At 35.6% G+C, this 57,671-nt stretch carries 59 protein-coding genes, 6 tRNA genes, 1 pseudogene and 1 riboswitch (1 of these 67 running past the window's edge); of the genes and pseudogenes, 47 read left to right on the top strand and 19 right to left on the bottom strand.

Going from position 1 to position 57,671, the window contains the following annotated elements:
• On the top strand, positions 1 to 779 hold the end of the coding sequence (locus tag F8162_RS21540) for a peptide ABC transporter substrate-binding protein (RefSeq protein WP_151635468.1). The gene continues 832 nt to the left of window position 1, outside the view; only the last 779 of its 1,611 coding nucleotides appear in the window; its start codon lies off the left edge, out of view; its stop codon occupies positions 777 to 779.
• 16 nt (positions 780 to 795) lie between these two features.
• On the opposite strand, the gene F8162_RS21535 is transcribed toward F8162_RS21540, so the two are convergent.
• Positions 796 to 1,263, bottom strand: coding sequence for a YusW family protein (locus F8162_RS21535; RefSeq protein WP_151635470.1), 468 nt, complete (start codon positions 1,261 to 1,263; stop codon positions 796 to 798).
• A 172-nt stretch (positions 1,264 to 1,435) separates the two neighbouring features.
• Between F8162_RS21535 and F8162_RS21530 the strand changes: the two genes are divergently transcribed.
• Together F8162_RS21530 and F8162_RS21525 are read left to right on the top strand one after the other, a co-directional pair.
• Positions 1,436 to 2,335, top strand: coding sequence for a helix-turn-helix transcriptional regulator (locus F8162_RS21530; RefSeq protein ID WP_151635472.1), 900 nt, complete (start codon positions 1,436 to 1,438; stop codon positions 2,333 to 2,335).
• 11 nt (positions 2,336 to 2,346) lie between these two features.
• On the top strand, positions 2,347 to 2,538 hold the full coding sequence (locus tag F8162_RS21525; RefSeq protein ID WP_151635474.1) for a hypothetical protein: 192 nt from the start codon (positions 2,347 to 2,349) through the stop codon (positions 2,536 to 2,538).
• A gap of 269 nt (positions 2,539 to 2,807) precedes the next feature.
• On the opposite strand, the gene F8162_RS21515 is transcribed toward F8162_RS21525, so the two are convergent.
• From F8162_RS21515 to proC, 4 genes are all read right to left on the bottom strand, one after another.
• Entirely contained in the window at positions 2,808 to 4,448 is a 1,641-nt protein-coding gene (locus F8162_RS21515) for a peptide ABC transporter substrate-binding protein (protein WP_151635476.1), read from the bottom strand.
• A 480-nt stretch (positions 4,449 to 4,928) separates the two neighbouring features.
• A complete protein-coding gene (locus tag F8162_RS21510) occupies positions 4,929 to 6,569 on the bottom strand; it encodes a peptide ABC transporter substrate-binding protein (protein ID WP_151635478.1) in 1,641 nt (546 codons plus the stop codon).
• Positions 6,570 to 6,701: 132 nt separating this feature from the next.
• Positions 6,702 to 6,806, bottom strand: a riboswitch (SAM riboswitch).
• Between the two features lie 152 nt (positions 6,807 to 6,958).
• The gene (locus tag F8162_RS21505; protein ID WP_151635480.1) at positions 6,959 to 7,792 is read right to left on the bottom strand and encodes an aldo/keto reductase; all 834 of its coding nucleotides are present in this window, start codon (positions 7,790 to 7,792) and stop codon (positions 6,959 to 6,961) included.
• Between the two features lies 1 nt (position 7,793).
• Complete coding sequence (gene proC / locus F8162_RS21500; RefSeq protein WP_151635482.1) at positions 7,794 to 8,597, bottom strand: pyrroline-5-carboxylate reductase; 804 nt, start codon at positions 8,595 to 8,597, stop codon at positions 7,794 to 7,796.
• A 187-nt stretch (positions 8,598 to 8,784) separates the two neighbouring features.
• Here proC and pnuC point away from each other — a divergent pair, with 187 nt between their 5' ends.
• Positions 8,785 to 9,435, top strand: coding sequence for a nicotinamide riboside transporter PnuC (pnuC, locus tag F8162_RS21495; RefSeq protein WP_151635484.1), 651 nt, complete (start codon positions 8,785 to 8,787; stop codon positions 9,433 to 9,435).
• Between the two features lie 67 nt (positions 9,436 to 9,502).
• On the opposite strand, the gene F8162_RS21490 is transcribed toward pnuC, so the two are convergent.
• The 3 genes from F8162_RS21490 to modA all read right to left on the bottom strand — a co-directional run bounded on the left by F8162_RS21490 (position 9,503) and on the right by modA (position 12,141).
• Positions 9,503 to 10,354, bottom strand: coding sequence for a GRP family sugar transporter (locus F8162_RS21490; RefSeq protein WP_000353549.1), 852 nt, complete (start codon positions 10,352 to 10,354; stop codon positions 9,503 to 9,505).
• A gap of 300 nt (positions 10,355 to 10,654) precedes the next feature.
• A complete protein-coding gene (modB, locus tag F8162_RS21485) occupies positions 10,655 to 11,329 on the bottom strand; it encodes a molybdate ABC transporter permease subunit (protein WP_151635486.1) in 675 nt (224 codons plus the stop codon).
• Between the two features lie 5 nt (positions 11,330 to 11,334).
• Entirely contained in the window at positions 11,335 to 12,141 is an 807-nt protein-coding gene (modA, locus tag F8162_RS21480) for a molybdate ABC transporter substrate-binding protein (protein ID WP_151635488.1), read from the bottom strand.
• Positions 12,142 to 12,274: 133 nt separating this feature from the next.
• On the opposite strand from modA, the gene F8162_RS21475 reads away from it, so the two are divergent.
• A complete protein-coding gene (locus F8162_RS21475) occupies positions 12,275 to 13,222 on the top strand; it encodes a helix-turn-helix transcriptional regulator (protein ID WP_192797649.1) in 948 nt (315 codons plus the stop codon).
• Positions 13,223 to 13,287: 65 nt separating this feature from the next.
• Here the strand turns inward: F8162_RS21475 and F8162_RS21470 are convergent, their stop codons facing one another.
• Positions 13,288 to 13,389: a DUF3948 family protein gene (locus F8162_RS21470; protein ID WP_001060018.1), complete on the bottom strand. Its 102-nt coding sequence runs from the start codon at positions 13,387 to 13,389 to the stop codon at positions 13,288 to 13,290.
• Positions 13,390 to 13,644: 255 nt separating this feature from the next.
• On the bottom strand, positions 13,645 to 14,511 hold the full coding sequence (locus tag F8162_RS21465) for a LysR family transcriptional regulator (RefSeq protein ID WP_151635492.1): 867 nt from the start codon (positions 14,509 to 14,511) through the stop codon (positions 13,645 to 13,647).
• A gap of 127 nt (positions 14,512 to 14,638) precedes the next feature.
• Between F8162_RS21465 and F8162_RS21460 the strand changes: the two genes are divergently transcribed.
• Positions 14,639 to 15,607 carry a DMT family transporter gene (locus F8162_RS21460; RefSeq protein ID WP_151635494.1) on the top strand — a complete coding sequence of 323 codons (969 nt, stop codon included), beginning with the start codon at positions 14,639 to 14,641 and terminating at the stop codon, positions 15,605 to 15,607.
• Between the two features lie 21 nt (positions 15,608 to 15,628).
• Positions 15,629 to 15,769: a YrzO family protein gene (locus F8162_RS21455; protein WP_061677922.1), complete on the top strand. Its 141-nt coding sequence runs from the start codon at positions 15,629 to 15,631 to the stop codon at positions 15,767 to 15,769.
• Positions 15,770 to 15,829: 60 nt separating this feature from the next.
• Here the strand turns inward: F8162_RS21455 and F8162_RS21450 are convergent, their stop codons facing one another.
• Complete coding sequence (locus F8162_RS21450; protein WP_001060007.1) at positions 15,830 to 15,925, bottom strand: DUF3948 family protein; 96 nt, start codon at positions 15,923 to 15,925, stop codon at positions 15,830 to 15,832.
• A gap of 336 nt (positions 15,926 to 16,261) precedes the next feature.
• Between F8162_RS21450 and F8162_RS21445 the strand changes: the two genes are divergently transcribed.
• Complete coding sequence (locus tag F8162_RS21445; RefSeq protein WP_000277785.1) at positions 16,262 to 16,867, top strand: lysophospholipid acyltransferase family protein; 606 nt, start codon at positions 16,262 to 16,264, stop codon at positions 16,865 to 16,867.
• A 73-nt stretch (positions 16,868 to 16,940) separates the two neighbouring features.
• Here F8162_RS21445 and F8162_RS21440 read toward each other — a convergent pair whose 3' ends face one another.
• Positions 16,941 to 17,036, bottom strand: a complete 96-nt coding sequence (locus tag F8162_RS21440; protein ID WP_001060010.1) for a DUF3948 family protein — start codon at positions 17,034 to 17,036, stop codon at positions 16,941 to 16,943.
• Positions 17,037 to 17,341: 305 nt separating this feature from the next.
• Between F8162_RS21440 and F8162_RS21435 the strand changes: the two genes are divergently transcribed.
• The 5 genes and pseudogenes from F8162_RS21435 to F8162_RS21415 all read left to right on the top strand — a co-directional run bounded on the left by F8162_RS21435 (position 17,342) and on the right by F8162_RS21415 (position 21,755).
• Positions 17,342 to 18,319: a LacI family DNA-binding transcriptional regulator gene (locus F8162_RS21435; RefSeq protein ID WP_151635496.1), complete on the top strand. Its 978-nt coding sequence runs from the start codon at positions 17,342 to 17,344 to the stop codon at positions 18,317 to 18,319.
• Positions 18,320 to 18,465: 146 nt separating this feature from the next.
• Positions 18,466 to 18,795, top strand: coding sequence for a PH domain-containing protein (locus F8162_RS21430; RefSeq protein ID WP_151635498.1), 330 nt, complete (start codon positions 18,466 to 18,468; stop codon positions 18,793 to 18,795).
• A gap of 117 nt (positions 18,796 to 18,912) precedes the next feature.
• On the top strand, positions 18,913 to 19,749 hold the full coding sequence (locus F8162_RS21425; protein ID WP_144616137.1) for a YitT family protein: 837 nt from the start codon (positions 18,913 to 18,915) through the stop codon (positions 19,747 to 19,749).
• 139 nt (positions 19,750 to 19,888) lie between these two features.
• Positions 19,889 to 20,245 carry a YxeA family protein gene (locus F8162_RS21420; RefSeq protein ID WP_151635500.1) on the top strand — a complete coding sequence of 119 codons (357 nt, stop codon included), beginning with the start codon at positions 19,889 to 19,891 and terminating at the stop codon, positions 20,243 to 20,245.
• 745 nt (positions 20,246 to 20,990) lie between these two features.
• A pseudogene (locus F8162_RS21415) lies at positions 20,991 to 21,755 on the top strand (TatD family hydrolase).
• Between the two features lie 145 nt (positions 21,756 to 21,900).
• On the opposite strand, the gene F8162_RS21410 reads toward F8162_RS21415, so the two are convergent.
• Positions 21,901 to 23,550: a DUF2334 domain-containing protein gene (locus tag F8162_RS21410; protein WP_151635502.1), complete on the bottom strand. Its 1,650-nt coding sequence runs from the start codon at positions 23,548 to 23,550 to the stop codon at positions 21,901 to 21,903.
• A gap of 251 nt (positions 23,551 to 23,801) precedes the next feature.
• Here F8162_RS21410 and F8162_RS21405 point away from each other — a divergent pair, with 251 nt between their 5' ends.
• The gene (locus tag F8162_RS21405) at positions 23,802 to 24,335 is read left to right on the top strand and encodes a transglycosylase SLT domain-containing protein (protein WP_046956665.1); all 534 of its coding nucleotides are present in this window, start codon (positions 23,802 to 23,804) and stop codon (positions 24,333 to 24,335) included.
• Positions 24,336 to 24,351: 16 nt separating this feature from the next.
• Here the strand turns inward: F8162_RS21405 and F8162_RS21400 are convergent, their stop codons facing one another.
• Positions 24,352 to 25,242 (bottom strand): DUF4931 domain-containing protein, encoded by an 891-nt coding sequence (locus F8162_RS21400; protein WP_151635504.1) that lies wholly within the window; start codon positions 25,240 to 25,242, stop codon positions 24,352 to 24,354.
• A gap of 32 nt (positions 25,243 to 25,274) precedes the next feature.
• Positions 25,275 to 25,403, bottom strand: coding sequence for a spore coat protein B (locus tag F8162_RS21395; RefSeq protein ID WP_151635506.1), 129 nt, complete (start codon positions 25,401 to 25,403; stop codon positions 25,275 to 25,277).
• A 420-nt stretch (positions 25,404 to 25,823) separates the two neighbouring features.
• On the opposite strand from F8162_RS21395, the gene F8162_RS21390 reads away from it, so the two are divergent.
• Both F8162_RS21390 and abc-f read left to right on the top strand, forming a co-directional pair.
• Positions 25,824 to 25,958: an RAxF-45 family protein gene (locus tag F8162_RS21390; protein WP_046956655.1), complete on the top strand. Its 135-nt coding sequence runs from the start codon at positions 25,824 to 25,826 to the stop codon at positions 25,956 to 25,958.
• A gap of 124 nt (positions 25,959 to 26,082) precedes the next feature.
• Positions 26,083 to 27,963, top strand: a complete 1,881-nt coding sequence (gene abc-f, locus F8162_RS21385) for a ribosomal protection-like ABC-F family protein (protein ID WP_151635508.1) — start codon at positions 26,083 to 26,085, stop codon at positions 27,961 to 27,963.
• Positions 27,964 to 28,207: 244 nt separating this feature from the next.
• Here the strand turns inward: abc-f and F8162_RS21380 are convergent, their stop codons facing one another.
• Complete coding sequence (locus F8162_RS21380; protein WP_000369259.1) at positions 28,208 to 28,405, bottom strand: hypothetical protein; 198 nt, start codon at positions 28,403 to 28,405, stop codon at positions 28,208 to 28,210.
• Between the two features lie 237 nt (positions 28,406 to 28,642).
• On the opposite strand from F8162_RS21380, the gene F8162_RS21375 reads away from it, so the two are divergent.
• From F8162_RS21375 to F8162_RS21350, 6 genes are all read left to right on the top strand, one after another.
• On the top strand, positions 28,643 to 30,346 hold the full coding sequence (locus tag F8162_RS21375; protein ID WP_151635510.1) for an ABC transporter substrate-binding protein: 1,704 nt from the start codon (positions 28,643 to 28,645) through the stop codon (positions 30,344 to 30,346).
• A 238-nt stretch (positions 30,347 to 30,584) separates the two neighbouring features.
• Positions 30,585 to 32,312, top strand: coding sequence for an ABC transporter substrate-binding protein (locus F8162_RS21370; protein WP_151635512.1), 1,728 nt, complete (start codon positions 30,585 to 30,587; stop codon positions 32,310 to 32,312).
• Positions 32,313 to 32,420: 108 nt separating this feature from the next.
• Positions 32,421 to 33,377: an ABC transporter permease gene (locus tag F8162_RS21365; RefSeq protein WP_151635514.1), complete on the top strand. Its 957-nt coding sequence runs from the start codon at positions 32,421 to 32,423 to the stop codon at positions 33,375 to 33,377.
• A 12-nt stretch (positions 33,378 to 33,389) separates the two neighbouring features.
• Positions 33,390 to 34,313, top strand: a complete 924-nt coding sequence (gene opp4C, locus F8162_RS21360; protein ID WP_000447957.1) for an oligopeptide ABC transporter permease — start codon at positions 33,390 to 33,392, stop codon at positions 34,311 to 34,313.
• 10 nt (positions 34,314 to 34,323) lie between these two features.
• Positions 34,324 to 35,304: an ABC transporter ATP-binding protein gene (locus F8162_RS21355; protein WP_151635516.1), complete on the top strand. Its 981-nt coding sequence runs from the start codon at positions 34,324 to 34,326 to the stop codon at positions 35,302 to 35,304.
• On the top strand, positions 35,301 to 36,266 hold the full coding sequence (locus F8162_RS21350; protein ID WP_151635518.1) for an ABC transporter ATP-binding protein: 966 nt from the start codon (positions 35,301 to 35,303) through the stop codon (positions 36,264 to 36,266). Before F8162_RS21355 ends, F8162_RS21350 begins: the two co-directional genes overlap by 4 nt.
• Positions 36,267 to 36,301: 35 nt before the next feature.
• Here F8162_RS21350 and F8162_RS21345 read toward each other — a convergent pair whose 3' ends face one another.
• Positions 36,302 to 37,174, bottom strand: a complete 873-nt coding sequence (locus F8162_RS21345) for a Cof-type HAD-IIB family hydrolase (RefSeq protein ID WP_151635520.1) — start codon at positions 37,172 to 37,174, stop codon at positions 36,302 to 36,304.
• A 612-nt stretch (positions 37,175 to 37,786) separates the two neighbouring features.
• Between F8162_RS21345 and F8162_RS21340 the strand changes: the two genes are divergently transcribed.
• The 12 genes from F8162_RS21340 (at position 37,787) to uvsE (ending at position 49,427) form a co-directional block, all read left to right on the top strand.
• Positions 37,787 to 37,894, top strand: a complete 108-nt coding sequence (locus tag F8162_RS21340) for a DUF3948 family protein (RefSeq protein ID WP_000664237.1) — start codon at positions 37,787 to 37,789, stop codon at positions 37,892 to 37,894.
• Positions 37,895 to 37,932: 38 nt separating this feature from the next.
• On the top strand, positions 37,933 to 38,040 hold the full coding sequence (locus F8162_RS21335) for a DUF3948 family protein (RefSeq protein ID WP_000664237.1): 108 nt from the start codon (positions 37,933 to 37,935) through the stop codon (positions 38,038 to 38,040).
• 38 nt (positions 38,041 to 38,078) lie between these two features.
• Positions 38,079 to 38,186 carry a DUF3948 family protein gene (locus F8162_RS21330; protein WP_000664237.1) on the top strand — a complete coding sequence of 36 codons (108 nt, stop codon included), beginning with the start codon at positions 38,079 to 38,081 and terminating at the stop codon, positions 38,184 to 38,186.
• Between the two features lie 42 nt (positions 38,187 to 38,228).
• Positions 38,229 to 38,339: a DUF3948 family protein gene (locus F8162_RS21325; RefSeq protein WP_001083699.1), complete on the top strand. Its 111-nt coding sequence runs from the start codon at positions 38,229 to 38,231 to the stop codon at positions 38,337 to 38,339.
• Between the two features lie 310 nt (positions 38,340 to 38,649).
• Positions 38,650 to 39,768: a 4-hydroxyphenylpyruvate dioxygenase gene (hppD, locus tag F8162_RS21320; protein WP_061680014.1), complete on the top strand. Its 1,119-nt coding sequence runs from the start codon at positions 38,650 to 38,652 to the stop codon at positions 39,766 to 39,768.
• Positions 39,769 to 39,834: 66 nt separating this feature from the next.
• The gene (locus F8162_RS21315) at positions 39,835 to 40,791 is read left to right on the top strand and encodes a fumarylacetoacetate hydrolase family protein (RefSeq protein ID WP_151635522.1); all 957 of its coding nucleotides are present in this window, start codon (positions 39,835 to 39,837) and stop codon (positions 40,789 to 40,791) included.
• Complete coding sequence (locus F8162_RS21310) at positions 40,757 to 41,929, top strand: homogentisate 1,2-dioxygenase (protein WP_151635524.1); 1,173 nt, start codon at positions 40,757 to 40,759, stop codon at positions 41,927 to 41,929. The genes F8162_RS21315 and F8162_RS21310 overlap by 35 nt, the downstream gene beginning before the upstream one ends.
• Positions 41,930 to 42,282: 353 nt before the next feature.
• Entirely contained in the window at positions 42,283 to 43,554 is a 1,272-nt protein-coding gene (locus F8162_RS21305) for an MDR family MFS transporter (RefSeq protein WP_151635526.1), read from the top strand.
• 378 nt (positions 43,555 to 43,932) lie between these two features.
• On the top strand, positions 43,933 to 45,018 hold the full coding sequence (locus F8162_RS21300) for a D-alanine--D-alanine ligase (RefSeq protein ID WP_151635528.1): 1,086 nt from the start codon (positions 43,933 to 43,935) through the stop codon (positions 45,016 to 45,018).
• A gap of 60 nt (positions 45,019 to 45,078) precedes the next feature.
• Entirely contained in the window at positions 45,079 to 46,455 is a 1,377-nt protein-coding gene (murF, locus tag F8162_RS21295) for a UDP-N-acetylmuramoyl-tripeptide--D-alanyl-D-alanine ligase (RefSeq protein WP_151635530.1), read from the top strand.
• 305 nt (positions 46,456 to 46,760) lie between these two features.
• Positions 46,761 to 48,371: a DEAD/DEAH box helicase gene (locus tag F8162_RS21290; protein ID WP_151635532.1), complete on the top strand. Its 1,611-nt coding sequence runs from the start codon at positions 46,761 to 46,763 to the stop codon at positions 48,369 to 48,371.
• A 93-nt stretch (positions 48,372 to 48,464) separates the two neighbouring features.
• Positions 48,465 to 49,427, top strand: coding sequence for a UV DNA damage repair endonuclease UvsE (gene uvsE, locus F8162_RS21285; RefSeq protein WP_151635534.1), 963 nt, complete (start codon positions 48,465 to 48,467; stop codon positions 49,425 to 49,427).
• Between the two features lie 119 nt (positions 49,428 to 49,546).
• Here uvsE and F8162_RS21280 read toward each other — a convergent pair whose 3' ends face one another.
• Entirely contained in the window at positions 49,547 to 50,095 is a 549-nt protein-coding gene (locus F8162_RS21280; RefSeq protein WP_151635536.1) for a rhomboid family intramembrane serine protease, read from the bottom strand.
• 92 nt (positions 50,096 to 50,187) lie between these two features.
• Here F8162_RS21280 and acpS point away from each other — a divergent pair, with 92 nt between their 5' ends.
• The 6 genes from acpS (at position 50,188) to F8162_RS21250 (ending at position 56,130) form a co-directional block, all read left to right on the top strand.
• Positions 50,188 to 50,547: a holo-ACP synthase gene (gene acpS, locus F8162_RS21275; RefSeq protein WP_000635044.1), complete on the top strand. Its 360-nt coding sequence runs from the start codon at positions 50,188 to 50,190 to the stop codon at positions 50,545 to 50,547.
• A gap of 156 nt (positions 50,548 to 50,703) precedes the next feature.
• Positions 50,704 to 51,654: a LolA family protein gene (locus tag F8162_RS21270; RefSeq protein ID WP_151635809.1), complete on the top strand. Its 951-nt coding sequence runs from the start codon at positions 50,704 to 50,706 to the stop codon at positions 51,652 to 51,654.
• Between the two features lie 118 nt (positions 51,655 to 51,772).
• Positions 51,773 to 52,942, top strand: coding sequence for an alanine racemase (gene alr, locus F8162_RS21265; RefSeq protein WP_151635538.1), 1,170 nt, complete (start codon positions 51,773 to 51,775; stop codon positions 52,940 to 52,942).
• Between the two features lie 309 nt (positions 52,943 to 53,251).
• Positions 53,252 to 53,539 carry an antitoxin EndoAI gene (locus F8162_RS21260; RefSeq protein ID WP_000004570.1) on the top strand — a complete coding sequence of 96 codons (288 nt, stop codon included), beginning with the start codon at positions 53,252 to 53,254 and terminating at the stop codon, positions 53,537 to 53,539.
• 4 nt (positions 53,540 to 53,543) lie between these two features.
• Entirely contained in the window at positions 53,544 to 53,894 is a 351-nt protein-coding gene (gene ndoA / locus F8162_RS21255; RefSeq protein WP_000635963.1) for a type II toxin-antitoxin system endoribonuclease NdoA, read from the top strand.
• Positions 53,895 to 53,961: 67 nt separating this feature from the next.
• The gene (locus tag F8162_RS21250; RefSeq protein WP_151635540.1) at positions 53,962 to 56,130 is read left to right on the top strand and encodes a Tex family protein; all 2,169 of its coding nucleotides are present in this window, start codon (positions 53,962 to 53,964) and stop codon (positions 56,128 to 56,130) included.
• 58 nt (positions 56,131 to 56,188) lie between these two features.
• On the opposite strand, the gene cmpA is transcribed toward F8162_RS21250, so the two are convergent.
• Positions 56,189 to 56,305, bottom strand: coding sequence for a cortex morphogenetic protein CmpA (gene cmpA / locus F8162_RS21245; RefSeq protein WP_001143642.1), 117 nt, complete (start codon positions 56,303 to 56,305; stop codon positions 56,189 to 56,191).
• 195 nt (positions 56,306 to 56,500) lie between these two features.
• Here cmpA and F8162_RS21240 point away from each other — a divergent pair, with 195 nt between their 5' ends.
• The 7 genes from F8162_RS21240 to F8162_RS21210 all read left to right on the top strand — a co-directional run bounded on the left by F8162_RS21240 (position 56,501) and on the right by F8162_RS21210 (position 57,585).
• Positions 56,501 to 56,959 (top strand): SprT family protein, encoded by a 459-nt coding sequence (locus F8162_RS21240; protein WP_192797648.1) that lies wholly within the window; start codon positions 56,501 to 56,503, stop codon positions 56,957 to 56,959.
• Between the two features lie 114 nt (positions 56,960 to 57,073).
• Positions 57,074 to 57,148 (top strand) — tRNA-Asn (locus tag F8162_RS21235).
• 3 nt (positions 57,149 to 57,151) lie between these two features.
• Positions 57,152 to 57,242: transfer RNA gene (locus F8162_RS21230), tRNA-Ser, on the top strand.
• Between the two features lie 8 nt (positions 57,243 to 57,250).
• Positions 57,251 to 57,325 (top strand) — tRNA-Glu (locus F8162_RS21225).
• 4 nt (positions 57,326 to 57,329) lie between these two features.
• A tRNA-Val gene (locus F8162_RS21220) sits at positions 57,330 to 57,405 on the top strand.
• A gap of 24 nt (positions 57,406 to 57,429) precedes the next feature.
• Positions 57,430 to 57,506 (top strand) — tRNA-Met (locus tag F8162_RS21215).
• A gap of 3 nt (positions 57,507 to 57,509) precedes the next feature.
• Positions 57,510 to 57,585 (top strand) — tRNA-Asp (locus F8162_RS21210).
• The last annotated feature ends 86 nt before the right edge of the window (positions 57,586 to 57,671 follow it).

Here is a 57,671-nt window from a genome sequence, read left to right as displayed (position 1 = left end):
GGAATAAAGAGTATAAACGTGTTGCGGGATTCTCATCTTATATTTACTCATTTAACGTAGAAAAAGAGCCATTTACAAATGCGAAAGTACGTAAAGCATTTTCATTAGCAGTTGATCGTAAGTTTATCGTTGAAAAACTGTATAAAAACAATGCGCAAGAAGCAAATGCATTCGTTCCAGAAGGAGCAAAAACACAAAGTGGTCGTGATTTCCGTAAAGAAAAAGGTGGTTACGTTAAATTTGATCCAGCAGAAGCGAAAAAATTATTAGAAGAGGGTATGAAAGAACAAGGTTGGTCTACATTACCTGAAGTAACATTAAAATTCACAACGGATACACAGCATAAAAAAGTAGCAGAAGCAATGCAGGAAATGTTTAAGAAAAACCTTGGTGTAGATATTAAATTAGAAAATAAAGAGTGGAAGAGTTACATTGATACATATAAGCAAAGTGATTTCCAATTAGCTTATATGGGATGGGGAGGTTCTTTATTAGACCCAATTACTAAACTAGATTTATATGCAGGTGATGGTCCAAACAACTATGCAAAATGGCATAATAAAGAGTTTGACGCTTTAGTAAAAGAAGCAGAAGTTGAACAAAATGAAGATAAGCGTTTTGACTTATTGCATAAAGCAGAAGATATTATGTTTACAGATTCACCATTAATTCCAATTATATTCCCTTCTGATTCTTACTTACAAAAAGGATCAGTATCAGGTCTTCAATATTATGTTGGATCGAAACCAGATTTAAGATATGCAAAAATAAAGAAGTAGGCAATCGCCTACTTCTTTATTTTATTTCTCTTTTATATTCTTTTTTCGTTCCATCAGAGAAGACAACTTCTAAATCAAATTTTTGGTAGTCTTTATCAAGTTTGAATACGTTTACTACTTGATCGATTACTTCTTGGTCAGGAGTATCTTTATCAAATTTTAATTCTTGTAGAAGTGGGCTTAATTTTGTAATAGCCTCGTCACCTGTAAACTTTGCATTTGATTTGTGGTCTTCAAGCTTTGCTTCCATTTTCTTATCAGCTGCTACATTTTTATAATCAGCCTCATAGTCTTTCTTCGTATCTTGATAGTCTGCATCTAAACTAAATTCATTGAAGTTAAGTTTTAAATCTGCAGGAGCCTCATTTTTTGCTTCTTCAGTCGTTTTCTTATCAGAAGTTGTATCTTCTTTTGCAGGAGCTTTACATCCTGTTAATACAGGCACTAGCATAAGCGCTAATAAAACTGATAGTAAAATTCTCATTATAAATTCCTCCTTATGTAAATTGGTTCTATACAAGTTTTTCCAAAAAATATGTAATTATGTATGTGTTGAAAATAAATTATTAACTTGTAGCCACAAAGCTTAATCCGCAATTTAAATCAAAAATGATTTGTATGTATATGGTAAATTAAGGTTGTGAGGAGGTACTAAAATGCATGAAGAATATAAAGAGATGATAAAAAAATCAATTAAGTATATAGAGGATCACTTACATGAGGAGCTTACAACAGACAGAGTGGCATTTCACAGTGCGGTATCGATGTACCATTTTCATCGTATTTTTCAAAGGTATATTGGGATGAGTGTAACGGATTATATTCGAAAGAGAAGGTTAACTCATGCTGCACAGGTTTTAGTGTCAACGGAGAGAGCTGTTATTGATATTGCAGTGCAATACGGTTTTTCCTCACAAGAGGCATTTACGAGAGCTTTTAAAAGAATGTTTCAATTGCCACCGAAGAAATATCGAAAGTATTTCCAGTCATTTTATATAGAAAGAGAGGGTGTTTCAATGCAAAAAGGTATACCGAAAGGGTGGGTCTTAAGTGGAAGTCATCCTGCTGAATATGAGATGGGGTTAGATTATGAAGTTGTCCATCAAGGAAAAGTATCTGCATACATAAAAGCAAAAGAGAATGTTACGCATGGAGGATTTTCAACATTAATGCAAATCTTCCGAGCCGATAAATATGTAGGTAAAAGATTACGTTTTACAGCATTTGTTAAGAGTGAGAACGTAAGAGATTGGGCAGGGTTGTGGATGCGAGTAGACGGAAACGATACAGAACCGCTCGCTATGGATAATATGCAAAATCGCCCAATTAAAAATACGAATAACTGGCAATCGTACTCGGTTGTATTAGATATAAAAGAAGGAGCGCTTGGTATTGCATTTGGTGTTTTATTATCAGGAGAAGGCTGTGTGTGGCTAGATAGTATTCGATTTGATGAAGTAGATGAAAAAATTCCTTCAACAGATTTGGCTGAAAACTTTTATGAAACACTACTAGAAGAACCGGTAAATCTGCAATTTGAAGAGATAGAAAAGTAAGGAGAAAAGATATGCTCAAATATGCGAAACTAATAAGTATTAGTTTAGTAATATCGTCTTGTATTATGGGAATTAATTATTTAATTAGCTATCTTTGGTCAGGACATATACCTTCTTTGACGTGGAGAACATATTTGATGTTTATGTTTATATTTATGATGAGTTTTGGTTCTGTGCAAAAAGAGGGCTATGAAGAAAATTGATAATCGTTTTGTTTGTCTTCTTATTATTGATACGCAAATATTTATCACTAGATTAGGGGTTATTTCCCGTAACAAAAGGTTATCATACAATAATATTTGGTGAAGTTAATGGAGAGAGGAATATTATCGTATTATTACTTATTGTACTAGTTATAAAATTGGTAGCAGGAATTACCATATGTATAAAAGGGATGGTAAAGAGAAGTAGTTCTATAATTAAAGAAGCATAAAATAAAAAGGTATCCTTCAATTGGATACCTTTTTATTTATTATTTTGCAACTTCTGTCCACTTGTAGTTAAATTCACCACCGAAGTCAGTTGTTACAAGTCCTTTAATGAAAGAGCGTTGTAAGTAAGAGCGACCTTGTTGGTATAAAGGAGCGACAGCACCGTCTTGTAATAGGATTTTTTCAGCTTGCTTCATTGCTTCAAAGCGCGCCTTTTCATCGCCAGCTAAATCTGTTTTCACTTTATGGATTAGCTCATCGTACTCTTTGTTAGAGTATTTATCGAAGTTATAAGCACTATCTGTTGTAAATAAATCTAAGAATGTAATTGGGTCAGCGAAGTCAGGGCCCCAGCCATCAATTCCGATTTCATAGTCACCACTTAATAGCAGTTTCAACTGTTGTTTACGTGGTTGTGGTTTTAGATTTACTGTTAATCCATCTAGATTCTTTTCTAGTTCACCCTTTAAATATTCCCCAGTCTTTTTAGCTAAAGCATTATCACTTGTTAATAGCTCGACTGTTACTTTGTCAGTACCGAGTTCTTGTTTCGCTTTTTTCCAGTTTTCTTTCGCTGTTTTCACATCATCTTTGACTAAGTTTCCATTTTCTTTACGGAAGTCATTGCCTTCTGGACTTTTTGCGAATTTCGCAGGAACCATTCCTTCAGCTGGAACAGCACCGTTATTTAAAATTGTTTCTACGTATGCTTTTTTATTCATTGCTCCGTTAATAGCAAGGCGTGCATGTTGATTTTTTAATGTTTCATTTTTTTGATTTAGTCGTAAGAATTGAATGCCAACTTCAGCGCGTTCTTTGAAGTTTGGATCGCCCTTATATTTATCAACAAACTCCGCAGTTAAAGCAACACGATCAATTTGTCCAGAATCATATAAGTTAACTTCTGTAGACTTATCTTTAACGACATTGAAGTTGATTTCTTCTAATTTTACAGTTTTAGCATCCCAATAGTTAGGATTCTTCTTCAATTGGAAGCTTTGCTCGTGTTTCCAGTTATCCAATGTGAAAGCACCGTTGTAAATTAAATGATTTGTTTCTAAACCATATTTATTGCCTTGAGATTTTAAGTAATCTTCATTAATTGGTAAGAATGTTGAGAATGTCGTTAAGCTTAAGAAGTAGGGAACAGGACGGTCTAGTTGTACTTCTAACGTTTTATCATCAAGAGCTTTGACCCCTAGTTGATTAATTGGCGATTGTTTTTGGTTTATTTGTTTCGCATTCTGTATATCGAAGAATAAGAATGCATATTCAGCTGCTGTATCAGGGTTTACGGCACGTTGCCAAGCGAAGACGAAGTCCTTTGCTGTAACAGGAGTACCGTTTGACCATTTTGAATCACGCAGGTGGAATGTATATTTTGTTTTATCGGGACTAATGTCAACCGACTCAGCAACACCAGGAATCGGTTTATTATCTTCTCCCATTGCATATAAACCTTCAAAAACATTTCGCATTACGTTCATGGATTCCCCATCCGTTGCTTTTGCAACATCCATTGTTGGAATTTCTGAAGCGAATGATAAATGAATTGCCTGTTTATCAGGTGCTTTATCATTTGCTTTCGCTCCGCTTGCAGTATCCTTATTTCCCCCGCAAGCAGTTAGTAATAGACTTGCCCCTAAAACAGATGCAACAACAGGTACAACTTTTTTCTTCATTGTTCGTTCCTCCCTAAATGTGTTGTTCGTAACGTCATAATGTCCGTGTCTTGAAGTGTAACTATAGAAGAAGAGAAAACCTATTATAGATATGTGCATGTAGGTAATCAGGTGTTCTATATGTATATACATGCTGAACTATAATCTATCGTTATATGTTTCAGCGTAGAAGACATTATATTTTGATGGTTAAATATTTCGTTTCTTTGATTATTTAGAATATTAACACTGGAAAGAACTATATGTCAATAATAAAAATAGATTGTTAATTTCTTGGAATAATATATTAAAAAAGCAGATTCCCTCGTGTTGGGGAACCTACTTTTAATATGTTTTTCTAAAAAAATAATCGGTGTGGGTGGGGAAACTTCGAATAAAGTGGCCTGTTATTACGCTAATTGTGGCTACCGATAAAAGCTCGATTGATGCGGGTTAATAATCAGTGGGGAGGAAGAAGATCCCACTGATTAACGTTTCACTTTATTTTTCAATTTTTGCCCACTTGAAGTTTAATTGCCCTGCAAAGTCTACTTGCACAATTCCTTTTACATAAGAACGTTCTAAATAAGATTCGCCTTTTTGGTAAAGAGGAGCGATAACAGAGTCTTTAAATAATATTTTCTCGGATGCTAGTAATGCTTCCCAGCGAGCTTTTTCATCACCGGCTAAAGTTGTTTTCACTTTTGCTATTGTTTCATCGAACTCCTTATTAGAATAATGATCTAAGTTATAAGGGTTATTCGTTGTAAATAGCTCAAGGAATGTAATTGGATCCGCAAAGTCAGGGCTCCAGCCGTCAATTCCAATTTCGTAGTCACCTTTTAATAAAAGTGAAACTTGTTGTTTACGTGGTTGCGGTTTTATTTTTACTGTTAAGCCATCTAAATTCTTTTCTAGTTGTCCTTTTAAGAATTCACCAGTTTTCTTCTCAAGGTCACCGTCACTTGTTAATAGTTCTAACGTTATTTTTTCAGATCCAAGTTCTTGTTTCGCCTTTTTCCATAATTCTTGTGCAGATTTTGTATCAACCTTTGTTAAATCACCGTTTGCAGTACGGAAGTCTGTTCCGTCAGGTCCTTTTGCGAAGTTTTTCGGCACGAGACTAGAGGTTGGTGTAGAGCCGTCATTTAATAACGTATTTACAAAGGATTTTCGATCGATCGTTTGATCGATGGCTTGGCGTGCAGAAACGTTTTGAAGTACTTTATTTTGTTGATTCATACGTAGAAACTGTACCCCTACGTTCGGCCGTTCTTTAAAGTTGGCATATTTTTTATATTTATCAACGAAGTCAGATGTTAGTTTTATACGGTCTAATTGTTTTGACTCGAATAAATTTACTTCTGTAGATTTTTCTTTTACGACGTTAAAATTGATTTCTTCCAGTTTGACAGTATCTTTATCCCAATAGGTAGGATTTTTCTTGAATTTAAAGCTTTGCTCGTGCTTCCAATCGCTTAGTGTAAAAGCTCCGTTGTACAAGATTGTATTGTCTTCTAAAGCGTACTTATAACCTTGTACTTTAAAGAATTCCTCGTTAATTGGTAGAAATGTTGGGAACGCTGTTAAGCTAATAAAGTACGGAACAGGGCGTTCTAATTCTACCTCAAACGTATGGTCATCAATTGCTTTTACACCAAGTTGATCGGCTGGAAGTTCTTTGTTGTTAATTTTTGATGCATTTTTAATATCAAAGAATAGAAATGCATATTCAGAGGCTGTTGCTGGATCAACAGCTCTTTGCCAAGCGAAGACAAAGTCTTTCGCTGTAACAGGAGTGCCGTTTGACCATTTTGAATCTCGCAGGTGGAATGTGTATTTCATTTTATCGCCACTTACTTCATGAGATTTTGCAACACCAGGGACAGGTTTGTTACCTTCACCAAGATTATACAAACCTTCAAATACGTTTCTCATTACTTGACCAGAATCAGTATCTGTAGCACGAGCTGTATCCATTGTTCGTATTTCAGTAGGGGAAGATAAGTTTAAAACCTGTTTACTAGGCGCCTCGTCTTTTGCATTTGCTCCGCTTGCTTCGTTTTTATAACTACCGCAACCAGTTAATAAAATACTTACTCCTACAACTGATGCAATACCGGGTACAAACTTCTTTTTCATTTGATTTTCCTCCTAAATAATTAAGTTTGGATGATGATGAGGGAAATGAAAAATAAAAAATCCCTCTTTTCATATTGAGAAAGAGGGATTTTTACGTACAAGTTATGCACCCGTATATAAACGAAGTCCCTCATTCTATCTTTCAAGCATAAAGCTTGCAGGAAGTGGCACAGTATTCAAAATGAACCTGTTGCCGAGGTTTCAAAGGGCCAGTCCCTCCACCTCTCTTGATACAATGAGTAAACGAATAAATTTTATTAATTTTTGTGTTTCTTTGATAATTCAAAATCTTACACCTTGGATAATGAAGTGTCAACCGAATGATATATAGTTTAAATTTTTAGTTTTCTTTAACAAAAAAACCACTGCATATGGCAGTGGTTTTTCTATTAGAAGTTAAAGTTATCTGGATCTGGACCAACGCGACGATCTTCATTTAGAGTTTGAATTGCTTTCATGTCATCAGCACTTAATTCAAAATCGAATATATTTGCATTTTCAATAATGCGATGTTCTTTAATAGATTTAGGGATTGTTACAACTTCATTTTGTAAATCCCAGCGTAAAATAATTTGTGCAGTTGATTTATTATATTTTGTCGCAATGTCTTGTAATGTTGAGTTATCCAGTAGTTGTCCCTGCATTAATGGTGACCAAGCTTCAAGCTGGATGTTATGTTCTTTACAGAAAGCGTGTAGCTCTTCTTGTGCTAAACGTGGATGGTATTCCACTTGGTTGACCATTGGCTTAATCTCAGCGATTTCAAATACGTCTTGTAAGTGGTGAATGTGGAAATTACTCACACCGATAGCACGAACACGGCCATCTTTATAAAGTTTTTCTAACGCTTTCCATGATTCAGTATATTTCCCTTTTACAGGCCAATGTACTAAATATAAATCTAAATATTCTAGACCTAATTTCTCTAATGTAGTTTCAAATGCTTGAAGTGTTGTTTCATATCCTTGATCGCTATTCCATACTTTTGATGTAACAAATAATTCTTCACGTGAAACACCTGATTCACGAATTGCTTGTCCAACGCCTTCTTCGTTTTGATAGATTGCTGCAGTATCAATGCTGCGATAGCCATTTTTAATTGCTGCTTTTACAGATTCAATTACTTCTGAACCATCTTCTACTTTAAAAACACCTAAACCGAACCAAGGCATTTTTACACCGTTATGTAATGTTGTATAGTCTTTTAAACTTGTTAAATTCATATTATTTCCCCCTAGCTTTTTTGTTTGTTGCTTCTACTGCTTTTTGAATTCCCTCTGAAAAATTATATTCATATAAAGCTTTGAGACCCTCAGCCGTGGAACCACCTGGTGTTGTTACTTGTTCGCGGAGGTTAGCTGGATCTTGCGTTTGTTCAAGCATAGAAGCAGAGCCAGAAATCATTTGAATGACAAGGTGTTTGGCAGTTGCTTCATCGACTCCATAATTTTTTGTTGCTTCAATTAAGCTTTCAGCAAAGTAATAAAGGAAAGCTGGTGCACTTCCAGTAACGGCAGTAAGCTGATGAACTTCTTCCTCAGTGCAAAGTTGCGAAGTACCAATGCCTTTTAAAAGCAGTTGTAGGGTTTCTTGATGCATCTCGTTTACTGATTGTCCCATTGTATATAAGGAGATAGACTTTCCAATTTCAGCAGCTGTATTTGGCATAATCCAAGCAACAGGTGTTCCCTCGGGAAGTCTTTCTTCTAAATAAGATGGACCAATGCCAGCGGCTACCGTTACGACAAGTTGATTCGATAGTAACGGAGATAACTCTGCTAATAATTCTTCATGTGCAGAAGGTGGCATTGCTAAAACAATCGTATCAACAGATGAAACATGCTGCTTCCAATCTGTTGCAGTAGACACATTATATCGCGCTTGTAATTGTTCTAGCTTTTCTACGTTGCTTCGGTTAGAAACGATAATTTCTTCGATGTATTCTTTGCTTGTTTTAAGTAATCCGGAAAATATAGCTTCTGCCATACGACCAGCACCAATAAATAGAATTCGATGTTTAGTTAGCATATCCTCTATTCCTTTCTAGTGGAGATATGTTATAAAAAACGATACCATTTTTAAGAGAATTTTGTAAAAAGAAAAGACTTACTGGAGGTGGAATGGATAACGATAAGGAGGAAATCTATAGTAAAAGGAAGGGCTATTCCTTATACTGGTCATAGGGAATTTATTATACATCTGGGGAGAGATGATCATGATTAAAAGTCCACTTTTTTTATTTATTTCTAGTATCATTTGCGTATTAGTTGGATTTTATATTCAATCGAGTTATATTGAAATTTTCGCATCGGTTATGGGGATTATTAATGTTTGGTTATTAGCGAGGGAAAAGGTATCTAATTTTTTGTTTGGCATGATTACGGTTGCGGTATTTCTATATATTTTCATTACACAAGGTTTATATGCAATGGCAGTATTAGCAGCCTTTCAATTTATATTTAATGTATATGGTTGGTATTATTGGATTGCACGTAGTGGGAAGGAAGAGGTAAAAGCAACAGTTCGTTTAAATATAAAAGAGTGGACGATTTATATAATCTTCATGTTAGTTGCTTGGATTGGTTGGGGCTGCTATCAAATCCGTTATTTAGAATCAACAAGTCCATATTTAGATGCTTTAAATGCTGTACTAGGATTAGTAGCTCAATTTATGCTAAGCCGAAAAATTTTAGAAAACTGGTATTTATGGATTTTGTATAACGTAATTAGCATTGTGATTTATATTTCCACAGGTCTATACGTCATGCTAATATTAGCTGTTATTAATCTCTTTATATGTATAGCCGGTTTACTAGAGTGGAAGAGCAACTATAAAAGACAAGGGCATGTAAATAATTATATTTAAAAAATAATTAAAAGTGAAAAACCCCTGAAGCACATATGCTTCAGGGGTTTTTTAATAGATTATAAGTTTATGCTTTTGTCATACCTAACAATACAGCGCCGCCGATAATTAAAACACTACCTAGTGCAATAAAGATCAATTGACGTTTTGTTTTCTTTTCACCTAAGAAGACAATCGCACCGAATGTTGAGATAACGATTCCAGTTTGAGATAATGGGAAGCTTGTTGCTACTCCGACACGTGGTAATGAAAGAAGTAAGAATAAGTTTCCAGTTCCCCATAGTAAACCAGATAAAGCATTACGGATTGCATATTTGTTAAATGGTTTATGTTTAGACGTCAGTACAACCGCACCAACAAACATACCAACTGCTTGTGGTAAAATAGCAGACCAACCATCGATATTATACCAACGAATAATAATTACATATACAAGGTAGCCGAAAGTAGAAACAATTAAAGTAAGGAGTCCTTTTTTCAATTGTCCTGGTGGCTGTGCATTTTCTTTGTCATCTAATGATGTGAATACAACACCAACTACGATTAATAGGATTGCAATCGTTCCCAGAACAATCGTTGTTGTAGTAGTCCACTCACGAAAAGCGATAACTCCAAAGATAGAAGTTGCAACAAGTTGCATACCAGTAGAAATTGTTACGGTAGTTGAAACACCTAGTTTTTCAACTGTTTTTAATTGGTTTACTTGTCCTAAAGCCCAGAATAAACCTGAAATAAAACCAACAATCAAGACTGTCATTGTTAAAGCTGGTTGAGTAAATACATACATAATTGTTGCGAAGAATAGAGCACCGATTGTCATACCTACCGTTTGGCTATATGCACCACCGCCCATTTTTACGCTTACTAATAAGATGTTTCCCCATGCAATTGCAGGAAGAAGCGCTAATAAAATGTCCATTACAAGACTCCCTTCGATTTCCTATACCAATATAATTACATATCGTTCTAACGATCGGTAATGCCCCACTAATAGAGTAGAAGATTACCGATCGCTAAAACAGGATGAAGAATTCACGATATAAATGCGTTTTCATTTCTTCATTTTTTGAAACACCTCCATATAATAACAGGAAATTGCCTATTTTAGAAAGTGAATTCAAATAAAATGTATATTTTAATAAGAGGTAAAATTCAGTTATTTCCCGGTGGTATATTTTATTTCCTAAGAAATAAATAAGCAGCTTCGAAAAAAGCTGCTTTAAAAGTTAGTAATTCTTTTATTAATAAGCTGAATACATAGCAGAAATAGGAACGACATACTAATAGTGATAACTACAAGTGTCCAGGCGAGCTGCATATTACTTGCATCAATCGCCATATAAATTGCAGTTGGGATTGTCTGTGTTTTACCAGGAATGTTCCCAGCAAACATGAGTGTAGCACCAAACTCACCGAGCGCACGAACAAAGCTCAAAATCATTCCGCTTAGTAAGGCAGGAAATGCAAGCGGAAGTGTGACGTGTAGAAAAACTTGATATTCACTTGCACCAAGGTCACGAGCACTTTCTTCAATTTGTACATTCGCGATAGAAAATCCTGTTTTTGCTGATTGGTACATAAGCGGAAATGCAACAACTGTAGAAGCAATGATCGCAGCAGTAGATGTGAACATAATAGACTGCTGAAACAATGATTCTATCCACATTCCAATGGGACTATTGTTTCCAAAAATGATAATGAGAAAAAAGCCGATTACAGTTGGCGGAAGCACCATTGGTAATAAGAAAATAGTTTCTAATATTACTTTATATCTCCAGGAGGAACGTGCTAGCGCTCGTCCGATTATAGTTCCTAAAATGGTAACGATAATGGTGGCACATGCAGCTACTCGTAAAGATAGAAAGATTGGTGACAAAATAGCATCAAAGCTCATGGCAATTATGATAGGACTGTAAATCCATATTTTTTAAAGATAGATTGTGCATCTTTTGATTGCAAATACTCATAAAATGAAGTCGCCTCTTTCTTATGCTTAGATTCCTTTATAACACCTAATGGATAGTGGATAGGCTCATGAGAAGTAGCTGCCGCTGTCTCGCCAATTTTTACTTTGTCTGAAATGAGAGCATCTGTTTTGTATACAATACCAGCATCGACATTACCTGTTTCTACATATGTTAACACTTGGCGAACATCTTTTGTAAATACGATTTTATTTTGAATGTCACTCCATAGGTTTTCATGTGTGAGAGAAGCCTTTGCGTATTTTCCCGCAGGTACTGATTCAGGTGTACCAAGTGCGATTTTCTTAATTTTTTCATCTTTTAAATCTTGAATTTTTGAAAGGGAACTATCTTTTGGGACGACTAGAACGAGTTCATTTCCAAGAAGATTTTTCCCTTCTTTTTCATTAATGAATCCTTTTTTAACAAGAGTTTGGAATTTATCTTCGGCTGCTGAGAAGAATAAGTCAGCAGGTGCACCTTGTTCAATTTGTTGTTGAAGTGCACCAGAAGCACCGAAGTTAAAAGAAAGTTTAATATTAGGTTCTTTTTCTTTATATTTTGTTTCAATTTCTTTTAGTGCATCTTGTAAGCTTGCAGCAGCCGATATAGTAAGTTCTGCTGTTTTTCCTTCTTTAGTAGTTGATTTCTCTTTCTTATCTCCGCTTGTGCATGCAACGCTAAATATAAGAAGAAAAGAAAGTATAAGTGCTCCGATGGATCGTAATGTAAACTTGTTCATAAAAAGATCCCCTTTCGTTTTGATATATTTAATTATATCTAATTATAACTAAATATAACTAGTTATAATTGAATATAATTTGAACGATGTAGTTGTTTTTTAATATAGGAGAAATATTCTTTTCTTTGTTACAATGAAGGAAGAAAGTGAGGAATCGTCTATGGATCATCATTCCTACACAACGGAAGAAGTAGCGAAGCGATTAAAAGTATCAAAATTAACTGTATACGATCTAATTAAAAAAGGAGAACTGCCTTCTTATAGAATTGGTAGACAGATGCGCATTGATGCAACGGATTTAGAACAATATATAAAGCAAATGAAAACAGGGAAAATACAAGGCACTCCTGTAAAGAGCGAAGATAGTAGAGGCTTGAATACATGTATTATTAGCGGACAAGAACTAACGTTAGATATGTTGGCGAAACGTATAGAAAATCGCCTGCCAAGTTCAAATATATTAAGGGCATATCAAGGTAGTTTAACGAGTTTAGTAAAGATGTATCAAGGAGAAGGAAGTATCGTTAGTTTGCATTTGTTTGATGGCGAAACGGGTACATATAATGTTCCTTACGTAAAACGTATTTTAGTTGGACAACCATGTACGATGATTAATTTATTAGCAAGGAACGTTGGGTTTTATGTGCAAAAGGGGAATCCTAAAAATATAAAAACGTGGGATGATTTATCCCAATCATCTATACGATTTGTAAATCGAGAAAAAGGCTCTGGCATTAGGGTATTAGTGGATGAACAATTGCGCATTCAAAATTTAAATAAAGAACGTATTAGTGGATATGAATGGGAAGAATCGAATCATCTTGGTGTTGCCACACAAGTCGCGAATGGAAAAGCTGATGTGGGAGTAGGATCAGAAAAGTTTTCACAAATTGTAAATGTAGACTTTGTTCCAATCATGAAAGAACAGTATGATTTAGTGATTTTGAAGAATAAAGAAAATGAAGGGCTGATCGAAGTCGTGAAAGATATTCTGCAATCGGAAGAATTTCATAATGAATTAAAAGCAATTGGCGGATATGATATGACGAAAACAGGTCAAATTATATATGAAATAAACTAAAAAGCTGCTTGTCTATAAGACAAGCAGCTTTTTCTATATATAAAGGGGTTTGGGGAAACAAAGTATTAAACAAGACCTTGAGCAAGTGTGTAAATGAAAGCTGTAAGAAGAGTCGCTCCACTTGCAAGTCCGATAAAGTCTGATTTGTTAAATGTAATGTTGTTCATTATAATCTCTCCTTATTTGTTTAATGTAGTTGCAACGGCTTTTGCATCGACAAGTGCGGATAGCACCATGCCCATTGTATTTAAAAAATTGCTTGATTTCATTTTGTTCATCATACGTATCCGCTCCTTTTCGAATTGTTGTTGCCCTGCTTTATGTCTTAATTATAGGAAATATGATCGCCTGTAACTATCGAATTAGCTTACGGAAGGCTTACACTTTTGTAAGAAAAAAAGACATTCGTGTAAGAATGTCCGTTAAAGCATATTAATATGATGATGCTCTTCAATTGTTTTTAAAAAGCTACGCATTGAATTCGTCATATAGCTATCTTTACGGCGTATGAAAACCGTTGAAATACTGCCGTATTTTTCAGGGATTGCATGACAATGCACCTTACCTGCCTTAGAAAGATGGTGGACAGCGGACTGTGGTACGAGTGTAATTCCAAGGCCGAGTGCAACACTGTTTAATATTGTCTCTAATATATTAAATTCCATAATTCTTTTTGGTAGCAAACCTTCATCTTTCAGCCATCGTTCTAGTTTGGAACGGTATCCACATCCTTGGTTAAAAACGAGTAGAGGCGTTGTTGTAAATTCTTCTATATGGAAAGCTTTATTTTGTGTTACAAGCATTAATTTTTCTGTACTAACATCGTATTGTTCAATTAGTGGATGTTTAATAGGGCCTGATATAAAAGCGCCATCTAATTGGTGATCAAGTACTTCTCTAATTAATTCTTCTGTTAGACCTGCTTGTAATGATAAATCGACATTCGGATAGCGTTTATAGTAAGAAGATAAGATGGTAGGTAATGTACTTACTGTTTCGACAGTACCGATTTTTAATATACCAGACGGTGTTTCACTATCTAAAAATACTTGTTTTAGCTCATCAACATCTTGCAAAATTTTATTAACATAAACGAGCATTTTTCTTCCTTCAGCTGTTAAAGTCATGCCTCGTTTATGACGATAAAAGAGCAGTGTTTTTAGCTCGTTTTCTAGTTGTTTAATACGTGCAGTTACATTTGATTGTACGTAATTTAATTCCTTTGCGGCGCTACTTACACTACCTTTGTCGGCAACGCTCTGGAAGATTTGTAAATCTCTTAATTCCATAATATGATCCTCCTTGATGTTAACTATCATTATAAATGATAGTTAACATCATTTTGAATCATTTTACGTGATATATTTTTTCTTTTACAATTCTCTTTGTGCAAATAGAAAGAAGTGGGGGATTGTGGTGAGAAAAGGTCAAATGATAATAGGGGCTTTAGCGTGTTTAATTGCAAGTATGTCATGGGGAGCAATGTTTCCGGTTGCTGATCATGCGTTAGAATACATAGATCCATTTTATTTTTCGCTTATTCGCTATGGAGCGGTAGCGATCGTACTGATTGTATTGTTGTTAATGAAAGAAGGCAAACAGGCATTTCGTTTAGAGGGAAGAGGAAAGTTACTCGTCTTTTTCGGAACGATGGCGTTTACTGTATATAATGTACTTATATTTTTAGGTCAAATGTTAATGGGAAAACCGGGCGTGATGGTAGCCTCCATCATGGAAGCACTTATGCCGATGATTTCTATTTGTATTCTATGGGGATATAAGCATGTGAAACCGAAAAAGTATATGATAACGAGCATGATGATTGCTTTTGTAGGAGCTGTATTTGTTATTACGAAGGGTGATATGAGTTTCTTTTTAACATTGAAAGATAACATGTTTTCACTAGCGTGTATATTTGTGGGAGTTGTAGGTTGGGTTATTTATACGATGGGTGGTCAAACGTGTAGCGACTGGTCAACATTACGTTATTCTACGTTGACGTGTGTATTCGGTACGACGGTCACAGGGATTATAACCGTAATCATTACATCGCTTGGATATGTATCGGTTCCGAGCATGGGAACGATTTCTATCGTGAAATATGATTTATTGTTTATGATGACATTACCGGGAATCGTAGCGTTACTCGCTTGGAATTACGGTGTGAAAATTTTATCATCTATTAATGGTATTTTATTTATTAACTTTGTGCCTATTACGACTTTAATTATTATGATGATGCAAGGATATCAAATAACGATGTTTGATATTGTAGGGACTTTACTTGTTATCGCAGCACTCATTCGCAATAACGTTTGTCAGAGAAAAGAAGAGAATATAAATAAGAAGATTTTACAAGAAGAGCAATTACGCCAAGCTGTTTAATAGGCAATTGGAGGATTTCACATGTTAGAAAGTGTATTGTTTTTCTTTGCCGTCGGAGTTGCTTGTGAGCTTGCAGCAATTAACCGAAATGGTCGTAAGAAGATAAAACAACAAGCTGAAATGATACAGCTTTTAAAAGAGTTAAAAGAAAGAAACATTTAAAAAGACGACCGGGCATAGACGGTCGTCTTTTTCTATATAAAGGGGAAAGGGGACACAAAGTTATACAAGCGTAGCAGCGTAAATAAAAGCAGTAAGAAGAAGAGAGCCGCTAGCTAATCCTAAAAAATCTAATTTGTTAAAAGTGATATTGTTCATAATGAATTCTCCTTACTTGTTTAATGTAGAAGCAACAGCTTTTGCGTCGATTAGAGCGGAAAATACGATGCCCATTGTATTTGAAAAATTGTTCGTTTTCATCTTGTTCATCATATTGATCCGCTCCTTTTCGAATAGTCGTTGTTTCTTTATGACTTAATTGTATGAAATATTGGGGGGAGTAACTATCGAATTAGCTTACAAGAAAATTACACTTTTGTAAGAATTGAAATTTAACAATTAATACTCATTTTTATTACCAACTCCTAAAACTTAGTGTTATAATCATTGTAAGAGAATGATTATAATTCGGATGTTCAGAAAGGAACGAAACAAATGTATAAACCAATTACATTTTTGTTGAAATATATATTTAAAACAGCTGGGAAAGTAGAAGTGCAAGGAAGAGAAAAGTTACCAGAAGGTGGCCCATATGTTGTTGCGTGTACACATACAAGTTTTATGGATGTATTAATGTTAGCTACAGGGATGTACCCGACCCAAATTCATTACATGGCGAAAAAAGAATTATTTGAAGGGAAGTTCAAAAATTGGTTCTTTAAAAATGTGAATGCATTCCCTGTAGATCGTGCGAATCCAGGACCGAGTACACTCAAAATTCCGTCACGCCTATTAAAAGAAGGGAAAGTAGTAGGGATTTTTCCGAGTGGGACACGATCAACAGAAGACGTTTCATTAAAAGCTGGGGCTGTTACGATTGCGCTACGTTCTAATGTCCCGTTAGTACCGGCAGCTTATGTTGGCCCATCAAGTATAAAAGAATTAATAAAAGGGAAAAAGGCACAATTGATTTTTGGAGACCCAATTCAAATTGATGCTGAGGAACAAATAGATCGAAAGACAGCTATGAAAATGATGACAGATCAATTAAATGAGAAGTTTGATGAGCTAAAGGAAACTTTGCAATCAAATCAAAAATAAGAAAAGACGACCGGGCATAGACGGTCGTCTTTTCTATTGCTATTTATAATAAAGGGGAAAGGGGACACGAAATTTATACAAGCGTAGCGGCGTAAATAAAAGCAGTAAGAAGAACTGATCCGCTAGCTAGCCCTAAAAAATCTAATTTGTTAAAAGTGATATTGTTCATAATGAATTCTCCTTACTTGTTTAATGTAGAAGCAACAGCTTTAGCATCGATTAGAGCAGAAAATACCATGCCCATTGTATGTAAAAAATTGTTTGATTTCATTTTGTTCATCATATGAATCCGCTCCTTTTCGAATAGTTGTTGCCTTGTTTCTGACTTAATTGTATGAAAAAAAGCAGGGAGTCACTATCGAATTAGCTTACAGGAAAATTACACTTTTGTAAGAAAAACGAATGAAGGTGTAATGATGAGAAGATTTGACATATGTTCATTGAATTTATTAATTTAAGAGTAGAGGTGAGTGTATGGCTAATATTAAAGATATTGCAAAGATGGCGGGAGTTTCAGTTACGACTGTTTCGAGAGTATTGAACGATCATCCGTATGTAAGTGAAGAAAAAAGGAAAGCGGTTATAGAGATAGTTGAGAAGTTGAATTACTCACAAAACGCAAATGCCGTTCATTTATCAAAAGGGAAAACGAATATCGTTGGTGTGATTTTACCGTATATTAATCATCCATGTTTTGATGCAATGGTGGGCGGGATGATGGAGGTAGCGTTAGCTCGTAATTACAGAGTGCTACTTTGCCAAACGAATTATAATAAAAAAGAAGAAATGAAAAGTTTACATATGTTAAAAACAAAACAATTGGATGGCCTTATCATTTGTTCTCGTGCGAATGAATGGGAAACGATAGAGCCGTATGCTTCTTATGGAACAATTGTAGCTTGTGAAGATAATGATATTTCAAATGTTTCAAGTGTATATACGAATCATTCAGCAGCTTTTCAATTAGGAATGGATTATTTGATTGAGAAAGGCTATAAAAAAATTGGCTATTGCACGGGAAGGAAATTAGGACCGAGTAGTCAAAAGCGTTTTGATGTTTATAAACAGCAATTGCAATCTATAGATGAAGAAGTGAATGAGGAATGGATTTTCACAGAATGTTTTACATTAGAAGATGGTGTGAAAGTGGCTCATAAATTAAAGGGGATGCAGCATCTTCCTGAAGCATTAATAGTAGCAGGAGATGAAGTTGCGATTGGGGTTATGACAGAAGCTGAAAAATTAGGTATTCAAGTTCCTGAGGATTTAGCGATTATTGGCTTTGATAATCAACCTATTTCGCAAGTGTTACAACTTACAACCATTGATCAAAATTTAAAGGAAATAGGTAAAAAGGCCTTTGAAATGTTTTACAGGCAAATAAGTGATGAAAGTTCTAAACAGGAAAAGGTGGAAATTCCATATGAACTTGTGGAACGCTCTACCGTTTAGTTTTAATCCGTTATGTGTAAATCACATAACGGATTATTTTTTTGAAATATCTTTGACAGGAAACGCGTTTCATACTTTATAAAGGAGTTAAACCGGTCTGTAATAATCCATGGGTTCTTTTCGAAATCGTATTTGGAGGGATATGCATGAATGAACTTTTATCGAGTGTGAAAAAGTATATAGAAGATGATGAAAAGGTTTTGGCTTTTGTCGTAGGGATATTTGAAAAGGATAATTTGACGCTATCGTATCAACATGGGATTTTTGCTGCTACTACTAGACGTCTCCTTTTTTACGGGGAATTTCCATACTATCCTGCAACATTTAAAGATTATTCATATTTGCATATAGATAGCATAGATTTTCGTCCGCATTTCGAGTTTACTTGTAATCATGAAACCATTCGAGCTAAGTATATTCAGAAGGGGAATGTGGAGCGATTTGTCCGTACAGTTAGAGCAAATATGAATAATTAATCACCCCTTTGTTTAAACATAATATCTCAATCTTTAAGGGGGAAAATGCGCGATAAAAACAACTTCTAAACCTCTAGAAGATAGTGATACAATGTCAAATGGGGGGAGGTATGAACTATGGTTAATCAACGTATAAAGGAAATAACACTCATTACAATTGGTTCATTATTATTCGCAATTGGTATTAATTACTTTGCAATTCCAAACCGTTTATCAGAAGGTGGAATTATTGGTGTAACGGTTGTTACGTACTATTTATTTGATTGGTCGCCGGGGATTGTGAACTTTGCTATAAATGCAATCTTACTAGCTATTGGTTATAAATTTTTTGATAAGAAAACGATGGTTTATACAATTTTAGGGATTGTAGAAACATCCTTGTTTTTATATGTTACGGAACATATTGAGTATCATGTAAATAGTGATACGTTATTGGCGGCTCTATTCGCTGGCTTATTTGTCGGTGTCGGATTAGGTTGTATGTTCAAAGCTGGAGGTACATCAGGAGGATCGGCAATTTTAGCTCAGTTAGCAAATCAATATTTAGGATGGAGCGTTGGTAAAGGTGTACTTATTATTGATATTGTTGTAATTGCTGGTTCTGTATTTATAATAGGACAAGAAAAAGCAATGTACACACTTGTTGCAGTATTCATCGGAGCAAAAGTGATTGATTTCATTGTAGAAGGAATGGATACAAAAACGGCTGTTACAATCATTTCAAATCAACCAGACTTAATACGTGAGGCTATTACGAAAAACATGACGCGCGGTGTTACTGTATTAGAAGGACGCGGCGGATATACTGGTAAAAATAAAGAAGTTTTATATGTTGTTATTAATAAACAAGAGCTTGTTAAGTTAAAGCAAGTTATTAGTCGAGTAGATGAAGATGCTTTCGTTGTTATTCACGATGTACGTGATGTACTTGGTGGTGGCTTTAAAGCGAGCTAAAAGGTGAACGAGTAAATTCGTTCACCTTTTTTTAATTCTTACAAAAATGTAAGTGTAATGTAATGAGATTCAATAGTAGATTTTATTCCTTCTTTTTAAAATGGATGTATATATATCCTGCAGAGGAGGAATGTTTATTATGAAGAAAAAAATGATCACTACTCTAATAGCGATGATAGTGATAGTAGTAATGTTACTGCCTACGAAACTTGGACCGGTTATCGATAAATATAATCCACTTTATAAGACGAAAGAATACTATACGGTTGTGAATACAATTGGTCAGCATATTGGTGATGAATGGTATGAATATGAATTTATTGCATTTGACGAACGTGGAAGAGAACAAAAAATAAAGAAGACTGTTAAGCATATGTTAAAGAGAGATGGAGCATTAAAGGTGTATGCAAAGGGACGTTACGGCGAGGCAATTGAAGAAATTGAAGCAGTAAATATTCCTATTAATGCAAAGAGTAAACTTTTAGCGATGAGATAGCGAATTATACCCCTACCTATTTTTTGTCGAAAACAAAAATACTAGGTATGGGTATTTTTAAGGTGCATAAAAAAGCCTTAGTCTATAGGGAATAAGGCTTTTTTTATTATATAAAGGGGGAGGGGGTACATTGTAGTAGCATGAGTGAAAGGTATAAGAAGAGTAGCTACTAGCAATGTAATTTGGTTATGTGAGTGTTCTTCTTATTTGGCTTACTTGCTAACTTTATTGTATGAGATGTAAGTAAGAGAAACTATCGAATTACATTACACATAGCTTACAAACATGTAAGTCTTCTGTAATGTAATTCGATAGTTAAAAGATGGCGAGTTTTATATAGTGTAATTAGAAAGTCTCACTGTATTACTTTCTGTTTGTAATGGTAATGAAGAATGAAAAACCAACTACTTTTTAATAGCCTCATCTGTATGTAGATGAGGCCCTTTTTATAAACCTTACAACATTGTAAGGTTTACGTAAGTTAATTCGATAGTAAATTTGTCATATTTTTTGCATAATAAATACAAATAGATAAAAATAATTAGGGATATAGTAAGAAGGGAGAAGAATGGGATGCGTAAAGAAGAAGTAGTGAAGTTTCCAATTAAAGATTTCTGTAGCTACTTTACTGTTGCCGTAGTATGTATTGGATTATTTGATATCATAACAAACTTAATTGTTAAATAATATAGATGAAAAAACAAGAAGGGAGATCCTTTCTTGTTTTTTTTATGGGGGAATAAATATGAAATGGATTGATAGCCATATACATGTTGACCAATATAAGGATGGAGAGAGAAGTAGATTACTTAAAGATGTGGAAAATAGTAAAGAGATAAAGGGGCTTATTGCGGTATCTATGAATTATTAATCATGTAAAGAAACTTTATCTTTAGCAAAGAGATATCCTTTTGTACATCCAGCAATCGGTTTTCATCCAGAGCAACTGATTTATAAAGAAGAATGTGAGCAAATTTATAAATTAATTGAAGATCATGTAGAGGACATAGTTGCGATTGGTGAAGTAGGCTTACCGTATTATGTAAGAAAAGAAGATGAGTACATTGCTATCAATTCACATATATCGGTGTTACAACGATTTGTTGAACTAGCTAGTAAATATGATTTACCAATTATATTGCATGCCGTGTATGAAGATGCTGATATTGTATGTGATTTACTGGAGAAATATAAAGTTTTACGTGCACATTTTCATTGGTTTAAAGGAAGTGAAGCAACAATGAAAAGGATGATGAGGAACGGTTATTACATTTCTATCACGCCAGATGTTTTACATAAGGAGAAAATTAGAAAAATCGTTTCGTATTATCCACTTGAATATATGATGGTAGAAACAGATGGACCATGGGAATTTCAAGAAGATGTTATGACGCATCCGAGAATGATTGGAGAGGTACTTAAGGAAATCAGTGTTATAAAAAACATGTCTGTTGATAAGGTTGCGAAAAAGATATATGAAAATACAATTCAATTTTATTTGGAAGGATAGGAGCGTTACTCTTATCCTTTTTATTATGGATATTTTTTCTAATATTTTCTATGATTTATGAAAATTATCAATGGGTTATTAATAATATGCCGCGTTTTGGTTTAAGTTAAAAAAACCACCAAGCATTCTGCTTGGTGGTTTTGTATTAAGACTCTAATTTTTTCGCGCGTTTTAATAATAATAGAAAGACAATGACGAAGAAACCAAGTATAAGGAAGAATCCATATTGTTTTACATAATCCATTACGTCACTTGCACTTGTTGGTTTTTCAACGTGAATGCCATCTTTATTAGTAGTGATATGAATATCTTTCATTTTCACTTCATTTGTTTCTTTTTGTAAATCAATCCATTCTATATTTGGGATGCTTTCTAGATTCTTTAATACTTCTTTTAATGGTTTCACACCTAAGTAAGGATGATAGAATGCACCAATAACTCCATCGGATAATTTGGCAACGGATACAGCATTTTCTTTCATTTTAGCAATAGCGTGTGGTTTATCTTCTTCGATAAATCCAACTGTTTCAGGCATTAATTTCATGCCATGTAAAAATGATGGTGTACTTCTGTATGCTGGAGAGTGCATGGATTTCCAAGTTGTATCACTTAACTGTAGTTGTCCTACATAAGTTGAAAAGTACCTTGATAATATTTCATATCCTTTTTGAGACATTGTGTAATGAGGTGCTTCAAATGCGACAGGATATAGTTTGGCATCTACAAGCTCTTGAATCCCTTTTTCAATATGATCAGTCGTATATTTTTCTTCAAATTCTTCCCCTTTTTTTACGTATGCATTATATGCCTCTATATTAGGGAAATCATCTTTTGTTTTTGGTTTTTCATGCTTCGGTTGACGAATTGGTTGGTCTGTTTTTACGTCCCAAAATTCAAAACCTTCACCAGTTTCACTATCATAAAATTGGTGAGTATAACCGTGCATAATAATTGCTGCACCATCATCTTGCATAGAGCGTAAAAGATTGACTAGTTCGGGTTTATCTTTTAAATGCAGTGTTTTACTTGTCTCTGGATCGGTATATACAGGAATAACAGTGATCATGTATGGCATTTTTTTCTCTTTTAGTAATTCAGCAATTTCTTTTAATTGATTTATATCTGCGGCTGGATGAACGTCCTCAAGACGTAAATAAGCTTCCAATTTATTTGTCGTTGGCTTTTGTCCGAAGTAAGAAAATAACATTTCGCCGACGTAATGAGACATCCAGTCAAAGAGATTTGGCGTTGCAACATAATAAGAATGATTTTGTTGCACAATTAATGGATAAGTAGTATTTGCTTTTAAAGCATTGGCAAGAATTGTTCCATTTGTATCAAGGTTTTTAATGGATCGTTCGTCCTCTAATGTATTCTTTAGTTTACGTGTTGGATATTCAATTGTATTAGAGTTTATATCTTCATTTTTAAGTGTGATAAATGAAAAACGATTGGATAATTGTTCTATATTTTGACCTAAAACTAGTAGTGGCCCTGAGAAACTTTCTAGAAATTCTTTTGTTTCAGTAGAAAGTTCTTCTTGTTTTTCACCTAGGTAAATAACATGTGTATATGAAGATTTATCAGTTATTTCAGCTAACTGTCTTATGCTTTTTATTGTTATGTTATTAGTAAAATGCCCTACTTGTGTATTAAGTATTTGGGTATCATTTGTAATTTGATCATCGTTTGAACTGTATAAAATAAGGACCTTTGGATTTTCGTTTTGTTGTGCGGAAATAGGGACAGGAATTAATAGTAGTAAACTAAATAAGAGTAGCAACCATTTTTTCATATTATTATTCTCCTAGTTTATATTTAGAATTCAATTTACAATTATATACAAAAAAAGCGTTTCAGTCTATGAAAGCTACATTTTTGCACGTATTTACCAGCTGTTTTTTCACAAAATCGGTCTAAAGCATGATGATAATATACATAGTTATTTGCTATGATAAAAGGGTAAGAGAATGATAGAATGTGGGTAATTGTAAAGGGAAGAAGGCTGAAAGGGGACAAATTTCAGCGGAGAAAGAGGTAGTGGTAGTGAAGAAATTCTTTGTAGGGTTTTTAGTTGTTCTTGGGGTGTACTTATATTTCCAAGGAAAGTCTGAAGGAATGGGCAAGTTAGTGAATGAGACAAGCTATGTTGACTCAGAAGAAGCAAAACAGATGAAACAAATTATTATAGAGGAAGCAAAGAAAGTCAATCTTCCAGAATGGATACCTCTTACAATTGCCGAACATGAAAGCCGGTTAAATCCAAGAAGTGTTGGAGATAACGGAACTTCATTCGGATTGTTTCAATTGCACCGTGGTGGTGGACTTGCACCAGATCATTTAACTGATGAAGAGTTGAAAGATCCGCGCACAAATGCGCAAATTGCAATGCCGCATTTAATGAAAGGGTATAAGCGCGGGGTGCAGAAAGGTTTGACGGATTTTGCATTACTAAAATATGTAGCAAATACATCTGGATGGCCAGGTAACCTGGGTCCAGAGTGGACGGATAATAACATGAAGTATAACATCGGATTAGAAGATGTGTACTATCGAAATAAAGGTGTAATAAAAGAGTAGGTTTTCTATACCTACTCTATTTTTTGTGGCTAATTGCGTCGTCTTGTTTTGTGAAATACGCCGCTAGTTGTATTTTCACGTCTTCTAGTTTTGTAGAAACTTGCGGTATTTTATATCCTACATACAATGGTGAAACGACAAACCTAGGAACAACTTTACAAATGATTTTTCCATTTAAGTAATAGAAGAATAAGTTATAACTACTACATCCTTTATGGAAATCTGTCAGTATGTAACGTACAGTTTGCTGAATATAATTTGCTAGTTCATCTATGAATTTAACATCTTCAATGATGATATTAAATTCAGTAAAACCGATAATAGGACGATCTGAAATATTGAGTTCAATGCGTTCGTTTTTTTGTACAATGACTCCTCGGAAGTTGTCCGGTTCTACGTTACCGAGATAGTCTACATATTTCATTCCGATAATCTGCATGTGTGCATGATGCAAACTCCCGCCTGAGAATGGACCATGATTTTTGTATAAAATCACAGATGTGAATTCTTCATTTTTCTGTAAGTCTAACCAATGTTGAATGGAGAAACGAATTAGCGATCTCATATGTTCTTCTGTATATGTCGCAATATGGTCTTCACAATTATCTGTTTCGATTAGCACTGTTTGAAGTGTATCTTTTAATGTAGGAAATTTGTTTTTTAGCCAAATAATTGAGTCTTCATTTGCTAAAATATCCGTCAAATTTTCTCTGTCACAAAAAGGACATGCAGCGCTTCTATTTCGAATGCTTTCTGGTTTTTGTTTGCCGATATCGTTTAAAAAGTATAGTTGTTGTGTATCCATTTGTATATATGCCCCTTTAAAATATGTGTAAAAATCCCGCTTAATACATTCGGGAAAAGGAGAAGAAAATCCTTTAAAGGGAATAGGAAAAATAAAAGACAAGATATCCTCATTAAGATAGGGTACCTTGTCTTTTACTTTTTCTTTAATAATGTGTATGGATAATATAGATCGTTTTTATTTTGCTTCTTTTTTCTATTTTTTATTGTGTATAAGGCAATTGCTGTACTGGCGATTACAATAATGGCTTTCTTCATATTCATGGACCCCTTTTTTATTGTTGGTTTAATTCTTGGCTAACTGCTTTTGCATCAACTAGAGCGTGTAAAATCATTTTTACCATGTTCATCATATTCTTTCACTCCTTTTTATAGTTCGTTTAGTTCTTTTACAACTGCTTGTCCGTTCACTAATACCTCAAAGATTGCTTTTACGATTTCTTTCATCATGTTTGTTTCCTCCTTTTGTTGTCGCTCTTGTTTACATCTTTATTGTATAGGGAGGCATCTTTTCGTACTATCGCTTTCTATTACGTGAACATAACAGTTTTGTAAGATTTGATGTCACTTATTGAAATGTTTAGTCTATCTTCATTATTTTCAGAAAAATGACTATTCAAACATGAAATGGGAAAGTATAATAAAGAAGTAAGTATTAAATTCCGTACGAAAGAGGTGAATGAGATGAAACGTTCTTTAGCTGCGCGTGCCAAATTTTTAGATTATATCTATTTTTGTCGTGCGATTTTTCATGATGTAGTTGTTAACGGGATACGTCTGTCCTTTTTTAACAATTGCATAGTAGCTATTGAACGATAGAAATCTCTTCACCCATTTTTAATAAACGTGTGAAAAGGGAGCTATTTGGCTTCCTTTTTCTATGTCGAAAACCATGGGGAATGTTTCTTTCCCATGGTTTTTTATATTGAAAGGAGTACGGAAAATGACAATTTGTAGTGTAAATAATGTAACGAAATCTTTTGGTGGAAACATCATATTTGAAAATATATCGCTTGAAATAAAGAATGGTGAACGTGTTGGATTAGTTGGTCGTAACGGTAGTGGGAAGACAACAATCTTTCAGCTTCTAACTGGAATGGAAAGTTTAGATGCAGGAGCCATTCATATGAAGAAAGGTACACGTATTGGTCATGTGGTACAAATTCCGAAATTTGATGAGGATATGACTGTATATGATGTACTGAGTTCGGCTTTTAAAGCAGAAAAGGAATTAGAAAGAGAAATGCGTACTTTAGAAAAAAATATGGCGGAAGAACGAGAACCGTCTGCTTTACAAAAATTAATGGAGAGATACGGAGTAATTCAAGAAAAGTTTGCGTTCCTTGGTGGTTATGAAATAGAAGCGAATTTGATGAAGGTAGCAAATGGTCTACAGGTGACAGAACTATTTCCTCGATTATTTCTGGAGTTAAGTGGTGGGGAACAAACAAAGGTAAGCCTTGCATACATGCTATTGCAGAAACCAGATTTACTTTTATTAGATGAACCAACCAATCATTTAGATTTATTCGCCGTAGAATGGCTAGAGCAATTTTTAAAAGAATACAATGGAACGGTTATGGTCATTTCACATGATCGTTATTTCCTTGATGAAGTTGTAACGAAGATTTTTGATTTAGAAGATGGAGAGATTCACGTGTATCATACAAACTATTCTCAGTTTGTTGAGGAAAAGGAAGAACGGTTGCTTCAGGAGTTCCAGGCTTATCAAGAACAGCAAAAGAAAATAAAGAAAATGAAAGAAGCAATTAAGCGACTACGTGAATGGGCAAATCAGGCGAATCCTCCGAATGAAGGATTGCATAAGAGAGCGAGAAGTATGGAACGCGCACTGGAACGTATGGAGAAACTAAAGAAACCTATTTTAGAACGAAAACAAATGGGACTTCAGTTTGAAGGGCAAGAGAGAAGTGGGAAAGATGTTGTTGTAATGAAAGAAGTGAGTAAAGGGTTTGCTGACCATCCTTTATTTAACGAAGCGAATTTACATGTTCGTTTTCAAGAGCGTGCGGCGATTGTCGGTCGTAATGGTACAGGAAAGACAACGCTACTAAAATTATTATTAGAAGAAATAGAACCAGACGCTGGTGAAATTCGAATTGGTAGCAGTGTGAAAATCGGTTATTTATCACAGCATGCGTACGGAAATGTGAAGAGTAATGTATTAGAAGCTTTCAGGGAATATGTAGCTGTAACAGAGGGAGAAGCGAGACATATATTAGCTAAGTTTTTATTTTATGGTCCAGGGGTGTTTAAGAAAGTAACGCAACTGAGTGGTGGAGAAAAAATGAGATTAAGGCTTGCGCAACTTATGTATCAAGATATCAATTTTTTAATTTTAGATGAGCCGACAAACCATCTCGACATTGAATCAAGGGAAGTTTTAGAGGAAGCTCTTGAGCAATATAATGGGACGATTCTAGCTGTTTCACATGATCGTTATTTTTTAAATAAGTTATTTGAAAAGACGTATTGGATTGATGATCGTAAATTATTTGAGTTTGCAGGGAACTATGCATGGGCGCGTCAAAAGTGGGAAGAAAAACTTGAGACACAAGCAATAAAGCAGCAACGCCAAGGAAGAAAAAGGATTGAAACAGCTCCTATAAAAAAGAAAGAAGTTAGGAATGTTGTGGAGATTGAAACAGAGTTAATGCATGTAGAAGAAGATATCTATACGCTTGAGTGTAAGATGGAACATGTAGTTGATGCTGAAATGCTTGAACAATTGTATGAAGAAAAAACGAAGAAAGAGTTGTTACGAGCGGAGTTGTATAATGAGTTAGAGAATATAGCGGAGTAAAAAGTAGAAAGCGAATTCCTTTCAGTTTTGCTGAAGGAATTCGCTTTTTTATATTGATATTTTACTTTAAGAGAAAAATGAAAATTGTGTTTCACGTGAAACAGTAATTTGATACATCTTTGTTCCGTAATTTGCATAGATTGTAAAACATAAATGATATTAGGAGCTTTTTGGATCGGTTACTTATTTCCCGAGACATAAGTATGTGAAACAGCGAACCATGATTGAAAACAAAAAAACAGAGTTACAGCTTTACACGCTGAACTCTGCTTTCTTTTTGTGTGGTATCTTCCCTTGTTGAAATGATAATAGCGATCCCGAGCATAATAAAAAAAGCTAAAAAGAGGACGAACTTTGGGAAGAATGGGAATAGTAATAGAGCCCCGACTATCATAATTGTTAATAATACGTAGTGCAGGACGTATTGGAATAGGTTGTCCATGTTTTCGCCCCCTTTTTGGTAATTGGTTATTAGTATTCTATGTTTCATACCGAACGAATAGAAGTGAATTTTTAATTTTTTAATACGAAATAAAAGAGAACGATTGACATGTTTAAAGGAAAGGAATAATCTTGAAATTAATTCATACTATTTTTATAGGAAAAATAAAGATAGTTACAGGAATGAGGTCTATGTTCCTACATTGTTAAAAATCAGGAAGGTAAAGGTGAGAGTGCGATGAAAAATGCTTTTAAAGGAGTACTTGCTACATTTCTTAGTGTATCAGTGTTACTAGCCGGATGTGGTCAAGAGGAAGCAAGTACAAATGAAGCGGGGAACGTACCAAAAGTAAAAGATGAATTTATTAAGGCAAGTGACAAATCAAAAAATCCTACAAAAGTAAATGAAAGAAAAGATACTTTTGTAGTTGGAATGCCGAGTCCTGGAGGGATATTCCTTCCGCACTTTATGGAGAATGGATGGGATGGTAATATAACGCAAGCTATATTTGCGCCTCTTGTTGGACTAGATAAGGAAGGGAAACCAATTCCTATTTTGGCGAAGAAGTGGGATATTTCGGAGGATCAGCTTACATATACGTTCCATTTGAAAGATGATTTAAAGTTTAGTGATGGTTCACCGTTAACTGCGGAGGATGTAGCATTTACGTTAACGTTATTACATGATCCTACTTATAGTGGTGCGACTGATATAAGCCAAACAGTAATAAAAGGTGGGCAAGCATATAAAGAAGGAAAAGCAAATTCTATTGAGGGGATTCAAGTCATTGATCCGAAAACAATTACGATTACGACTGAAAAGGTAAATGCTCAAACATTATCATTAATCGGTGGAGAAGTTATATCTAAAGCTTATTACGGGAAAGAGTATAAACAAGGACACTTGGAGTATTTAAAAGAGTTGTATGGGAAGCCGGTGGGAGCAGGAGCTTATAAGTTAGATAAATATATTCCTGGTCAAGAAGTTCGATTTGTAGCAAATGAAAATTATTTTGAAGGAAAACCGAAGATTGAGCATTTTATTTATAAAATTACAAAAGGTGATACGAAGCTACAACAATTTCAAGCAGGAGAAGTAGATTATGATGGTTTTACGACAAACGTGGAGACGATTGAACAATTAAAAGATTTGGGTTTTGCTAATATTAATGTGTATACAGGAAGCTCTTATGGCTACATTAAAATGAATTATAAGAAGCCATACTTTAAAGATAAACGTGTCCGCCAAGCATTTATTTACGGATTAGAGCGTCAAAAGGTTATTGATACGTATTTCCAAGGATATGCGTCACTCGTTAATGTACCGATTACGCCAGTTTCATGGGCGTATACAGAAGAGGGCATTAATAAATATGATTATAATTTAGAGAAGGCGAAGAAATTACTGGATGAGGCTGGATGGAAAGCGGGTTCGGATGGAATTCGTGAAAAAGATGGACAAAAATTGAAAGTAAGTTATTTTGCCTCATCAGCAAGTAAAATAAATGATGTAATGATTCCTGTGATGAAAGAAGATTATAAAAAGCTTGGTGTAGAGTTTAACCCAGAATATATGGACTTTAATACGATGATTTCAAAAGTGATAAAAGGTGATTATGATTTAGCGATGGTATCTACGCCAATGATTGATGATCCGAGTGGAACGATTGAAGAGTTTGTTTCAACAAGTAAACGAAATTATGATGGATACTATAATCCAAAAGTAGATGAATTAGCTAAGCAAGCATTAGAAACGTTGGATATTGAAAAGCGAAAAGAAATTTATAAAAAGTTATATCAAGAATTAAGCGAAGACCCGCCTGTAATCTTCTTAAATAATAGCAAAGTTGTGTCCGCACATAATGCACGAATTCAAGGGTTACAAGAAGATAACTATAACGGTATTTTATTAAGTTTACCTAAATTAAAGATAGAACAATAATTTTGAAAAAATTATCAAAATATTTATTTAGAAAGAATTGACAAAATATAACTGACGATATAAGCTAATAACCATAAAGTCTACCGGAAAGGTCGGAATAGGATTGTTACCCCTCAAAAACATCTATTTTTTTACGATTAAAACCGACTTTTCCGATTGGCTATAAATATGCTGTGGGAGGCATACATAAGCTAATAAGTTCAAAGGGTATCACTATTAAACAGTTAGGGTGGGGACAATGAAGAAAAAGACAAAAAAATGGGCTGGTGTATTTTCGGTATTACTGAGTAGTTCGCTTGTGTTATCTGCTTGTGGGGGACAGGAGGATACGGCTTCTACAGAACCGGTAAAAAAGCAGGATTTAAAAGACTCTAAGATTGAATCAATTCCAGCTACAGATAAAAAGAAAAGTCCAGAGAAAGCAAATCAACGAAAAGATACTTTTATTACGGCCATTTCTAAGCCAGGGGGAGTTTTCCTTCCGTATTTCCAAGATAATGGTTGGGATGGAAATGTAACGTCTGTTATTTTTGCGTCATTAGTAACAACAGACAAACAAAGTAAACCTATTCCGGATCTTGCAGAAAAATGGGATATTTCTTCTGACCAGTTAACATATACATTCCATTTACGTAAAAATTTAAAATTTAGTGATGGATCGCCTTTAACAGCGGATGACGTAGCATTTACATTAACACTACTTCATGATAAAGCGTATGAAGGTGGATTGGATATTGCTCAGTATGCTGTTAAAGGCGGGAAAGAATATAAAGAAGGAAAAGCAACTTCTATTGAAGGAATTCAAGTTGTTGATCCACAGACAATTAAAATTACAACTGAAAAAGTTAATTCACAGGCGCTAACGAATTTAGGTGGCCCGGTGCTATCAAAAGCTTATTATGGAAAAGATTATAAACAAAATACAAGTTTAGACTATTTAAAAGCATTATATGGGCAACCAATTGCAGCGGGTCCATATAAATTTGAAAAATATGTTCCAGGTCAAGAAGTACGCTTTGTTGCTAACGAAAATTATTATGCAGGTAAACCAAAAATCAAAAACTTTATTTACAAAATCACATCAGGTGATACTGGATTCCAATTATTCCAAACAGGTGAACTGGACTATAGTGGGTTTAGAGCGAACCCTGAGAATATAGACCAATTAAAAGGATTAGAGTTTGCAAATATTAATCTTGAATCATCAAGTGATATTGCTTATATCTATGTAAATAATAAGAAGTCGTATTTGAAGGATAAGAAGGTACGTCAAGCACTTACTTATGGATTAGACCGTAAGAAGTATGTGGATACAGCTTTACAAGGATATGGATCTGTTGCTAACGTACCAATTGCGCCAGTTTCATGGGCATATACAGAAGAAGGTATTAATAAGTATCCACACGACGTAGAAAAGGCTAAAAAATTATTGGATGAAGCTGGTTGGAAAGTAGGTTCTGACGGGGTTCGTGAAAAAGATGGTCAAAAATTAAAATTAACATACTACGCATCAAATACAGGTAAAACAAATGATATCTTTATTCCGATTGCAAAAGAAAGTTATAAAGAAATTGGTGTTGAATTAAATCCTGAGTTGATGGACTTTAATACGATGCTTTCAAAAGTAGGAAAAGGTGACTACGATTTAGCAGCAGTTTCAACACCAGGAATTAGTGATCCAAGTGAAGTTGTAAGTGAATACTTATCAACTAATCCAAAAAGTGATACGGGTTATAATAATCCGAAAGTAGATGATTTGATTGTAAAAGGTATAGGAACGACAGATATTGAAAAACGTAAAGCGATTTATAAAGAGCTGTATAAAGAGTTAAGTGATGATCCACCAGTTATTTTATTAAACTATCGTAAACTACTTTATGCTCATAATGCACGTATAAAAGGAATTGATCCAGAAAAGTACGATGGCATTAGTTCCAATTTACCAGTGTTATCTATTGAACAATAAGGGTTGACCTAAATAATAGAAGACGTTTTTTCACACAGCAATGGAATGGTAGCTGTTTTGAAAAAATGTTCTTCTATTTTTAAGTAAATAGGATTGGGGAGACAAAAGGTGAAAACATATATCATTCGTAGGTTCCTTCAAATGATCCCTACATTGTTTGGTACATCTATTATTATTTTTTTCTTATTTGCACTTTTGCCGGGAGATTATATTGATTCAAATCCAAAGTTAACACCAGAGAGAGCCCAAGAATTAAGGGAATTATACGGCTTAAATAAACCAATTGTTGAAAGGTATTTTCATTGGTTAGTGAATGCTTTGCATGGTGATTTTGGATTTTCTTTACAGTATCAAGAACCTGTAACTTCATTACTTAATAAATTTATTTGGAATACATTTATCGTCGCTGTTGCCGCTTTATTTTTCACTTGGATTATCGCTCTTATTATTGGGGTTATTTCTGCAACAAAGCAGCACTCTTGGTTTGATAGATTGGTAACAATCGGTGTATTTGCAGCAATGTCATTTCCATCATTCTTTATCGGATTATTTTTAATTAAATTATTAGCAGTTGATTTAAAGTTATTACCTATTGGTGGCATGATTGATATTGGGAGTAACTCAACAGGGATAGCATACATATTAGAAGTATTACGTCATATGGTACTACCTGTATTTATTTTAACGCTTCTTGGTGTAGGGTCGTTAACAAGATATTTTAGAACCAGCATGTTGGATGTTGTTAGGCAAGATTATATTCGTACTGCTCGTGCAAAAGGTTTAAAAGAAAGAACCGTTATTTATAAACATGCATTGAAAAATGCAATTTTGCCAGCAATTACATTACTCGCTTTTGAATTACCGGGTTTATTTTCAGGGGCTATTATTATTGAACAGATTTTTAACTGGCCAGGGATTGGGAGTATTCAATTAGAGGCATTAAACTTCCGTGATTATACGGTATTAATGGCCTTTACGATGTTCCTTTCTTGTTTAACAATTATGGCTAATTTCTTAGCTGATATTGTATATGCGTTTGTTGATCCAAGAATTCGATTGAAGTAAGGGGGGAAAGATATGGAGACTATTACACCAATAATAGAGAAAAAGAAAGAACGAAAAAAGAGAAACGAATCATCACCATGGCGTCAAGCGTATAAAAAAATTAAGAAAAATAAGATGGCATTGTGTGGCTTATACGTTTTAATATTTATGTTTTTATTTAGTTTTATCGGTCCAATCTTTTCACCGTATGCTGATGGGAAAGTACAAGTAACACAAATTAATAAACCGCCCAGCCTGTCACATTGGCTTGGAACAGACCAGTTGGGACGGGATATTTTAACTAGACTTATGCAAGCAGGGCGTATTTCATTGACAATTGGTTTAGCGTCGATGCTATTATCCGTTATACTAGGAGCTTTATTAGGAGCAATTGCTGGTTTTTATCGAGGGGTTGTGGATCATTTAATTATGCGTGTTGCGGATGTGTTAATGTCCATTCCGGGATTACCGCTACTTATTATAATGGGAGCAATTTTATCAGAATGGAAATTACCATCGGAGTACCGTTTATATGTTGTAATGATTATTTTAAGTTTAGTAGGATGGCCAGGACTTGCCCGCCTTGTGAGAGGACAAATTTTAACATTGCGGGAGCAAGCCTTTATGCAAGCCGCAGATGTATTAGGATTAAAAGATTCTCGGAAAATCATTCATCATTTAATTCCTAACGTCTTTCCGTTGCTTATTGTTGTAGCAACTTTGGGCGTGGCTGGATCTATTCTAAGTGAGTCCGCACTAAGCTACTTAGGTCTCGGCGTCGTCCCACCTACACCATCATGGGGGAATATGATTAGCGCAGCTAACTCATTAATTGATTTCCAAAAGCGTCCATGGTTATGGATTCCGCCTGGTTTCGCAATCTTTATAACAGTTGTATCAATTAACTTACTTGGTGATGCACTTCGTGATGCGTTAGATCCAAAGATGAGACGGTAGGTGAGAAGGTATGAGTAAAGCGGTAGTAGAGCTGAAAGACTTACAAACACATTTTCAGACAGAAGAAGGAACAGTGAAGGCTGTAAATCATGTTAGTTTTACAGTTCGAGAAGGTGAAACGGTTTGTGTTGTAGGCGAATCAGGTTGCGGGAAAAGTGTAACAGCTTTATCTATTGTGGGGCTTATTGCTGAATCAGGAAGTGTAGTAGGTGGAGATATTTTATATGAAGGAAAAAGTCTTTTAGGAATGAAAGAGAAAGAGCTTCGTAGTTTACGAGGCAATGATATTGCGATGATTTTCCAAGAACCGATGACAGCGCTGAATCCGGTCTTCACTGTAGGGGAACAAATTGTAGAGACGTTAAGGGAGCATGAATTACTTAGTAAAAACGAAGCGTATAAGAAAGCAATTGAGTTAATTCGTAAAGTCGGCATAGCTCGTGCGGATGAAATTGTCCATTCTTACCCACACGAACTGAGTGGTGGGATGTTACAACGTATTATGATTGCTGTTGCACTTAGTTGTAATCCTAAGTTATTAATTGCTGATGAACCGACAACGGCTCTTGATGTTACGATTCAAGCTCAAATATTAGACTTATTAAGACAAGTAAAAGAGGAGTTTAAAACATCCATTTTATTAATTACACATGATTTAGGTGTTGTAGCAGAAATGGCTGATTACGTTGTCGTTATGTATGGCGGGAAAGTTATTGAAGAAGCACCGGTATTAGAGATATTCCAAAATCCGAAACATCCGTATACGAAAGGTTTGTTGAAATCAAAACCAGTGATGGGAAAACGAATAGATAAACTATATTCTATTCCAGGGCAAGTTCCTAATTTAGTCGGTTTGGATGAATTTTGCTACTTTAGCGGTCGTTGTGAGCATTGTATGGAAATATGTAAAAAAGAAGCACCAAATCTGAATGTACGTGATGAGAATCATAAAGTAGCTTGCTGGTTATATGAGGAGCGTGCAGAACAATGAGTGAACCATTATTAGAAGTAAAAAACTTAAAAACATATTTCCCTATTAAAGGCGGCGTATTTAGTAGAACGGTTGGACATGTAAAAGCAGTTGATGGAGTAAGTTTTACTATTAATAAAGGCGAAGTGTTCGGCCTCGTTGGTGAATCAGGAAGTGGAAAAACGACGATAGGAAAAACAATTTTACGTCTCGTCCAAAAAACGGAGGGGGAAGTGAAGTTTAAAGGACACGATGTTCATTCTCTATCAAAGGAGGAATTGAGAAAACATCGTCCTAATATGCAGCTTGTGTTTCAAGATCCATTTAGCTCATTAAATCCGAGAATGAGAATTGGAGAAGCACTTGGTGAGCCGATGTTGGCTCACGGACTAGCGACGAAGGAAAATGTTCGTGAAAAAGTGATAGAAGTATTAGAGTTATGTGGCTTAGCCCCATATCATATTGACCGGTACCCTCATGAGTTTTCTGGTGGACAACGTCAGCGTATCGTTATCGCAAGAGCTATGGTATTAAACCCGGAATTCATTGTAGCTGACGAACCTGTGGCAGCACTAGATGTATCTATTCAAGCACAAATCATTAACTTATTTAGTGAGTTACAGGAGAAAAAGGGATTATCCTATTTGTTCATTTCACATGATTTAAGCGTGGTAGAGCACTTATGTACGAAAATTGGGATTATGTACTTAGGAACGATTGTGGAAACAGCGCCGCGTGATGAGTTATTTACGAACCCACTTCATCCGTATACAAAAGCATTGTTATCGGCTGTGCCAATACCAGATCCAACAGTGAAGCGAGAGAGAATTATACTAGAGGGTGACATTCCAAGTCCAGCAAATCCACCTTCGGGTTGTCGTTTTCATACACGTTGCCCGTTTGCAACAGATATTTGTAAACAAACGGTACCAGAATTCCGTAATGTTGGTGAGGAGCATTTTGTTGCTTGTCATCATGTATAAAAAAAGGACTCTTTCAAATGGAAAGAGTCCTTTTTTTATTTACTAGATGAAGTTTGTTTTAATACAAATTGCTCGATTGCATGAGCAACACCATGTTCATTGTTTGTTAATGTTACAACATCACATAGTTTTTTTACATCTTCCTCAGCATTTCCCATCGCAACTGATAAGCCAGCTACTTGTAACATTGGCACATCATTAAAGTTGTCCCCAATTGCAATAGTATCTTCAATTGGTATATTGAAATAAGCAGCCATTTCTTGTAGACCGTTCCCTTTATGACCATGCTTATCCATAATTTCTACATTAGTAGGAGCTGATGCTGTAACTGAAATATCAGTGTCTTCTTGTAACGTACTTAATAGCTGTGCACGATGCGCTGCATTAAATGTCAAAATGAAGAATTTAGATATTTCTAATTCTGGATTATTTACAACATCTTCGATTTTTTGGAAATCAGTAATTAAGTTTGATTTCTTTTGTTTTTCTGTAATTCTCTCAAGTTCCTCGAGTGTAACATCTAGTGCATGCTTGTTCTCTTCGAACGCTTGCATGACTTGATCTTGCCATGTATATGGAGAATAAACTCCTTTATTCGTATATAGCTTATAAGGAAAACCTTCAGATTCTAGTAATTTTGCAAGCTTGTATACTTTATCGTTTTGTAAACAACGCGAGTTAATTACTTTTCCATCCACATAAACAATTGCCCCATTGCTTGCTCCAACTGGAAGAGATAGTTTATATTCTTCCAATAATTTTAAAGCATCCTCTTTTGCACGACCAGAACAAATCATGACTATATGGCCAGCCTCTTTTGCAGTTTGGATAGCTTGTAAGTTCTCTTTGGAGATTTCAAGATTAGATGATAGTAGTGTACCATCCATATCTAATGCGATTAATTTCAAAATGACCACCTCTTTGCTTTTATTATACATAGTTATATGGAGGAAACATATAAACTTATCTTGGAAAGATGGTATTTTATCCCGCTTTAATGGGCAGTAAAACCCCCACCTCAAAATTCAGCGAAAGCAAAGAATTTAGGTGGAGGGGGCAACTGCCCATAAAAGTCCGATTGGTTCAACTAATAATCAGTGGGGGGATGAAGCCCCCCACTAATTAAAGTTTCACTTTATCTCGCATAAATCGTTAGTGAAAATTTGATAGACTCCAACGTATTCATTTGAATATGCACTTTAATTTGTAACAAAAGTAGGGGGAGTATGGGTATATTTCGTTATATGACTGTAATATTACAATAACGTTACAAATATGAACTTAGTAGAAAGTGCATTAAAACAAGGTTTTTAAGGGTGTTTAAGGGTGTTTATAAAAAAAACGTAAAAAAAGTGTAATAAAATTTACGTAATTATATTGCAATGTAACAATAGTTATGTTACATTAATGTTACAAACGTTACGTTATTAAATTTAATGTAACGCTAACATAAAAACTATGAAATAAACATTTCTTAGAAATTACATATAGATAACTTATTAAAGAGGAGGATACATAAAATGAAAGAGCAAGTATTACAAGTAACAAAAGGTGACTTCGTAGGATCAGCAAGTGGAGCGGTAGTATTAACAGCATTAATCGTATTTCTATCAAGCGTATTAGTATAATAGAAGTTTTGTAACAAAAAAAGAGAGGAGAATGCAAAATGAAAGAGCAAGTATTACAAGTAACAAAAGGTGACTTCGTAGGATCAGCAAGTGGAGCAGTAGTATTAACGGCATTAATCGTATTTCTATCAAGCGTATTAGTATAATAGAAGTTTTGTAACAAAAAAAGAGAGGGGAATGCAAAATGAAAGAGCAAGTATTACAAGTAACAAAAGGTGACTTCGTAGGATCAGCAAGTGGAGCAGTAGTATTAACGGCATTAATCGTATTTCTATCAAGTGTATTAGTATAATAAAGGTTTTAAATCATACAAAATGAAAGGAGAATGAGGAATATGAACAGTGAACAAGTGTTACAAGTAACAAAAACAGATTTATTAGGATCATTAGGTGGGGCGGTAGTATTAACATCATTTATTCTATTCCTTGCAAATATATTAGTATGAGACATATAAATACAATCATTCAAAAAAAATAAAGACTCTAGCATATTAGTAAGTAGTTAATATGTTGGGGTCTTTTTTATTTTCCTCTCATATATACCTTCAAGTATTAATATTCCTTCCGTAATGTAAAGAGAAAAAAGTCGAATTTTATATGTAAGAAAAAAAGAGGAATTTGACAGAAAAGATAGAAAATTTTAAAAGTCAGAATTTGTTAGCTTGCTAACTAATTTCTATTAATTGATATTAGAAGCGTTTTCGGTTGGTTTTAAGTATGGACCATTTAATCTATTTACAGGGGGATGAGAATTTTATGAAACAAAAATCTATGGATACGCTAGCTGCACAAATGGAGGACTTTTTTCCGGTACGTGATGTAGATCATTTGGAATTTTACGTAGGAAATGCAAAGCAATCAAGTTATTACCTTGCGAGAGCATTCGGATTCAAAATTGTAGCTTACTCTGGATTAGAAACTGGTAACCGTGAAAAGGTATCTTATGTTCTTGTGCAAAAAAATATGCGTTTTGTTGTGTCTGGAGCTTTAAGTAGCGACAATCGTATCGCAGAATTTGTAAAGACACATGGTGATGGTGTAAAAGATGTTGCTTTACTCGTTGACGATGTTGACAAAGCCTACTCGGAAGCAGTGAAACGTGGTGCCGTCGCGATTGCTCCACCTGTAGAATTAACAGACGAGAACGGTACACTGAAAAAAGCAGTTATTGGTACGTATGGTGATACAATTCACACGCTTGTAGAGCGTAAAAATTATAAAGGAACATTTATGCCAGGATTCCAACAGGTGGAGTTTAATATCCCATTTGAAGAGTCAGGTTTAATTGCTGTAGACCACGTAGTTGGTAATGTTGAGAAAATGGAAGAATGGGTTAGCTATTATGAGAATGTTATGGGCTTTAAACAAATGATTCATTTTGATGATGACGATATTAGCACAGAGTATTCGGCGTTAATGTCAAAAGTAATGACGAATGGAAGTCGTATTAAGTTTCCTATTAATGAACCGGCAGATGGAAAGCGAAAATCGCAGATTCAAGAATATCTAGAATTCTATAATGGAGCAGGTGTACAACATCTTGCTTTATTAACAAGCGATATCGTTAAAACAGTGGAAGCGCTGCGTGCAAATGGTGTGGAGTTTTTAGATACACCTGATACTTATTATGATGAGTTAAGTGCACGAGTTGGAAAAATTGATGAGGAAATTGATAGGTTAAAAGAATTAAAGATTTTAGTAGATCGCGATGAGGAAGGATACTTACTACAAATCTTTACGAAACCAATTGTAGATCGTCCAACTTTATTTATTGAAATTATTCAACGTAAAGGTTCTCGCGGATTTGGAGAAGGGAACTTTAAAGCATTATTTGAATCAATTGAAAGAGAACAGGAACGTCGCGGAAACTTATAAGATTTGTATCCACCAGTAAAAGTCTCTTTGCTGGTGGAAATTTCATTTTCATAGGGAGGAATCATGATGAAATTTGTTACATTTCGTCTTCCTTCGAAAGAAATGCGAGCTGGATGGCTTGAAGGTGACAAAGTAATTGATATGAATCTTGCTAGTGATGGAAAATTACCTTCTTCTATGTTCGCCTTTTTAGAGAAAGCGGATGAGTATGTAGAAGTATTGCGTAAGATTAAGAATCCGGAAAAAGGTATATATTCCTTAAAGGAAGTACAATTAGCGGCGGCAATTCCTAATCCGAGTAGTATTCGGGATTTTTACGCGTTTGAACAGCATGTAAAAACAGCCCGCGGCCGAAGAGGGCTAGATGTTGTACCTGAATGGTACGATATACCGGTTTTTTATTTTACGAACCATCGTGCTGTAATTGGTCCGAATGATTTTGTAATTGGTCCGAAAAAATCTAAAAAACTTGATTATGAGTTAGAGATTGCTTGCGTAATTGGGAAAGAAGGAAGAAATATTTCTCGTGAGCAAGCAGAAGACTACATTTTTGGTTATTGTATTATGAACGACTGGAGTGCAAGGGACTTACAAGCAACAGAAATGAAGGTAGGGCTCGGTCCAGCAAAAGGAAAAGATTTTGCAACTTCATTAGGAGCGCACCTTGTTACGAAAGAGGAATTAGATGTTTATCGTAACGGTGACCGTTATGAGTTAGAGATGACTGCTCATGTAAATGGAAATTTATTATCAAAGGGGAACTTCCAAGATGTTTACTATACATTTGCTGAAATGATTGAACGTGCTTCGGAAGACGTTACGTTATATCCAGGCGATGTGATTGGTTCGGGGACAGTAGGAACAGGTTGTATTTTAGAACTGGGTACGGAAGAGTGGCTACAAGATGGAGATGTTGTAGAGCTTACGATTACTGGTTTAGGTACATTATGTAATACGGTCAAAAAAGAAATGGAAGCAGGTGATGAGCATGTTTTATCGTCACATGGGGGAGCTACCTCATAAACGACATGTACAATTCCGTAAAAAAGATGGGTCGCTCTATCGCGAACAAGTAATGGGAACAAAAGGTTTTTCTGGTACGCAATCTATTTTGTACCATCATTATATGCCAACGGAAGTATCGCATTCAGTGGTATCACATTCTTGTCAGTTGCAGTATGAAGAAGATGTAGCTCTTGCTCATCGTCATTTTCGCACGAAAGAAAATAAAAAAACTGGCGATGCAGTAAGCGGAAGAAACTTTATGCTTGGGAATGAGGATTTATTAATTGGAGTAGTGACTCCAACAGAAAAAATGGACTATTTCTACCGTAATGGTGATGGCGATGAAATGTTATTTGTTCATTACGGAACAGGGAAAATTGAAACGATGTTTGGAACGATTCACTATCGAAAAGGTGATTATGTAACAATCCCAATTGGAACGATTTATCGTGTTATTCCAGATGAAGGAGAGACAAAGTTTCTTGTTGTAGAGGCAAATAGTCAAATTACAACGCCGCGTCGCTATCGTAATGAATACGGACAATTGTTAGAGCATAGTCCGTTTTGTGAGAGAGATATTCGTGGTCCTGAAAAATTAGAGACATATGATGACAAAGGTGAGTTTGTCGTAATGACAAAGTCGAGAGGATATATGCATAAGCATGTTTTAGGGCACCATCCGTTAGATGTTGTTGGATGGGATGGTTATTTATATCCATGGGTCTTTAATGTAGAGGACTTTGAACCGATCACAGGCCGTATTCATCAGCCACCTCCAGTACATCAAACGTTCGAAGGTCACAATTTCGTTATTTGCTCTTTCGTACCACGTTTATACGACTATCATCCAGAATCTATTCCGGCACCATATTATCATAGTAACGTGAATAGTGATGAAGTACTGTACTATGTAGAAGGAAACTTTATGAGCCGAAAAGGTGTGGAAGAAGGTTCTATTACACTTCATCCGAGCGGAATTCCTCATGGGCCGCACCCTGGGAAAACAGAGGCGAGTATAGGGAAGAAAGAAACGCTTGAATTAGCTGTTATGATAGATACATTCCGTCCGCTTCGTATTGTAAAACAAGCACATGAAACAGAAGATGAAAAGTATATGTATAGCTGGATTGAAGAAGGTTCACATACTGTGAAATAGGTAAAAAGAGGCATGCTCACTAAGGGAGCATGCCTCTTTTGTGGAATCGACATGTATAATAATACCAAAAAAAGTTATAGAAAGATATATAGAAAGAATGATAAGGATCGTGCATATTCATAAGAATTTCTACTTATTTCGACAGGGATTGTTGTGGATGAGTCTGGAGTATAGCTGTTTACTCCTATAGTCGAAGGGATAGGGCTTTAAATAATAGTAAAAAACAAGATGTCGCAAATTTATAAGTAGAAAAATCCATTCTAATTCTGTTAGGATGGATTTTTATTTCTGAAAATTTACATTGTTCTGAAATTGTTATAAGATAATTGTTGGTTAAATAAAGGGGTGGGAATATGAAAAGTACGTGGCATGAGTTAAGGGCGATGGATCGTAACGTATGGATTCGATTTGTCGGTGAGACATTGAATGGAATTGCAATGATGATGTTAATGCCCTTTTTCGCATTATATTTAAAAGATAAGGTAGATTCATTATTACAGGTCGGAGTTATTATGGCGCTTTCTCCAATTGCTGCAAGCTTTGGAGCAATTATAGGGGGGAGAATTGCTGATATATATGGAAGAAAGCCAATTATGATATTTTCGATGGTAAGTAATGCATTATTGATGCTTGGTTTTTTATTTATAGAAGGATTTATTCCGTATGCGATTTTATCTATTTTTTTAGGATTAAGTAATTCGCTATTTCATCCAGCTGCATCAGCAATGGTTGCGGATGTAACAATGCCAGAAAAAAGAACAGAAGCATATGGTTTATTACGAATGGGGCACAATATAGGTGCTGCGATTGGTCCGATAATGGGAGCATCAGTAGTTGTGTTGTCAAAGAACCTTGTGTTTATTATTGCCTCTTCTACGATGCTGTTTTATGCATTACTAGTATTACTTCTTATTCAAGAGACAATGCCGAAGGGTACAAATAAGGAAGAGAATATAGAAAAGGAATCTGAGGCAGTTTGGAAAATTGTAATGCGAGATAAGGCACTAATGATTTATTTGTTAGCAGGTATCATCATTTCGATGGGATTTTCTCAAACAGAAGGTATGTTGCCGCTACACTTTGATAATGAAATGAAAGGTATTTTTGGAACTAACAATCCATACCCATATGTAATGGCTTTAAATGGACTATTAGTTGTGTTGTTCCAATTTCAAATTTCAAAATGGGCCACAGATAAACCTGTCGGAAAGACGATGTTATATGGTGCATGTTTGTTCGGGATTGGTTTGTTCTTTATAGGATGGTTACCGAAGTGGTTTGGAGAATTTGATGTAAATGCTACGATTATTTTAATAACGTTGCTGTTCGTTTATGCCATATATACGTTAGGTGAGATGATTATGTCGCCTGTACAGATGACGTTTGTAGCTAATTTGGCTCCTGAACATTTGAGAGGGACTTATATGGGAGCTGCCAGTTTGCAGTGGATTACAGGAAGTGCATTTGGACCACTTTTAGGAGGTTTTTTGTTAGATCGATTACTTGGCCACGTTCTATTTACAATTTTAGCTGTAGGGTGTGTAGTTGCAGGTATTGTATATGTTTCTTTAGATCGTCTCGTTGAACAAAGGCAAAAAGGCACACTGACTAAACAATCTTCTTAATGAGTAGATGACATACACAAAAAGGCGATTTTTACATATTTTAGGTACATAACTAGATTGGATTACAATTTTATCCCGCTATTTGTGGGTAGTAAGTCTTCCACCCCAAAATTCGGCAGGAGATAACTGCCCGTAAATGCCTGATTGGTGCGGGTTGATAATTAGTGGGGATGGCCTCCGCTAATTAAAGTTTCACTTTATTTTAGAATTTAATTTTATATATTTATGAAGAAATTTAAGTAGAAAAAGTATAGAAAACCAATAAGTGGTGTCATTTATTTATTTGTGGAAGTTACATTTTATTTCAAATAGGAACTACCTATTTTTATAAAAAGTGCTAAAATAGAAAAATGAAAACAATTGGTTAGGGTGATTTCAGTGACAAAAATTAAATTAGGTTTATTATACGGTGGAAAATCAGCTGAGCATCAAGTTTCGCTACAAACGGCTCTTGCTGCTATTAAAGCATTAAATCAAGATAAATTCGAGATTCATCCAATTTATATTACAGAACAAGGTCAATGGGTGCGCGGTGAGCGTATTGAAGGTGAAGTAACAGATGTTGAAGTTCTAAAAATGAGCGGTGCAGAAAATGCGATTTCTCCGTTATCATTAAGCACAGAAATCATTCCATCTGCAGCTTCTGAGGAAAATGCTATTGACGTTATTTTCCCATTACTACATGGGCCAAATGGTGAAGATGGAACAGTTCAAGGATTATTAGAATTAATGAACATTCCTTATGTAGGAAATGGTGTTCTAGCATCTGCTGCTGGTATGGATAAAGTTGTTATGAAAAATATCTTTGCAGAAGCTGGATTGAAACAAGCAAAATATGCATCATTCATTCGTAGCGCATGGGAAAAAGATCGTGAAACAGCATATGAAAAAGTAGAAGAAGTATTAGGATATCCTTGCTTCGTAAAACCAGCAAACCTTGGTTCAAGTGTTGGTATTAATAAGTGTAAAAATCGTGAAGAACTTGAGAATGCATTTGAAGAGGCGTTCCAATTTGACCGCAAAATTATTGTAGAAGAAAATATTGTTGGACGTGAAGTAGAAGTTGGTGTACTAGGTAATGATGAGCCGAAATGTTCAGTTGTAGGTGAAATTGTACCGAAAAAAGACTTCTATGATTATAAGTCGAAATACATCGATGGCGATACAGCGTTAATTATTCCAGCTGAAATGACAGAAGAAGAGTCTAACGTTATTAAGCGAGATGCGATTATTGCATTCCAATCGTTAGATGGTGCTGGCTTAACAAGAGCTGATTTCTTCTTAACGAAAGATGGAGAAGTATATATTAATGAAGTGAATACGATGCCAGGATTTACGCCGTTTAGTATGTTCCCTCTACTATGGCAACATACTGGATTACCGTATCCGGAATTAATTGAAGAGCTAATTCGTTTAGCAATTGAGCGTCACGAAGAAAAACAAAAAATTAAATATACAATCTAACAAAAAAGGAGGAGGCACTATTCGCAGGAATAGTGCTTCCTCTATGTAAGGAGTGTTTTCATGATAAAGCGAACGTTGAAACAAGTAGAACAGATGATAAATGGTACGGGATTAGCAGGGCAATATGAGGGAATTACTATACAAGGCGTGTCTATTGATACGAGAAAAATCGAAAAGGGAAACTTATATGTTCCAATTCAAGGTGAACGTTTCGATGGACATGCTTTTGTAGATAAAGCTGTTGAAAATGGAGCTGTGGCGACATTATGGATGAAAGATGTAGCAAATCCACCTGAGAATCTTCCCGTTATTTTTGTAGAAGACACGCTATCAGCATTACAAATGTTAGCGAAAAACTATCGCGATCAATTGGATGTGAAAGTTATTGGTGTGACAGGGAGTAACGGTAAGACATCTACAAAAGATATTGTAACAAGTCTTCTTGCGACTAAATTCAAAGTTCAAAAAACAGAAGGAAACTTCAATAATCATATCGGGTTACCTCTTACTATTTTAAACTTAGAAGAAAATACAGAAGTAGCTGTATTAGAAATGGGTATGTCAAACCGAGGGGAAATTGAATTCTTATCTAAGTTAGCACGTCCAAATGCAGCTATCATTACGAACATTGGTGAGGCACATTTAATGGACTTAGGCTCTCGTGAGGCAATTGCTGAAGCGAAATTGGAAATTGTGACAGGATTACAAGAAGGTGGAGTATTCGTATATAACGGAGATGAGCCATTATTAACAAATCGTGTTCCTGAAATGAATTTAATGGCTGAAACAGTTACGTTTGGTGACGCTAGAGCAAATGATTATTATCCAACGACTGTAGCATTACAGGCGACTGGGACACATTTTAAAATGAATAGAGATGAAAATATTTCATTCTACTTACCAGTATTGGGGAAACATAATGTGTATAATACACTTGCTTCAATGGCAATTGCGAAACATTTTGGTGTAACATGGGAAGAAATGAAACAAGGTTTAGTAACACTTCAAATGACGGGCATGCGTATGGAAATTGTAAAAACGGATAATGGATTAACAATTATCAATGATGCTTATAATGCAAGTCCGACAGCTATGGAAGCGGCATTCCATTTAATGAATGGTTTAGATGGATTTGCTAAAAAAATTGTTGTGCTCGGCGATATGTTAGAGCTTGGAGATCAAGAAGTACCGTTTCATTATGAAGTAGGTAAATTAATCGATCCAGCAAAAATTGCATATGTGTTCACATATGGTAAATTAGGGGCTCAAATTGCTGAAGGAGCAAAAATTAATTTCCCTATTGAGCGTGTAAAAGCGTATGATAATAAAGAAGAGCTAGTAAAAGAGTTACAAGCAGTAGTTGATGTGAAAGATGTTGTATTAATAAAGGCATCGCGCGGTATGAAATTAGAAGAAGTAATTACGATGTTGAAATAATTGGTGTATATAAATAGGGATGATAGATGCGAAAATAGAAGAAACTTATAATAAGCGCTTACAGTAAACATAAAAAAATAAAAGTGAAGAAAAAAGCTCTGAATATGAAAATAAGGTAACAGTTGGGTTTGCTTTTTGCACATACAAAACTTATAATTGATAAAGTGTAATAACGTTTAGAAGTATTTTCGCGAAGAATATACGCCCGTTTATATACGTGAGCATTCAGGAAAAGGGCTTTTCCGCAAATTCGGAAAACGCCTTTTTTTAAATGATAAGTATAGGATAGAAAAGGAGAAGTAACATTGACAACATTTCGAGAATTAGGATTAAGTGAGTCTTTACTACAATCTGTTGAAAGTATGGGCTTTGAAGAGGCTACGCCGATTCAAGCTGAAACAATTCCACATGCATTGCAAGGTAAGGATATTATTGGGCAAGCACAAACAGGTACAGGGAAAACAGCAGCATTCGGATTACCACTATTAGATAAAGTGGATACAAATAAAGAAGCAGTTCAAGGTATTGTTATCGCGCCAACGCGTGAATTAGCAATCCAAGTTGGAGAAGAGTTATACAAAATTGGTAAACATAAGCGCGTTCGTATTCTACCAATTTATGGTGGTCAAGATATTAACCGCCAAATTCGTGCTCTAAAAAAACACCCACACATTATTGTTGGTACGCCGGGTCGTATTTTAGATCATATTAATCGTAAAACACTTCGCTTACAAAACGTAGAGACTGTTGTTCTTGACGAAGCGGATGAAATGTTAAACATGGGCTTCATTGAAGATATTGAAGCGATTTTAACAGATGTGCCAGAAACACATCAAACATTATTATTCTCAGCGACAATGCCAGATCCAATCCGTCGTATTGCTGAGCGTTTCATGACTGAGCCTCAACACATTAAAGTAAAAGCAAAAGAAGTAACAATGCCAAACATTCAGCAGTTCTATTTAGAAGTGCAAGAAAAGAAAAAGTTTGACGTGTTAACACGTTTACTAGATATTCAATCTCCAGAGCTTGCAATCGTATTCGGTCGTACAAAGCGTCGTGTTGATGAATTATCAGAAGCATTAAACTTACGTGGTTATGCAGCAGAAGGTATTCACGGTGACTTAACACAAGCGAAGCGTATGTCTGTATTACGTAAATTTAAAGAAGGTGCTATTGAAGTTCTTGTTGCAACAGACGTTGCTGCACGTGGTCTTGATATTTCAGGCGTAACACATGTATATAACTTCGATATCCCACAAGATCCAGAATCATACGTTCACCGTATCGGTCGTACTGGCCGTGCAGGTAAAAAAGGTATTGCAATGTTATTTGTAACACCACGTGAATCAGGACAATTAAAAAATATCGAGCGCACTACAAAACGTAAAGTTGATCGTATGGAAGCACCGACACTTGACGAGGCATTAGAAGGTCAACAACGTTTAATCGCTGAAAAACTTCAAAGTACAATTGAAAATGATAATTTATCATACTACAAGCGTATTGCAGAAGAAATGTTAGAAGAGAATGATTCTGTAACAGTAGTAGCTGCTGCTTTAAAAATGATGACAAAAGAGCCGGATACAACTCCAATCGCTTTAACGTCAGAACCACCAGTTGTTTCAAGAGGTGGCGGTTCTAAAAAACGCGGCGGTAACGGAGGCGGATACCGTGATGGTAACCGTAATCGTAGTCGTGACGGACGTGGCGGTGGCGATGGTCGTAACCGTGATCGCAATCGTGATGGACGCGGTGGTGGCGATGGCCGTAACCGTGATCGCAATCGTGATGCTAGTAACCGTGATCGTAATCGTGATGGTGGTAGCCGTGGTCGTAAAGGTGAAGGTCAAGGTCGCCCTGGATCTTCAAATGGACGTGGCGAAAGAAAACATCATAGCCGTCCACAAGCTTAATAAAAAAAGAGAATGCCCTTTGTTGGCATTCTCTTTTTTTATTTCTGTAATTGTACATACTACATAATAACTTGTGTAGAAAAGAGGTGCTACATGCTTGTAAGGCTTGGGTATGTTGCGATGAGTGTACATTTAAAGAATGCATCTCCATCTCAAACGATGACATATGCGCAGTTTCAACGAATTGATGATCGAGAGGCTGCAATTCGTAAACTCGAAAGAATTGCTAATTCGAATTTAGAAAATTGTTTACGGTTATTAAAGCATAATAAAGGGCATGATATATCTTTCTTTCGGCTTAGTTCCAAACTTGTTCCTTTAGCGAATCATGAGGAGTTGTTAGAGTGGAACTATATTCGCCCCTTAAAAGAAAATTTAAAAGTGCTAGGTGATTACGCTATTCGAATGAATATGCGTATTGATTTTCATCCAGATCATTTTGTTGTGCTGAATTCACCTGAGAAGAATATTTTTAAACAATCTGTAAAGACATTGCAGATGCATAAAAAATTATTAAAAGGTATGGGAATTGCACATAAGCAACGATGCGTATTACATGTGGGTGGAGGTTATAACGATAAGGAACTCGCGTTAGAACGCTTTATAGAAAATTGGTCAAGTGTTCCAAGAAGTATCCAAGAGATGATCATATTAGAAAATGATGATACGACTTTTTCTTTAGAAGAAACATTGTATTTAGGTGAAAAATTAGATATTCCAGTCGTGTTTGATTTGCATCACCATATGATGAATCATGATCGAGAAGATTGGCATAAAGATTGGGCGCGTGTTGTACATACGTGGGAATCGTCTTTGTTACCAGTGAAAATGCACATTTCTAGTCCTAGAGAAGGAAAAGATCCGAGAGCGCATGCGGATTTTATTGATGTAGATACTTTTTTATCTTTTTTAAAAAAGATAAAGGGAAGTGTTTCGCAAATTGATTGTATGATTGAGGCGAAGAAGAAGGATGAGTCATTATTTCAACTAATGAGAGATTTAAGTAAACAAACAGATGTAGAAATTGTCGATGGTGTGAGCTTTTATATTAAATAAGCTCTGCACCATCGAATTTTTTTGTCCGCTATTTGCGGGAGTCGGGCTGCCCTTAAAAGCCCGATTGGTGCGGGCTAATAATCAGTGGGGGATGGACAAAACCCCCACTGATTAAAGTTTCACTTTATTAATAAAGGGGTGCAAATACCACCAATGATCAATCCTGTTAAATGGCTTATAGGGTTGGCAGAGGGGTTGAAGAAAGTGAATAGTAGTAATATACATATCATGATTGAAAAAATAGCAATGTCTCTCGGATTGGAAGAACGATATCGACTATACAATAGAAATAACTGTGCACCTAGTAACCCGAAAATGCCGCCAGATGCCCCGGCGTGAATATATTCAAGAGGCATAATAAGATAAGAAGAAACATTTCCAAGAATACCAGAAAGGAAAAAAATAATGATGAAAGAAAAGTGCCCTAGTTGTTTTTCGATAGAAGAGCCAAGCACAAATAAACAAATACTATTAGAAAGGAAATGTTGTAAGTCTACATGTACAAGTAAGGAAGCTATGAGACGCCACCATTCTCCTTTAGCGATATATTCATTGTAGGATGCCATGGGAAAGAGAAGAAAGTCGCCTAACATAATCATGACTAATTGTATGAGAAGTAAAGCGATGACGATTGGTTGTAAGGAAATGCGGGCAGAAGGTATTAGCATGTTGTGAGTATCACTCCTTTTGCATCAGAAAGATTCTCTGTTATTCTTACAATATGAAAAAAGAAAGCTAAATAGAAGAAGGGGATTTTGAAATGATTGTAGGGATTGGAATCGATATTATTGAATTGAATCGAATTGAAAAAATGCTAGATGGAAAACTTAAATTTATGGAGCGTATTTTAACTGAAAGTGAACGTAATGTTGCTAAGGAGCTGAAGGGAAGTCGCCTTACAGAGTTTGTAGCTGGAAGATTTGCAGCGAAAGAGGCGTATTCAAAAGCGGTAGGAACTGGTATTGGAAAAGAAGTAAGTTTTTTAGATATTGAAGTAAGGAATGATGATAGAGGTAAGCCGATTCTCGTTACAAGTACAGAGCATATTGTTCATTTATCAATTAGTCATAGTAAGGAATTTGCTGTTGCTCAAGTTGTTTTAGAAAGCTCGTCACGCTAGTCTGCATATTTTATATCTTTGTCTCATATATTTGAGGTAGCGATAAGGAAGGCATATCTTCCATTCATTTATAGGGGCAAAGGGGCTGAAGTGATGAAAAGGCGTCTGTTTTTAGTTCTTGTCGGTTTATTAACCGTTTTTGTGTTGGCGGGTTGTATGGAAAAGAAACAAGATGATGTTGTGAGAGATTTAGAGGCGAAAGTAAAAGGGATGAAAAGTTATCAAGCTGAAGCAAAATTATCTATCAAAACAGGGAATGAGCCTCAGGAGTACAAGGTAGAAATATGGCATAAGGAACCTTCTTTTTATCGTGTGAATTTGCAGAATGCGAAAAAAGATCAAAGCCAAATTATTTTAAGAAATGAAGAAGGGGTATTTGTATTAACGCCAGCGCTTAATAAGAGTTTCCGTTTCCAAAGTGATTGGCCGCAAAATAGTAGCCAGGCTTATTTATATGAATCCCTTGTCAGAGATATTTTGCAGGATAAGAAAAACCTTACTTTTGAAAAAACAGATAAGTATTATATTTTTAAAACAAAAACAAACTATCAACATCAAAACATGTTGCCGAAGCAAGAGATTACATTGAAGAAAAGTGATTTAACGCCAGTTTCGGTGAAGTTAATGGATAATGATCAAAATGTTCTTGTGAAAGTAGATTTCTCAAAAGTGAAATTTGATGCGAAATTTGATAAAGGTGCATTTGATACGAAACAAAATATGTCTAGAGCGCAAGTGGATGTTCAAACAACAGCGAAAGAAGATAAACCATTTGCTATTTTGTATCCGCGTGATACACCGCAAGGTATGGTTTTGAAAGATGAACAAGAGTTGAAGACAGACAGTGGCAAGCGTGCGATACTCACATACACTGGAAGTAAGAAATCCTTTACTTTAATACAAGAAAAGGCAAAAGTTGCAGAGGCTTCGTCAGCGATAAGTGTGAGCGGAGAATTGGTTGATCTTGGCTTTACAATTGGCGCACTGACGAAAGATTCTTTAACGTGGTCGCATAACGGAGTAGAATATATGCTCGTGTCTAAAGGTTTAGAGCCGGAGGAGCTATTAATGGTTGCTCGTTCAGTTACAGAGAAGCAAGTGAAGTAAACTTCTTAGACGTGGTGATATATGTGCACCACGTCTTTTCTTAGTTTGAAGGGTGGATTTCATAAAAGAAGCATATAAAAGAATGAGCTTCGCATATCGTGTATAAGGAAGTGTATTTATGGAAGAAGCACCATTTTACCGTGACACTTGGGTGGAAGTGGATTTAGATGCGATCTATAACAATATTACACACATTAAAGATTTCATTCCAAGTGATGTAGAGATTTTTGCTGTAGTCAAAGCGAATGCATATGGACACGATTATGTACCGGTAGCTAAAACAGCATTAGAAGCAGGGGTGACAAGGTTAGCGGTTGCCTTTTTAGATGAAGCTTTAGTGCTTCGAAGGGCTGGTATTACTGTGCCAATTTTAGTGTTAGGTCCTTCCCCGCCTCGTGATGTCAATGTAGCTGCTGAAAATGATGTAGCGTTAACTGTTTTTCAAAAAGAATGGGTGGATGAAGCGATCAAACTTTGGGATGGTTCATCTACAATGAAATACCATATTAATTTCGATAGTGGTATGGGGAGAATTGGAATACGCGAACGAAAAGAATTAAAAGGATTTTTAAAGAGTTTAGCAGGTGCGCCATTTTTAGAATTAGAAGGAGTTTATACACATTTTGCAACAGCGGATGAGGTGGAGACTTCTTACTTTGATAAGCAATATAACACATTTTTGCAGCAGTTAAGTTGGCTGAAAGAGTTCGGAGTGGATCCTAAGTTTGTCCATACAGCTAATAGTGCTGCAACGTTACGTTTTCAAGGGATTACATTTAATGCAGTACGAATCGGCATTGCGATGTATGGGTTATCCCCGTCTGTAGAAATACGCCCTTTTTTACCGTTTAAATTAGAACCGGCGCTATCACTGCATACGAAAGTTGCTCATATTAAACAGGTGATTAAAGGGGATGGGATTAGTTATAACGTCACTTACCGAACGAAAACGGAAGAATGGATTGCAACTGTTGCGATTGGATATGCAGATGGATGGCTTAGAAGGTTACAAGGGTTTGAAGTGCTTATAAATGGTAAAAGGGTACCGATTGTAGGTCGAGTAACAATGGATCAATTCATGATACACCTTCCTTGTGAAGTGCCGCTTGGTACGAAAGTTACACTCATTGGAAAACAAGGTGATGAGTATATTAGTGCTACTGAGGTTGCTGAATATTCCGGGACTATTAATTATGAAATTATTGCAACGATAAGCTTCCGTGTACCGAGAATATTCATACGGCACGGCAAGGTTGTAGAAGTAATCAATTATTTGAACAATATATAGAAGGTAGTATGATTTGCTTCTTGTCATTTGAGAGGACTGTTCATTGGTTAAGAATAAGCTCATTTTTGATGAGGAGCTTTTTACTTATCATTACTTTTAACATAGTTTAACGTGAATTTTGCTGGGAAACTCTTTCGTTTCTTGTTTGTAATAAGATAAAAATAAAAGAATATGAATGTTTTGTTTGTGAATTGGAAAACATAAGCAAGGAATAAGGAAGTCTTTGCAACAGGCTCCATACAATGGTATTATTACAATAGGTGTCATATATATATTTGGGTGTGTAGTTGACGGTGGAGGTGTATTTTTGTGTCCGAATCAAGTGTAACTACTGAAATCGTGGTTCGGTTGCCAAAGCAAATGGTAACGGAATTGGACGGAATTGGAAAACAAGAGAATAAGAATCGCCATGAACTAATTTGCCAGGCAACACAACTGTTATTGCGTCAACATAAGACGAAGAAACGCTACCAACATGAATCAATGCGACGTGGGTACATTGAAATGGGAAAAATTAATCTTGGTATTGCATCGGAAGCTTTCTTAGCAGAGTATGAAGCAGCTCATACAGTAGAACGCTTAGTTAGCGGGGGGTAATATTTTGATTGTAAAACGCGGCGACGTGTATTTTGCAGACCTTTCCCCAGTTGTTGGTTCTGAGCAAGGAGGCGTTCGTCCGGTTCTTGTCATTCAAAATGACATCGGAAATCGTTTTAGTCCAACGGTGATTGTAGCGGCTATTACTGCACAGATTCAAAAAGCTAAATTACCCACTCATGTGGAAATTGATGCGAAAAAGTACGGTTTTGAGAGAGATTCTGTTATTTTACTTGAGCAGATTCGAACAATCGATAAGCAGCGCTTAACGGACAAAATCACTCACTTAGATGAGGTGATGATGATTCGTGTAGATGAAGCGCTACAAATTAGTTTAGGACTAATAGATTTTTAAATCGGCAGTTTAAGTTGCTCTCTTTGCAGGGCAACTTTTTTTATTATAGAGGAGGTTACGGTTGTATATGGAAATGGTAGATAATCGACAAGCGTTAATGAAAATGTTAGTGAAGGAATTAGGCTTTACCGAAAAGCAAGTTCGTCATGTTATTCAATTAACAGAAGAAGGTAACACAGTTCCATTTATTGCTCGTTACCGAAAAGAATGGACAGGCTCTTTAGATGAAGTGCAAATTCGTACAATTTTAGAGAGATGGCAATATATGATGCAACTTGAAAGCAGGAAAGAAGAGGTTCTTCGTCTTATTGATGAGAAGGGGAAACTGACAGGGGAGTTACGTCAGCAAATTGTTAAAGCTACAAAGTTGCAAGAAGTAGAAGATTTATATCGTCCATATAAAGAGAAAAGAAGAACGAAAGCAACGATTGCAAAAGAAAAAGGACTAGAGCCGTTAGCGGAATGGTTATTGTTGTATAAGAAAGAAGATCCGAATCAGAAGGCAGTGGAGTTTATTAACGCAGACAAAGAAGTGCAATCTGCAGAAGAAGCATTACAAGGTGCCCAAGACATTATTGCAGAAATCGTTTCAGATGAAGCAGCTTATCGTAGTTGGATTCGGAATGTTACTTTTAGAAAAGGTGTTATGTCTTCGTCCGTAAAAGATGAAGAGAAGGATGAAAAGAATATATATGAAATGTATTACAGTTATGAAGAACCGTTGCAGAAAGTAGTGCCGCATCGTGTATTAGCGATGAATCGCGGTGAGAAAGAAGATATATTGAGAGTTTCTGTTGTTCCACCAGTAGATGAGATAGTAACTTTCTTATATAAGAGAGTAATTCGTGATAACGAGTCTAAAAGTGCACATTATGTAAAGTTAGCAATTGAGGATGGTTATAAACGATTAATTCAATCCTCCATTGAAAGAGAGATTCGAAAAGAATTAACAGAAACAGCTGAGGAACAAGCGATACATATTTTCTCTGAGAACTTACGTAATTTGTTATTACAACCTCCAATGAAAGGAAAGGTTGTGTTAGCTGTAGACCCTGCATATAGAACGGGTTGTAAATTAGCCGTTGTAGATGATACGGGAAAGGTTCTATATATTGATGTTATTTATCCGCATCCACCAGTGCGTAAATATGAAGATGCAAAAACGAAAGTTCTTTCTATTATAGATAAATATCAAGTTGAAATGATTGCGATTGGGAATGGTACAGCTTCTAGAGAATCGGAAGAATTTATAGTTGATGTATTACAAAATGTGAAACAAGAAGTCTTCTATATTATTGTGAACGAAGCTGGTGCGAGTGTGTATTCGGCTTCTGATTTAGCCCGTGAGGAATTTCCGAATTTGCAGGTTGAAGAAAGAAGTGCTGTTTCTATTGGGAGACGTCTGCAAGATCCACTTGCTGAACTTGTGAAGATTGATCCTAAATCAGTTGGGGTTGGACAATACCAACATGATGTATCTCAAAAGAGGTTGAATGAATCATTAACATTTGTAGTAGAGACGGCAGTTAACCAAGTCGGTGTGAATGTAAATACAGCTTCAGTTGCGTTATTGCAATATGTTTCGGGTTTATCGAAAACTGTTGCGAAAAATATTGTGGCAAAGCGTGAAGAAGAAGGGAAATTTACAAAACGAACAGACTTAAAGAAAATACCGCGTCTAGGTGCGAAGACATATGAACAATGCATAGGTTTCTTACGTATATTAGAAGGGGCAAATCCGTTAGATCGAACGGGTATTCATCCAGAACAATATAAAAATGTTGAATTGTTATTGAAGAGTCTAGGGTTATCAAAAGATGACGTAGGGCAATTGCAATTACAAAAGAGCTTAGAAGAAGTGGAGATTTCTAAGTTATCGCAAGAAACAGGAGTTGGGGAGCCAACATTAGTTGATATTATAGATGCGCTCATTAGTCCAGAGCGAGACATGAGGGATGAGTTGCCTAAACCGCTTTTGAAAAAGGGGATTTTGAAATTAGAAGATTTAAAACGTGGTATGGAACTGGAAGGAACAGTTCGTAACGTTGTTGATTTTGGTGCTTTTGTTGATGTAGGTGTAAAACAAGATGGTTTAGTACATATTTCTAAACTGAGCAAACAGTATGTGAAGCATCCGTTAGATATTGTATCTGTTGGGCAAATCGTCAAGGTATGGGTAGATGATATTGATACGAAAAAAGGTCGCGTTGCACTATCCATGTTGCCGATTGAATAGTAAGAGAAGAGAGCAGATGAAACTGCTCTTTTTTTTATGGGATAAAATGTGTAATGGATTATGAGCTTTGATGTATTTTGCTATAATAAAACCAGCATTCATTTAGTAATTTAATTTGATACCGGTTTTTTTCAAAATATGCGCGTTGCATTTGTTTTTTTAGCCACGTAGGCATAGGAATCCCTCCTTGTTTAATCCTACTCTCAAAAATCTAAGGTACTATTGATGAGAGGTTGGTGAGTGGATTTCTATTCATGCTATATTTTTAGAAACCACGCTTCTTGAATGAGGATGGGTATATGTACTATTTAATATATGTATAAGGGAGGAGAAAAGTGTAAAAAAATTTTTTAGTTTAGGAGGAATGAGAGTGGAGGAGCAAGAAATACAGCGTCTGGTGGAAGAAGTATCACTACAATACTTCGGAATGCCATTTTTACATAAAGCTATGTTCAATAGTAGGTTGCGTACAACTGGTGGACGTTATCTATTGAATACGCACAATATTGAACTGAATTATCGATATTACGAAATGTATGGGAAAGAAGAGTTAGTTGGAATCATTAAACATGAGCTGTGTCATTATCACTTACATATTACAGGAAGGGGCTATAAGCACCGGGATAGAGATTTTCGTGAATTGTTAAAAGAAGTTGATGCGCCACGCTTCTGTAAACGAATAATTAATGAAGAGAAGGAAAAAAAGGTTTATACGTATGAATGTATGGGCTGTTTGCTTCAATATGTAAGAAGACGTCAAATAAATACAAAAAGATATGTCTGCGGAAAGTGTAAAGGGAAACTGAACCTGATAAAGAAAACATCTTGACAGTGAAAACGCAATCCAGTATATTATAAACATGTCACGTTTGTACAAGATGTTGTGAAAAAACATCTTGACTTACGATAAGAAATTTTATAAGATACAAATTGTCTTTATTATTCCGCAGTAGCTCAGTGGTAGAGCTATCGGCTGTTAACCGATCGGTCGTAGGTTCGAGTCCTACCTGCGGAGCCATACAGAGAAGTACCCAAGTGGCTCAAGGGGCTCCCCTGCTAAGGGAGTAGATCGCTAACGCGGTGCGAGGGTTCGAATCCCTTCTTCTCTGCCATACATACTGGCCCGTTGGTCAAGTGGTTAAGACACCGCCCTTTCACGGCGGTAACACGGGTTCGAATCCCGTACGGGTCACCACTTCGGAGGATTAGCTCAGCTGGGAGAGCACCTGCCTTACAAGCAGGGGGTCGGCGGTTCGATCCCGTCATCCTCCACCATATAAATTATATAAATAGTATTGTCGCGGGGTGGAGCAGCACGGTAGCTCGTCGGGCTCATAACCCGAAGGTCGCAGGTTCAAATCCTGTCCCCGCAACCAAATGGTCCCGTGGTGTAGTGGTTAACATGCCTGCCTGTCACGCAGGAGATCGCCGGTTCGACCCCGGTCGGGACCGCCATTTTAACTTCTGCTATTAGGCAGTTGTTTTTTATTGGACATTATGTTACAATAACATTTGTCTTCGGGAAGAAGATGGATATTTCG

The organism is Bacillus sp. CH140a_4T, from assembly GCF_008923725.1.
In the GTDB taxonomy this organism is placed as follows: domain Bacteria; phylum Bacillota; class Bacilli; order Bacillales; family Bacillaceae_G; genus Bacillus_A.
The sequence above is the reverse complement of the archived record's forward strand: the minus strand, read 5'-3'. Positions and strand labels throughout refer to the sequence as shown.

Bases quoted from the DNA above. Each gene is read 5' to 3' on its own strand.
- F8162_RS21535 (WP_151635470.1), bottom strand. From the start codon at position 1,263: ATGAGAATTTTACTATCAGTTTTATTAGCGCTTATGCTAGTGCCTGTA.
- F8162_RS21530 (WP_151635472.1), top strand. From the start codon at position 1,436: ATGCATGAAGAATATAAAGAGATGATAAAAAAATCAATTAAGTATATA.
- F8162_RS21525 (WP_151635474.1), top strand. From the start codon at position 2,347: ATGCTCAAATATGCGAAACTAATAAGTATTAGTTTAGTAATATCGTCT.
- F8162_RS21515 (WP_151635476.1), bottom strand. From the start codon at position 4,448: ATGAAGAAAAAAGTTGTACCTGTTGTTGCATCTGTTTTAGGGGCAAGT.
- F8162_RS21510 (WP_151635478.1), bottom strand. From the start codon at position 6,569: ATGAAAAAGAAGTTTGTACCCGGTATTGCATCAGTTGTAGGAGTAAGT.
- F8162_RS21505 (WP_151635480.1), bottom strand. From the start codon at position 7,792: ATGAATTTAACAAGTTTAAAAGACTATACAACATTACATAACGGTGTA.
- proC (WP_151635482.1), bottom strand. From the start codon at position 8,597: ATGCTAACTAAACATCGAATTCTATTTATTGGTGCTGGTCGTATGGCA.
- pnuC (WP_151635484.1), top strand. From the start codon at position 8,785: ATGATTAAAAGTCCACTTTTTTTATTTATTTCTAGTATCATTTGCGTA.
- F8162_RS21490 (WP_000353549.1), bottom strand. From the start codon at position 10,354: ATGGACATTTTATTAGCGCTTCTTCCTGCAATTGCATGGGGAAACATC.
- modB (WP_151635486.1), bottom strand. From the start codon at position 11,329: ATGAGCTTTGATGCTATTTTGTCACCAATCTTTCTATCTTTACGAGTA.
- modA (WP_151635488.1), bottom strand. From the start codon at position 12,141: ATGAACAAGTTTACATTACGATCCATCGGAGCACTTATACTTTCTTTT.
- F8162_RS21475 (WP_192797649.1), top strand. From the start codon at position 12,275: ATGAAGGAAGAAAGTGAGGAATCGTCTATGGATCATCATTCCTACACA.
- F8162_RS21470 (WP_001060018.1), bottom strand. From the start codon at position 13,389: ATGAACAACATTACATTTAACAAATCAGACTTTATCGGACTTGCAAGT.
- F8162_RS21465 (WP_151635492.1), bottom strand. From the start codon at position 14,511: ATGGAATTAAGAGATTTACAAATCTTCCAGAGCGTTGCCGACAAAGGT.
- F8162_RS21455 (WP_061677922.1), top strand. From the start codon at position 15,629: ATGTTAGAAAGTGTATTGTTTTTCTTTGCCGTCGGAGTTGCTTGTGAG.
- F8162_RS21450 (WP_001060007.1), bottom strand. From the start codon at position 15,925: ATGAACAATATCACTTTTAACAAATTAGATTTTTTAGGATTAGCTAGC.
- F8162_RS21445 (WP_000277785.1), top strand. From the start codon at position 16,262: ATGTATAAACCAATTACATTTTTGTTGAAATATATATTTAAAACAGCT.
- F8162_RS21440 (WP_001060010.1), bottom strand. From the start codon at position 17,036: ATGAACAATATCACTTTTAACAAATTAGATTTTTTAGGGCTAGCTAGC.
- F8162_RS21435 (WP_151635496.1), top strand. From the start codon at position 17,342: ATGGCTAATATTAAAGATATTGCAAAGATGGCGGGAGTTTCAGTTACG.
- F8162_RS21430 (WP_151635498.1), top strand. From the start codon at position 18,466: ATGAATGAACTTTTATCGAGTGTGAAAAAGTATATAGAAGATGATGAA.
- F8162_RS21425 (WP_144616137.1), top strand. From the start codon at position 18,913: ATGGTTAATCAACGTATAAAGGAAATAACACTCATTACAATTGGTTCA.
- F8162_RS21420 (WP_151635500.1), top strand. From the start codon at position 19,889: ATGAAGAAAAAAATGATCACTACTCTAATAGCGATGATAGTGATAGTA.
- F8162_RS21410 (WP_151635502.1), bottom strand. From the start codon at position 23,550: ATGAAAAAATGGTTGCTACTCTTATTTAGTTTACTACTATTAATTCCT.
- F8162_RS21395 (WP_151635506.1), bottom strand. From the start codon at position 25,403: ATGAATATGAAGAAAGCCATTATTGTAATCGCCAGTACAGCAATTGCC.
- F8162_RS21390 (WP_046956655.1), top strand. From the start codon at position 25,824: ATGAAACGTTCTTTAGCTGCGCGTGCCAAATTTTTAGATTATATCTAT.
- abc-f (WP_151635508.1), top strand. From the start codon at position 26,083: ATGACAATTTGTAGTGTAAATAATGTAACGAAATCTTTTGGTGGAAAC.
- F8162_RS21380 (WP_000369259.1), bottom strand. From the start codon at position 28,405: ATGGACAACCTATTCCAATACGTCCTGCACTACGTATTATTAACAATT.
- F8162_RS21375 (WP_151635510.1), top strand. From the start codon at position 28,643: ATGAAAAATGCTTTTAAAGGAGTACTTGCTACATTTCTTAGTGTATCA.
- F8162_RS21370 (WP_151635512.1), top strand. From the start codon at position 30,585: ATGAAGAAAAAGACAAAAAAATGGGCTGGTGTATTTTCGGTATTACTG.
- opp4C (WP_000447957.1), top strand. From the start codon at position 33,390: ATGGAGACTATTACACCAATAATAGAGAAAAAGAAAGAACGAAAAAAG.
- F8162_RS21355 (WP_151635516.1), top strand. From the start codon at position 34,324: ATGAGTAAAGCGGTAGTAGAGCTGAAAGACTTACAAACACATTTTCAG.
- F8162_RS21350 (WP_151635518.1), top strand. From the start codon at position 35,301: ATGAGTGAACCATTATTAGAAGTAAAAAACTTAAAAACATATTTCCCT.
- F8162_RS21340 (WP_000664237.1), top strand. From the start codon at position 37,787: ATGAAAGAGCAAGTATTACAAGTAACAAAAGGTGACTTCGTAGGATCA.
- F8162_RS21335 (WP_000664237.1), top strand. From the start codon at position 37,933: ATGAAAGAGCAAGTATTACAAGTAACAAAAGGTGACTTCGTAGGATCA.
- F8162_RS21330 (WP_000664237.1), top strand. From the start codon at position 38,079: ATGAAAGAGCAAGTATTACAAGTAACAAAAGGTGACTTCGTAGGATCA.
- F8162_RS21325 (WP_001083699.1), top strand. From the start codon at position 38,229: ATGAACAGTGAACAAGTGTTACAAGTAACAAAAACAGATTTATTAGGA.
- hppD (WP_061680014.1), top strand. From the start codon at position 38,650: ATGAAACAAAAATCTATGGATACGCTAGCTGCACAAATGGAGGACTTT.
- F8162_RS21315 (WP_151635522.1), top strand. From the start codon at position 39,835: ATGAAATTTGTTACATTTCGTCTTCCTTCGAAAGAAATGCGAGCTGGA.
- F8162_RS21310 (WP_151635524.1), top strand. From the start codon at position 40,757: ATGTTTTATCGTCACATGGGGGAGCTACCTCATAAACGACATGTACAA.
- F8162_RS21305 (WP_151635526.1), top strand. From the start codon at position 42,283: ATGAAAAGTACGTGGCATGAGTTAAGGGCGATGGATCGTAACGTATGG.
- murF (WP_151635530.1), top strand. From the start codon at position 45,079: ATGATAAAGCGAACGTTGAAACAAGTAGAACAGATGATAAATGGTACG.
- uvsE (WP_151635534.1), top strand. From the start codon at position 48,465: ATGCTTGTAAGGCTTGGGTATGTTGCGATGAGTGTACATTTAAAGAAT.
- F8162_RS21280 (WP_151635536.1), bottom strand. From the start codon at position 50,095: ATGCTAATACCTTCTGCCCGCATTTCCTTACAACCAATCGTCATCGCT.
- acpS (WP_000635044.1), top strand. From the start codon at position 50,188: ATGATTGTAGGGATTGGAATCGATATTATTGAATTGAATCGAATTGAA.
- F8162_RS21270 (WP_151635809.1), top strand. From the start codon at position 50,704: ATGGAAAAGAAACAAGATGATGTTGTGAGAGATTTAGAGGCGAAAGTA.
- alr (WP_151635538.1), top strand. From the start codon at position 51,773: ATGGAAGAAGCACCATTTTACCGTGACACTTGGGTGGAAGTGGATTTA.
- F8162_RS21250 (WP_151635540.1), top strand. From the start codon at position 53,962: ATGGAAATGGTAGATAATCGACAAGCGTTAATGAAAATGTTAGTGAAG.
- cmpA (WP_001143642.1), bottom strand. From the start codon at position 56,305: ATGCCTACGTGGCTAAAAAAACAAATGCAACGCGCATATTTTGAAAAA.